The sequence below is a fragment of the Bacillus salitolerans genome, assembly GCF_042680805.1.
In the GTDB taxonomy this organism is placed as follows: domain Bacteria; phylum Bacillota; class Bacilli; order Bacillales; family SA4; genus Bacillus_CJ; species Bacillus_CJ salitolerans.
Genome location: NZ_JBHUEM010000024.1, coordinates 1 through 57671, shown reverse-complemented (window position 1 = coordinate 57671; position 57671 = coordinate 1). Strand labels below are relative to the sequence as shown.

Here is a 57671-nt window from a genome sequence, read left to right as displayed (position 1 = left end):
ATGGAGAACATGTGAAAAATGAAACAATTCTACCAAATGGAAAGGTAGAAATGATATTTGCACTAGAAGGTAATTACCGAGTGATGAACCGTAAAACCCATAACATGAAATATGCGTGGATGTCGGGGATTCATCATGAGCCGTTAGAGATTCAATATAAAGGTAAGTCCAACCTCATCGGGATCCGTTTTTATCCACACGGTCTTTTCCCATTTTTTCGTTTCCCGATACACGAAACTGTGAATCAAGTAGAAAACTTGGAATCTATTTGGGGAGTTTTTCAGGAGGAAATGTATCATTCAATCCATACCGCGAAAGACAGTAGCCAAATATACGCTATGTTAGATTCGTATTTAATTAGAAAAATTTCTGAGAGTAAGACAAAACAATTACACGTACTCACGACTATTATTAATCGTATTCGTAATGAGCCAACTATTTCGATTCCTGATTTAGCTTCAAATCTAGGGTTTACCCAGCGTCATTTTAATCGACTATTTAAGGACCATACAGGGGTTAATCCAAAATTATTATCACAAATCTATCGTTTTGAAAAAGCCTTTTCCTACCTTTTTAACTATTCCAATGAAGAAGTAGCTGATTTAATCTTATCACTTGGCTATTACGATCAATCTCATTTTAATAAAGAGTTTAAACGGTTTTCAGGGATGACGCCAGGAGAATACAAAGAAAAAGCGGTGTATTCAAACAATTTCCTATAAAAATGTCCATTTTTTACAAGAGAATGGACAGGGTAACCACCTATAATAAGAATAAATTAATATTAAAGGGGTGGTCCGAATGAATGTTCAACAATCAATAGAGTCTATTCACTATCTAGCGGTTATCGTTTCAGCGCTATCAGCTTTTGTAGTTGGTGGAATTTGGTATTCAGTGTTATTCGGAAGGGTTTGGATGAAGGAGAATGGATTTGATGAAGAGAGTTTAAAGAAGGGGAATATGGGACTAATCTTCGGTGGAGGATTTATCGCTTCACTTATTATTTCATTTACTCTTGTTTTATTTCTAGGTCCTGAAAGGAATGGGCTTATAGGTGCAACAGCAGGATTTATGGCTGGGCTTTTTTGGGTCGTAGCTGCGATGGGGATAACGTATTTATTTGAAAGGAAATCTGTGAAATTATTTCTCATTAATTCAGGCTATCATGTAACTACCTTTACCATCATGGGATGGATTTTAGGTGTGTGGAAATAATGGTTGATAACTAATGGAAAAGGGAGATTACACGTGTGAATTCAACGAAAAGTGTTCTAGATAAATTAAATTTTAGTAAATATCCTGATAAATTAATTATTAATCTACCTGAAGATGTGGATGATTTTAACAGTATTGAATATGATACGACTATAAAGGATAAGAAGTATGATCTTGTGTTTATTTTTATATATACGCTAGAGGAGTTTTTGGAGTATATACAGAGTGCAATAGATAAGCAATTTGTTAAGGATAATGGATATCTTTACTTTGCCTATCCAAAGAAAGGGAACCCTACATATAAAGAATACATAGAACGTGACAGTATATACACAGAAGAGCATTATAACGAAGAAGGTTTCTACCGTGGAAGTAATTTAAAGTTCTCTAGAATGGTTAGTTTAAATGATGTATTTACAGTTGTTGGTATGAAGGCAGTGCCAGCAAAGAAGAGAGCCACCACTAGCTCGAAAAGTAGTCAATGTGTCGATGATTATATCGACCATGTTAAAGATATTAAAACCTATCTAGGGAAGAACGAGGAAGTATTAACAATCTACAATCAACTTACGTTCGGCTATCAGAAAGATTGGGCACGTTATGTATTTAGTGCGAAACGAAAAGAAACACAAGAAAAACGATTAAACGATATGGAAGTAATTCTAGCAGAAGGCTATAAATCCATCGATTTATATAGACAAAAGAGAAAGTAATTGTTAATGATAAAGGACATTGGATTATCAGAATCCATGTCCTTTATCATTAACGATTACTACGATTAACATTACCTATTCACCAACTCTAATTAGATCCCTAAAACAAACTCAAATCTAATTGGAATGAGCGCTTTTTAATATTGACAACAATCAATATGACAAAACATAATTTTCTTAAAATTGTAAACGCTTTAATTTCGACTTAAGATAATAATACTAGGAAAACCATACTAGATATTTATTACCTTCTAGAAAGGAGCAAAGATATGTCAAATTCAGAAGCAAGACCGGATGTGCGTGTAAGAATTCAGCGTTTCGGTAGCCATTTAAGTGGTATGATAATGCCGAATATTGGAGCCTTTATTGCTTGGGGTATTATCACTGCTTTATTTATTCCTACGGGATGGCTCCCAAACGAAGAGCTGGCAAAGTTAGTTGGTCCGATGATAACGTATTTACTTCCATTATTGATTGGTTATACAGGAGGTAAAATGGTCTATGATGCTCGTGGTGGGGTCGTAGGTGCGACTGCTACGATGGGGGTAATTGTTGGATCTGATATTCCAATGTTCCTTGGTGCGATGATAATGGGACCACTTGGAGGTTGGTTGATTAAGAAAGTTGACCAAATGATTCAACCTAGAGTAAAACAAGGATTTGAAATGTTAGTTAATAACTTTTCAGCGGGAATTTTAGCAGGAATTTTGACACTGCTAGCATTTTTAGGTATTAGCCCTGTTGTTGAAGGTTTAAATAATCTATTAGCAACTGGGGTAGAGGTTATTGTAAATGCGGGTCTACTTCCATTAGCGAATATATTTATTGAACCAGCTAAAGTACTATTCTTAAATAATGCGATTAATCATGGAATCTTAAGTCCACTAGGAGCTAAGGAAGCAGCGGAAACAGGGAAGTCTATTCTTTTCTTATTAGAAACGAATCCAGGTCCTGGTTTAGGAATTCTTTTAGCCTTTATGATTTTCGGTAAAGGCACAGCGAGACAGACATCACCAGGTGCAGCAATTATCCATTTCTTTGGAGGTATTCATGAAATCTACTTCCCGTATATTTTGATGAAGCCGATATTAATTCTAGCAGCCATTGCAGGTGGAATTAGTGGAGTATTTACATTCACACTATTTAATGTAGGATTAGTTGCACCACCGTCTCCGGGAAGTATTTTTGCTTTAGTAGCAATGACACCTAAAGGTGGAGGTCATATAGGAGTTTTATTAGGTGTACTTGTAGCAACTGTAATCTCATTCTTAGTAGCATCTTTCATCTTAAAAACAAGTAAGCAAGAGGTAGAAGATATCTCTGGAGCAACTGTTAAAATGCAAGAAATGAAAGGGAAGAAGAGTTCTATTGCTGACACACTTGATGTTAAAGATACAGAGAAGAAAGAATTAGACGCTCGATCAGTACAAAAAATTATTTTTGCATGTGATGCCGGTATGGGGTCAAGTGCCATGGGGGCATCTATTCTAAAGAACAAAGCCAAAAAAGCGGATTTGGATATTTTCATCACAAACACTTCCATTACGAATATTCCAGATGATGCTGATATCGTGATTACACATAAGGACTTAACTCCACGAGCCAAGGAGAAGCTTCCAACTGCTCATCATATCTCAGTAGAAAATTTCTTAAATAGCCCGAAGTATGATGAGTTAATTGATGAGCTAAAATAACAAACATTAGAAAAGACTGACAATTGAAGTCAGTCTTTTCTTGCTACTAAGAGTCAGGCTAAACAACGTTATAGAAGCGGCTTTATCATTAGTTTTTAAAGTATGGCAACAAGTCTATTGACTATAATATACTATTTTCATATTGATGGTTAAGGATTTTAGCATATATCATGAAAATGTGGGATTAGACTTTTTAAATTTTGTCATCAACCTAAAAAGGAAAATTTCACTAATAGGTGGAGTGGTGAATGTGTATATTTCTGCTAGAGAACGGAAAATCCTAGAATTTTTATTAGCGAAAACGGACGAATCAACAGTGAAAGAGCTTGCCAAAGCTTTGGAGGTTAGTCCAAGGACGATTCATAGAGATTTAAAGGGTGTAGAGAGTACACTACATGACTATGGTTTAGTTCTGGATAAAAAAGCTGGTATTGGTATTCAAATAACCGGTCACTCCGAGAGAAAAGAGAAATTGCGGTTGTTCCTATACAATCTTTCACATATAGAGTATACACCTGAGGAACGTCAAGCCATCATCATTTCGGAACTACTGGACCATACTGAGCCGATTAAGCTCCTTGCATTAGCGAATGACTTAAATGTGACGATTGCGACCGTTAGTAATGATCTTAATAAAATTGAGGAACAGCTTCATTTCTTTAATCTTACGTTAGTAAGAAAACGTGGTTATGGAGTCGAAATAATTGGAACAGAATCAGCAAAAAGGAAAGCGATGAGTAAGCTCATTAGTGACCATATCAATGAATATGAAATGATTTCTTTTATTAAGGAAAATATTCAAAAAAAGTCTACGCGAACAATGGATACCATTACTGACAAATTACTCGGTCTTGTTGATCGAAAGAAGCTTCTCATTATTGAAAAAAAGATTAATGAGATTAGAGAAGAATTACCGTATTCCATTGCAGATAGTTCGTATATAGGCCTTGTTGTTCATTTAGCTCTTGCGATTGAAAGAATTCAGCAAGGTGAAGATATTAATTTCGATGAAGAACAATTAAAAAAATTAGAGCATACGAAGGAATATCAAGTTGCCGAAAAAATGGTGAATGGATTAGAGGACATCTTCGGAATTAACATTGCCAAAGGGGAGATTGGGTTTATTACAATGCATCTTATGGGTGCTAAGCTCCGAAACGAGTATGATGATATGCTTGAAGGATCAAGCTTACAAGTAGGTATGTTGGTACAGCACCTAATTCAGTTTGTTAGTAGAGAAATTGACCACGATCTCTCGAAAAATATGTCATTATTCCAAGGGCTAGTTACACATTTAAGACCTGCGTTATATCGGCTTCATCAAAATATGGGAATATCGAATCCCCTCTTAATGAGAATTAAACAGGATTACAACGAATTGTTTTCAATTCTCAAAAAAGGTGTGGAAGAAATTTTCCCTGACATTCATGTTCCAGATGAGGAAATAGGGTATCTCGTTATGCATTTCGCATCTGCTCTTCTAAATAGGGAGGTAGGATCAGAAGTAAGAACGCTGGTTGTATGTTCTAGTGGAATTGGGACTTCAAAAATTCTATCCTCCAAGTTGGAACAAGAGATTCCAGGGATCAAAACGATCAATGCCTCGTTATTTGATTTAGTCTCTATCAATCCAAAAGAATTCGATTTGATCGTGTCAACAATCCCTTTAAAGAATTTTGAGACGGACTACCTTGTCGTCAGTCCTCTCCTCTCAAGGGAAGAAATTGATAATGTAAAGCGAGTACTACTTACAAAGAAACATCACTCTACTTTTATAGTGAAAAAGGTTATCTCAAACAAGAATTACAATGACAGTAAATCATTTATTGAAAGCCTTTCAAAAGTTAAAAATTATTCAAGTGCTGTTTTTCATGTTTTAAATGGATTTTTCATAATGAATATAGAAGATCCTGTATCTGTTGTAGATGCGCTTGAACAAATATGCTTTCGTTTAGAAGAAGAAGGAGTGATTAGCAGTACATCTGAAGTTGTAAAAGAGCTATTCAAGCGGGAGCAACTTGGTGGGCTTGGAATACCTGGAACTGTAATGGCGCTTTATCACACTAGAAGTGGATACATTCAGTTACCTAGTTTTACAATCCTTAGGTTAAATACACCTTTGACAGTAAAAGCTATGGATGAATCTATCATTCATATTACATCAATTTTATTAATGCTTGCTCCTAATACGTGTTCTAGTGAAACGTTAGAGGTATTAAGTGGCATTAGTTCTCTTATCATGAGAGATGACAAGACCATTTACAAATTCCAAAACGATGTAGAAGAAGACCTAGCACAATTACTATCAACGGAAATGAAAATATTTTATGACGAAAAAGTAAAACAGTAGGAGTGTTTCGTATGTCAAATCAAATTTTAACAAAAGACAATATTGTACTTCATGCAAGTTTCTTAAATAAAGAGGAAGCGATAAGAGCGACTGGTCAAATTCTTGTTGAACAAGGTTATGTTGAACCTTCGTATATTGAGAAGATGTTGGAGCGTGAAGAGTTGACCTCCACCTATATGGGGAATTTTGTTGCGATTCCCCATGGAACAGAAGATGCAAAAAAATCAGTTAAATGCTCAGGACTTTCGATTATTCAAGTTCCACATGGAGTAGATTTTGGAGATGGGAATGTAGTTAAAGTGCTAATTGGCATTGCAGGAAAGGATGGAGAGCATTTAGACATTCTTTCACAAATTGCAATTGTTTGTTCAGAGGAAGAAAATATTCAAAGGGTCGTAGAAGCAAGCTCAGCTGATGAGATTATTAATCTATTTTCAGAGGTGAAATAAATGTTAGCTGTCCACTTTGGTGCAGGGAATATCGGCCGGGGTTTTATTGGTAGTTTATTATCAAATACCGGCTATGATGTTTGTTTTGTCGATGTAAACGCAGAAATTGTTGATTTATTAAATGAGCGAAATGAATACCGCGTAGTTCTAGCAGATGAACAAAGTGAAGAAACTGTGATTAAACATGTTAGAGGAATTAATAGTTTACAGCGTCCTCACGATGTCATTGAAGCCATTTCGAACGCAGATCTAGTTACAACAGCCGTTGGCCCGAATATTTTAATTATTATTTCAGAATTACTCGCAAAAGGTTTAAAACATAGAGCAGGTAAATCAGAAAAACCATTAAACATTATTGCGTGTGAGAATATGATTGGTGGGAGTGAGTTTTTAAAGGAAAAGGTGTATGAAAGAATTTCAGATGAGGATAGAGTGAAGTTCGATACATTATTTACATTTCCGAATGCCGCAGTCGATCGAATTGTCCCTATACAGGAAAATGAAGATAAGCTATTAGTCAAAGTAGAACCTTTTTATGAGTGGGTAGTGGATCGATCAAAGATGAAGGGACATATTCCTTCTATAGAGGGTGTTACATTTGTTGACGATTTGACACCTTTTATTGAACGGAAGTTATTTACTGTTAATACGGGTCATGCAATGGCTGCTTATGTTGGGTATCAGGCAGGTTTAAAAACGATTAAAGAGGCAATGGAACATCATGAGGTATCACAGGTAGTGAAAGGTGCTTTAATGGAATCTGGTCAAGTATTAGTGAAGAAATACAATTTTGATACAACCGAACATTCCAACTATATTGAAAAGATTATCAATCGATTTCTAAATCCTTATATAAATGACGAAATTCCAAGAGTAGCAAGGGGCCCTCTTCGAAAATTAGGACAAAATGATCGGCTTATCGCTCCGGCAACACAATATTTCACTTATAATCTAGGTCAACCAATTAGTTTAGTAAAAGGAATAATCGCTGCCTTACGATATGATTTTCCGGAAGATGAAGAGGCAACTTTGCTTCAAGTGAAAATAAAGGAAGTAGGTCTAGAAAAGACAATTCAAGAAATTACAGGTCTAAAAGAGGGAGATCCGCTTTTCAGATTAATTCTAGAGCAAGTATAAAGTATTTACATCGGAGAGAGGAGATTAAAAAATGATAGAGAAGGAATTTACAATAATAAGTGAATCAGGTATTCATGCACGACCAGCAACTGTATTGGTTTCGGCGGTAAGCTCATTCGAATGTGAAGTTTACCTAGAATACAATGGTCGAAATGTTAATCTGAAATCAATTATGGGTGTCATGTCTCTTGGTGTTCCAAATGGAGCAAGGATTATAGTGTCTGCGAATGGAACAGATGAAGACGCTGCGATTTCAGCCATTCAAGATGTACTGCAAAAGGAAGGCTTAGGAGAGTAGAAACGATGACCAATATCATATACGGAATTGCTGCTTCCAATGGAATCGCCATCGCCAAGGCATATAAACTCGTTCAACCTAAATTAACAGTTACAAAGCAATCAATTGAACATGTTGAATTGGAACTTGAACGGTTTCAAAAAGCCTTAAAACAATCATCTAAGGAGCTTGAACAAATAAGAAAACATGCTCACATAGAGCTGGGAGAGGACAAGGCCGCCAATTTTTTCAGCCCATCTTCTTGTGTTAAGTGACCCAGAACTAATTAAACCTATACAAGATAAAATTCACCAAGAACAAGTTAATGCTGAGTTTGCTCTTCAAGAAACGGCTGACATGTTTATTCAAATGTTTGAGGGGATGGATAATGAATATATGAAAGAGAGAGCTGCTGATATTCGTGATGTGACAAAGCGAGTCTGCACAACTTAATAAGAAATTTGTCAAAGGATTTACGACGGACATTGGTGGTAAAACTTCTCATACTGCCATTATGGCCAGGTCGTTGGAGATTCCAGCTGTAGTCGGAGCAAAGATAGTTACAGCAGATATTAAAAATGGAGATCTCCTCATTGTAAATGGAATAGATGGTCAAGTCATTCTTAATCCTGATGATGAAACGTTAAAGAACTATCAACAAAAGCAGATTGAATTTGCCACTCAAATAGAACAATGGAGAGAGCTTAAGGAAGAGCCAACCATCTCAAAAGATGGTCATCGAGTTGAAATTGCTGCGAACATTGGTACACCTGATGATGTACAAGGTGTTTTAGATAATGGTGGAGAAGGCATTGGACTTTATCGTACAGAGTTTCTTTATATGGGGCGTGATCAGCTTCCAACTGAAGAAGAACAATTCACTGCCTACAAAAAGGTATTAGAAAAAATGGAGGGAAAACCAGTTGTAGTCAGAACCCTTGATATTGGAGGGGATAAAGAACTTCCATATTTACAATTACCTAAAGAAATGAATCCGTTTTTAGGATATCGAGCAATTCGTCTTTGCTTAGAGGAACAATCGATTTTCCGTACTCAATTAAGAGCCCTCCTTCGAGCAAGTGTTTACGGTAACTTGAAAATAATGTTTCCGATGATTGCCACTGTAGAGGAATTTAAACAGGCAAAAGCAATTTTACTTGAAGAGAAGGAAAACTTACTATCAGTTGGAAATGAGGTTTCAGATGACATTGAGATTGGAATGATGGTGGAGATACCTTCATCTGCCATACTTGCCGATCAATTTGCAAAAGAAGTTGACTTCTTTAGTATCGGTACGAATGACTTAATTCAATATACGCTTGCTGCTGATAGAATGAATGAAAGGGTATCCTACCTTTATCAGCCTTATCATCCTGCTATATTACGCTTAATAAGTTTGGTGATTAAAGCAGCCCACCAAGAAGGAAAGTGGGTTGGAATGTGCGGTGAAATGGCCGGAGATCAAACAGCTATCCCAATTTTGTTAGGATTGGGGCTAGATGAATTTTCAATGAGTGCTACTTCCATTCTACCAGCCCGATCATTGATAAAAGAATTGAATAAATCAGAATTGGAAAAAGTAAACGAAGTTGCTCTTTCAAAAAGTACAACGGAAGATGTACTAAACTCATATAAAGGACAAGGGGTCTGACCCCTTGTCCTTCTGCTCGTCCTGAGTCTAGACGGGGCGCCCTGAGCCTTTTGTTCATGTATAATAAAAGAAAAAAGGAATTTACTCTTATGTACACTTACGGATTTCTAGAAAAAATATTGTTCCCCTCCACTTACCTAGACAAAGAAAAATTAAAAAGTGAATTAAAAGGTAAGACGATTCTTATTACTGGGGCAAGTTCCGGAATAGGAGAACAGGTTGCCTACATGCTTGCTGAGGTGGATGCTCATTTACTCCTTGTTGCAAGGCGAGAAGATAGACTTATCACGATGAAGAGCGACATTGAGAAAAATACAGCCAGAGTTAGTGTATTCAAGGTAGATCTTCGAAACGAGGCCGAAGTGGAGACCTTGTTAGCATGGATCCACCAGCTGCCACATGGACTAGATGTAGTCATAAGCAATGCAGGTAAGTCCATTAAGAGACCTATTTATCAGTCACTCGATCGATACCATGACATGACTAGGACAATGGCCGTTAATTATTTGGCACCGGTGCAAATAGTATTGTCAGTCATTCCTCTTCTTACAAAAAACAGAGGGCATATTATCAATATCTCTACGATAAATACAAAGTTAGTACCATTCCCGTACTGGGCAGCGTATCAGGCTTCTAAGTCTGCATTTGATACATGGTTTCGATCAGTTGCTCCTGAACTAAATGCGAACGGATTAGCCACAACGTCCATTTATTTGCCACTCGTTCAAACTCCGATGATTTCACCAACCGTTGCTTATCAAAACATGCCTGCTATGCATGCAAAACATGTTGCTGCCATCATATGCAAGTCATTGTATACGAAACGGAAAAGCTATCAGCCATGGTGGTTACCATTTGGTCAAGTAGCCTCTTTACTATTCAGTAAATTATCTGAACGCTTCCTCCCACGTCTGATCAGAAAAAAGGGGGATAAAACTTGAACATATTGAAGCTAACCTATGTATTATTCAAATTGAATATTCTATCCCCAAAAGGGTTATCAAGACTTATAATGGCTCTTTTTCAATGTGGTATCAATGCGATGACGTTATTACAATTTGCGGGAACGTCTTATAGTAAAAAAATTGCACTAGTTGATGACGAGGAAACCTTAACGTACGCACAATTAAGGATGCAATCAGAAAATCTAGCTACCATTTTTTCTGAGAGATACGAGTTAAGGAGCGGGAAAAGGGTTGCGTTTTTGTGTAGAAATCATGCATCATTCGTGAAAGCGATATTTTCCGTTTCCCGCACAGGGGCAGATGTCTGTTTTCTGAATACGGAGCTTGGACAGAATCAGATGATTCAAGTATTAGATGAACTAGACATTGATTTGCTTGTTTGCGATGTTGATTTTATCTCTGTTGTAGAGAAATCCAATTATCATCAGAAAATAGTAGTAAGCTATCATGATGAGTTGCCTGCAATTAATCGATTTGTACTTGAGAAGCAAGAGGGTCAAAAACTTCAAAGAGCTTCATCCAGTAAAATGCTGCTCCGGACAGGTGGTACAACAGGTAAAGCAAAAGAAGTTGCTCATCGGCCATCTATATTCACGTATTTGAATCCTTTTATAGGTTTACTTACTAGATTAAAACTGTTACGTTATGAAACTACCTATGTTGCTACCCCTATCTATCACGGGTATGGCCTAGCTGTATTATTTTTATTTATTGCATTAGGAAAGAAGATCGTGGTTAGTAAAGGCTTTGAAGCAGAGAGGGCATGTACTCTCATTCGTGAACATAAGATAGAAGTCGTAACGGTTGTTCCACTTATGTTACAAAAAATGTTAAAGCATAATGTGGACGATTTAAAAACACTTCATTGTATTGCTTCAGGGAGTGCAGTATTAACCCCTAAACTCGTTGATGAAGTGCTTCTAAAGTTAGGGAATATTATATATAACTTATATGGTACATCAGAAACTGGTCTAAACATCATTGCCACTCCGCAAGATTTACAAGATTCAGCCACTACCCTTGGCAGGAAAATAAAAGGGGTACCGTTCACTATCTTAGATTCAGGTAAAAGGAAAGTGGACGTCGGAACGATTGGTCAATTTTGTATGAAGGAGAAAAATAATTGGATTGAAACAGGGGATATGGGTTACCAAGATGAGAATGGGTACTACTATTTAAGTGGAAGAATCGATGACATGATCGTATCAGCGGGTGTTAATGTATACCCTGTAGAAGTAGAACAAATCCTCATTCAACACCCTTATGTAGCTGAAGTGGCAGTAATTGGGGTGGTCGATGCCCAGTTTGGAAATAGGCTACAAGCCTATGTACAGCCTATGAAAGATGCTAGTCTATCAACACAAGAGCTATATGAATGGCTAAGACGAAGAGCAGCGAGGTTTCAAATGCCAAAGGATATTGTATTAATTGATCAAATGCCATATACGCCTTTAGGTAAGGTAGATAAGCAAAGGCTTCGTAGCGCTGAGGTGGGACACGGGGGTTAAATGCCGTGTCCCACTTCTTTTTGTACTCGTTTGGATGTCAACATCTTGGATAGTGATGTAAATTTTAAGGCACCTAAACCGGAGAGAATGATAAGTACCCCCCCGAGCATGATTGCAACCCCATTTCCTACTAATAACGCTAACGGACCCATAACTAAACCGAATAGTGGGAGTGGTAATGCTACGACGAGTCCAATCACACTGAATACAAGTGCTTGTTTATCTTCTGGAATACTCGTTTGAATCATAACCATTATCGGTACATTGATAGCTGTCTCACCCATTCCTATAATAAAGCTACAAATCATCATTAGGATGATACTTGGCGACATACCGGTTATCGTAAGAGCAACCCCTTCAACTATTACGGCAATAATAAATAGTATTCCTTGATGACGGATGACCACCTTTGTCAAAATAATACCTACTACTAATCCACCGATAAAACCACAGGATGAAACGAGTGTATAGATAAAGGCACTTGCCGATAAATCGTCGTAAATCAGGATTGGACGGAGGATAATCCATGGGATGATCCCGATATTTACAAAAATACAGACGAGAGCCAATGGTAAGATGAACGTTTCGGTGCAAACAAACGTAATTCCTGCCCTGATTTTTTTCCAATAAGACAGTGTATGATCCTCTTTTACTTTATCGCGACCGTTCAATCGAACAAGTAAAATGAGTAATGCGGAAATTAGGAATAAGGCACTAGTAATGAAGAGTGTAGTGGTAGTAGAGAGAAAGGTGATGAGCGCCCCGGCTCCAGCTAAACCTAACAAATAAACCGTTTTATCACTTGATACAAGGATGGCATTCCCTTGTTGAATTCTTGATTTGGCCAAAACCTTTGGCAATAACGACACGGAGGCAGGGTTATAGATGGCGCCGCAAGCTGACTGGATGAATGCAGCACAATAAAACATCCATAGTGGTAATGCATCAGCTAAATAAAGAAGCGGGATCGTACAAATAATAAATGCGCGAACACTATCCGAAGCAAACATCCAATAGGTGAGCTTCCATTTTGATAAAACGGGACTGATCAATACACCAAACAGCATCTGCGGTACCATAGAGCAAACATACATCATCGATGTACTAAAGGCATTTCCACCTGACTCTAGTAGTAGCCACATAAAGGCGATACTTGTAATGTTCTCCGCCATGACTTTCGTCACTTTTGAGGAAAAAAGCATTGAAAATGAATACGTCCAAATTTTAGGTTGAGGCATGCATTACTCCTCCTCTTCGTCTTTGGTACTCTTTTTTTCCCACAGCATCATTTCCACACCATACTCGTGTTGTTCTTCCTTCTTGGGAGGTAGCACCTTGGCCCACTTCTCAACTACTTGGTTTAATTCTTCAAGGAATTGAACGGATTGTACTTTCGTTAAGAGAAGATTAGTCGTTAATCTAGTTGAAGAAATTGAATCCTCAGGCGGAGTGTGTTGGTTCTCAGGAGAAAAATTTTTTGCCACTGCTTGATAATACTTTTCAACAATCCCACCAATTTCCTGCGTATTTACTATCTTTAATAGACCACCTTTAAATAATAGCTGAACATGGTAATGAACACTTCCAGGGGATTTCTCTAATAAATCAGCAACTTGTTTTGCTGTTTTCGGTTCATCTGCTAAAAGTGCCAAGATTTTGACACGTAGTGCACTGCCTAATAATTTCGATTGCTCTACATTAATTTTAAAGGTATCCATATGCCTAGCCCCTCTATGAACTAATTTTTTAATCCATTCTAAAAAATTAGAATGATGCTTTTCTTATATTATTCATTAACTTCAAAAAATTGTCAATAAACATATAAAAGGGACATAGGTGTAAAATCCCATATCCCTATATATCTTAGAGCCAAGCCTTTCTGAGACGATAGATGCCTTCTTCAATTTCCTTTTGAGATAGGCCTCCAAAGCCTATTTGTAGCAATGGGTATGTACCTTTGTACTCATCTGCCCAGTACATAGCAGTTGGATACACGTTGATCTTAAATTCTTTGGCCTGTTTGATAAGAGCTTGCTCTGATTTTTGAAGCTTTACTTCAAGAAGTAGGTAAACACCTGATTTATCTCCAACAATTGTTACATGTTCTGAACGCCCCGGAAGTGATTTGCGGAGTGAAAAGTAGAATAACAGGATTTAATCGACATTTCGAAGTGGATTACGGTGTGAAAAGGAGAATAACAGGATTAATCGACATTTCGAAGTGGATTACGGTGTGAAAAGTAGAATAACAGGATTTAATCGACATTTTGAAGTGTTTTGCGGAGTGAAAAGTCGAATAACAGGGTTTAATCGACATTTTGAAGTGTTTTGCGGAGTGAAAAGTAGAATAACAGGATTTAATCGACATTTTGAAGTGGATTACGGCGTGAAAAGTAGAATAACAGGGTTTAATCGACATTTTGAATTGTTTTGCGGAGTGAAAAGTCGAATAACAGGGTAATCGACATTTCGAAGTGTTTTGATCCTGGAAATATTCAATGATAGGGTCTCTTTGTACATGTTTACTTAGTTTGATATATCAATTTCCCGAATGGGGTCTTAAAACATGCTGAAAGCTTGGGACTAAGTCCCAAGCTTTTTACGTTTGTTCAATCATTCTAAAAATTGCAAGTTTCAGTAAGTCCATCATAATGATGACAAATTGAATAAAGTTTTTCCAATTAATTTTCGGATGGACAACTCCAAAAGCGACAATGTTCCAAAACCATTTTAAATCGGTCCATTGTTTTTTAGGCTGAATTTCCCCTTCTCGTTTCCTTATTTTCATATATAGCCCATAAAAGAATAAATACAATATCAAAAATGGCTCCAAGCATGACGGCTGAAATCGCGAACTCATTAGACAACGTCCATTTCCCTTCATTTTCTTTTCGCTACTTTTCTTGTTTTACTTCATATTTAGCCATGGCATCTGAAAAGAGAGCTTTCATTTCTTCTGGTTTGTCAAGTTCGACAGATTTCGGGGCGTTCCAGGTACTTTTCAATCTTAAGAAATTCTTCATTTTTTCACTACCTTTAAATTAAGAACTGCTAGCTATACTATGTATATTCTTAGGAAATGCACATGGTATACTTTGGAAAGGAGGGATCAGCAAATGACAAATTACGTTGTGTTAGTCGTAGATGATGACAAAGATATCCGTGATGGGATTGAAATATATTTAAAAAATGAAGGAATTAAAGTATTGAAGGCTAAGGATGGAATTGAAGCCATTGATCTATTAAACGAGCAAGAGGTTCATCTTATCGTTCTCGACATCATGATGCCTCGATTGGACGGTATTAAAACGACGTTTAAGATACGTGAAAAGAAGAATATCCCAATTATTATGTTGAGTGCAAAAAGTGAAGATACAGATAAGATTCTAGGATTGCAGGTGGGAGCAGATGACTATGTAACGAAGCCATTTAATCCACTAGAGCTGATTGCTAGAGTCAAATCTCAGCTTAGAAGATATGTGACATTAGGGCATTTTGAAGGAAAAAACAAAATGATTAACCTGAACGGCCTGACTCTTGACCAGGAAGCAAAAGAAGTGGCTGTTAACGGGGATGCAATCAAATTAACACCAACTGAATATAGGATTGTTGAGCTGTTGATGTTGAATGCTGGTCGAGTGTTTTCTATCAATGATATTTACGAAAGTGTTTGGCAAGAGCCGTCATACAATGCGGAAAATACAGTGGCCGTTCATATTCGAAAAATACGTGAAAAAATTGAAATTGATCCTAAAAATCCTAGATATTTAAAGGTGGTATGGGGAATTGGATATAAAATGGAAAAGTAGAATCGGACTTCTTGCATGGCTTCTATTATTTACGTATGGAGTCAGTGGTGTGTTAGCAGCTATTTTCGATGATCATCATTATTTTAAGAAAAACTATTTTCATACGTATCAGTTTGAAAGGCATGTTGATGAATTTTTAAATTATGTTTATGCGTTTGAAATCGCGTATCAGCCAAAGGAAGATGTGGTAAAAGAGCTCACTGTAACGAATAGTGAAATAGAAGAGTATCGATATCGATATGGAGATCTAACAAGCGAAGTCTTCAATATTGAACAACAATATGAAGATAGGATATTAGAAGCAAGGAATACAGGCAATCAAGAGGCTGAAAGCTTCTATATAGAAGAAAGAGATAAAAAAATAAAGGAAGTTACAGAGCTGTTTGAAAATGATGAATTGATTAAAGACAAGATTTTAGCAGAAAAAGAGGAACAGGTTAATGAATATTACCGACAGTTAGAAAATCAGCGTTCTTCATACGAGAAGTATAAACAGGCGTTTGTCTTCCACTTGAAGGATACGAATACGGGGAAGGTGTTCACGAATCTCTCACCTACTCCTTCGGCTAAAGAATCCATTATTGAGGCCAATATGCACACAATTAGAAGCTACCCAACAAAGGATTATGACTATCTAGAATTGAATCCAGAGCCAATTGTTTGGGGGTATCGAGAAATAGCCAATCTAGGTAATACGGATTCATTTTCTCTTTATGAAGGGAAAATAGGAGTTACGAAGAAAACGCCAAACTCACATTTTATTATGAGCGAGTATCATGATTTCACGATACAAAAACCGTTGTTTTGGGTGTTTTCATTTGGTGCGATTATTGCCTTAGTTATCAGCATAGTAATCGAAAGAAAACATAAGATGCTTAGAAGGATTGCACCGGAGAAATGGAAGGAACACTATCGTAAGATTCCAATTGATATAGCTTGGGTTCTTTTTGTAATATCTGCGATGATTACCCTTGCCATATTCTTTGAGCTTTCCTACTTAAATTACAGTAACCATCTTTTAGGGATACTTGAAGGAATCTTCTATTATTTATTTTGGATCACCGTTATGTTCGGATTAACTTGGATTCAAGGTGCTTACTTATATCCAAGAACAAGAGATATATCTTTCGTTAAAAAAGACTGGAGAAAGGCAATCGTAACAAGGATCTTTCAATCTATTGGCAATATGTTTCTGAATCGAAGCGTGGGAATCCAAATGCTCCTATTGTTTATGATTATTTTCTTATTCGGACTAGGTGCTGTGTTCATTGCGATTGAAGAAGAGGTTATCATTGTTTATCTACCTGCACTACTAGTAGTGGGGATCCCTCTATCGATACTAATAGTCAGAAGATTAGGCTATTTTAATCGTATTCTTTTACATGCGAGTGCAGCCGCAAATGGGAAATTAGAGCCTGATTTAGAAGTTAAAGGAAAATCAGTTTTAGCTAAGCTTGCTGAGGATATAAATAAACTAAAATATGGTGTTAAAATGTCACAAAATGCACAAGCAAAAAGTGAAAGACTCAAAACAGAATTAATTACGAATGTGAGTCACGATTTGAGGACACCATTAACTTCGATTATGACTTATACCGAGCTGTTAAAGAATCCAGAACTAGGTGCTGATGAGAGAAGCGCTTATATTGAAATCATTGATAGAAAATCAAAGCGCTTAAAGGTGCTAATTGATGATTTGTTCGAAGTATCCAAAATGGCGAGCGGGAACATGGAGCTTGTTAAAGAGAAAGTAGATATTGTTCAACTATTACAACAAGCACTTGCTGAGTATAATGAATCAATCCAAGAATCATCTATACAGTTCCGTGTATCCAATCCAGAAAAACCTGTTTATGCTGTTGTGGATGGGCAGAAGCTTTGGCGAGTATTTGAAAATCTAATTGGAAATATACTGAAATACTCACTAGAAAACACAAGAGCGTATATAAGCATAAAAGAAGAGAACAGGCAGGTATTGATTACGTTTAAAAACATTTCTAAATATGAATTAAGCGAAAATAACGACGAATTAATCGAACGATTTAAGCGTGGAGATGAAGCACGCCACACAGACGGTTCTGGTTTAGGGCTTGCCATCGCTAAATCTATCATTGATTTGCACCAAGCTACATTAGATATTGATGTGGACGGTGATTTGTTTAAAGTAACGATTACCTTGATGGCTGAAGACAATTAAGCTAGGAAAACTCCTTTGTAAGTGGAAGACAAAGGAGTTTTTTTATTATTTGTCCAGTTACGTAAGTTGTATACGATTGGTGCTGAAATACGGAATAAGAAATGTACAGAAGTAAAAACTAAGCACAGCGTTGTGCAAGAAGAGATACGAACACGTAAGCTATAATAAAATTACAATACAAAACAAACTAGAAAGGGAGTTGCTGACCATAAAAAAATCAGGATGGAACTTAGACAATAGCTATGCAAAGCTACCGAACATCTTTTTTACAAAGCAACATCCAGAACCTGTACGGTCTCCAAAGTTAGTGATTTATAACGAATCGCTAGCTAAAACTTTAGGTTTTACCTCAGAGATACTACAAGATCACGAGGGTGTGGAGGTTTTCGCAGGCAACAAAATCCCGGAAGGCGCTGAGCCCCTTGCTCAAGCATATGCTGGGCATCAGTTCGGACATTTTAATATGTTAGGAGATGGCCGTGCTGTATTAATTAGTGAACATATAACACCCACAGATGAACGTTTTGATATTCAGCTAAAAGGTTCGGGGAGAACGCCCTATTCTCGTGGTGGAGATGGTCGAGCAGCTCTTGGACCTATGCTTCGTGAATATATTATGAGCGAATCCATGCATGCGCTTGGAATTCCAACTACCCGCAGCCTAGCCGTCGTAACGACAGGTGAGGAGATTATTCGTGAAACCATATTACCTGGCGCGATTTTAACACGTGTTGCAGCTAGTCATATGAGAGTTGGTACCTTTCAATTTGCTGCACAGTGGGGAGAAATCGAGGATCTGAAGAAGCTGGCTGATTATGCAATACAGCGTCATTTTCCTGATATTGATTTAGATGACAATCGTTATCTATCTCTCCTTAAGGGAGTCATAAGGCGCCAAGCATCATTGATTACTAAATGGCAGTTAGTTGGCTTTATTCATGGTGTGATGAATACCGACAACATGACGATTAGTGGGGAAACGATTGATTATGGTCCTTGTGCCTTTATGGATACATATGATCCGATGACTGTATTTAGTTCGATTGATAGACAAGGTCGCTATGCGTATGGAAATCAGCCTTCTATTGGTGGATGGAACTTGGCCCGTTTTGCTGAATCTTTATTACCGCTTCTACATGGTGATCAAGACAAGGCTGTAGAAATCGCCCAGCAAGAGCTTTCTAACTTCTCTGAGTTATTTAAAGCCAATTGGATATCTGGAATGAGAGCGAAACTTGGATTATTTAATGAGGAAAAAGAAGATGAAACGCTTTTTGAAAGCTTGCTTAATCTCATGCATACGTTCAAGGCGGATTTTACGAATACTTTCCGATCCTTGACGATGAATAAGCTTCTGGATGGAGACCTTTATTCTTCGACTGAATTTTTACAGTGGAAAGAGCTTTGGGAGGCAAGGAGAAAGAGACAGGAGGAAACGATTGAAGAGTCTGAGAGACTTATGCAAAGCAGTAACCCTGCGGTCATTCCACGCAATCACCGAGTAGAAGAGGCTCTAGAAGCAGCGGTGGAACGTGGAGACTTTAGTGTGATGGAGCGGTTACTTACCGCTCTCTCAAATCCTTATGAGTATACACAAGAAAAGGCGGACTACTGTACCCTTCCTCCTGATTCTGACCGTCCTTATCGAACTTATTGTGGAACCTGAAGCATTGCGGTACTGAGACTTCAATCGCTAGAAAAGCGAAGGGCAGTTTCTTTGTTTTTGGCTAAAATGGGTACTTTAATAAAGTGGCGGACAAGATATATGTCCTCCGCTTTTTTCATATTTAATAAAGACAACTACGAGAGAGATTCTAAAAAGAGGTGCGATATGAAATCGGGTATCCGTGACGTAGATATTGTCATTGTAGGTGGCGGAATTACTGGATTAGCAGCAGCTTTAGAATGTAAAAAACATCAGAAATCATTTGTCGTTCTTGAGGCGAGAGACCGGCCAGGTGGAAGGTTGTATAGTGTGACGACAAAGGAAGGAATCCGAATCGATTTAGGTGGTCAATGGGTAGGAGTGAATCATTATAGGATAAAGCGTTTGATTGAAGAATTTGGAATAAAGACATACAAAATCGATCAAAAAGGAAATTCAATTTATGAGTGGAACGGAAAGATAAAAAAGACGAAAAGGCTCCCTCCCCTATCCCCAGTAGGTCTTTTCGACCTTATTAAAGTAGGGATGAGAATCAAAACGTTTGTTAACCAATTACCAGAAGGAATTCCTTTTTCTTCACCAATCGCTCGTAAATTGGATAAAGAAACCGTTGAACAATTTATTCAAGCGACTATGTTTAGTCAAGAAGGAAAAGCTTTTTATAAGCTTATCGTGGAAGAAATCACTTGCTCGAACGCACATGAAGTGTCTCTTCTAGATTTGGTATGGTGTATCAAATCTACGGGTACGATTAACTATTTGCTACAGGCAGAACAAGAGTGGATGAGTGAGGGTGCACAAACGCTTACTATAAGAATGGCCGATTCACTAGGTGATACGGTTGTTTATAACACACCAGTTGAACGAATTTCTTATCAACATGAATGTACGTACGTATATTCATCAAATGATTTCTGGAGAGCGAAAAAAGTAATAGTAGCGATTCCTCCAAATCTTACCACTCGCATTGTATTTGCACCACCATTACCCGGAATTCGTCAACAACTTAGTCAACGCTCTGGAATGCCCTCTGTTATTAAAATGATAATGATCTATCACAGTCCTTTTTGGAAAAGCCAAGGTTTAAATGGGAAATTGTTCTCAAGTAGTGGGCCGGTCACTTTAACATTAGATAGCTCACCTCCCGACTCGAGTAAGGGGGTATTGTCTGTATTTTTGACAGGAAAACATGCAAGAGAGTTAGAAAATATGGATCGTGATGAGAGAGTAAACAAGGTTTTACAAGTATTAGGGAAATACTTTGGAAAAGAAGCTTATGAGCCAGAGGAAGTATATGAAAAAAATTGGGCAGAGGACGAATGGACACAAGGGGGATATGCAACCCATTATGCACCTGGAGTCCTTACCCACTTTGGTTCTTCATTATTTAAGCCCATATCATCGATTCATTGGGCTGGAACCGAAGAGGCAATCGAATGGAGAACCTATATGGAAGGAGCCGTTCAGTCAGGACAGGATGTCGCAAAACTAGTGATTAGTCAGTTAATTTAAGAGTGCCTGTCACCACTCGAAATTTGTCGGATTCGAGTGGTGACAGGCATTTATTTATGTAGTAATCTAAATGGATAATTATGTTAAAATAAAGGTAGCCTATACACAACTAATTACTAAAAGGTGGGTCAATGGTATTGAAAAGTGATTATAAACTATCAAACAAATTTTCTATTTTTATATTTAGTATATGTAGTATTTTATTAGCCATAAGAGGGATAGGATATTTAGTCTTTGCTGAAAATTAATTTGATCTAATCATCGGTTCATTTATGCTAACTGGTTTTATTGGAGGATCGTTAGGAATCAAGTACCTTTATGATCAAAAGCGAAAAGAAAAGAAACGTGTGTAGAAGACTTGTTAAGAGAATAGTTGGGCGGGGGTATTTCAAGTGAAGAATGTTATAGGGAAATTATCTGAAATAAAAAATGGCGAAGTTGGTATGATTATTTTTTCAGATTTAAAACAGGAGATTATCATGTCTGTAAATGAAGAGTTAACCGTTCCTCTCGCATCTGCTGCAAAAGTGGCCATTGCCTTTTGTGTAGCAAAAATAGTAGAAAATGGTCACCATCATTGGAATGAAATGGTTGAGGATATTACATTTAATCCAAAAGAAGATAGTCATGAAATCTATCCTCATCTTCAAGGTATGAATAGTTTAGCACTCCGTGATGCTGTAGAAGTAATGATTGCCTGTCATGATAGTTTTGTTGCAAATGCTGTTGTGAAGCATTATGGTGGCTGGAAGAGAATAAATGAGGATTTGAAATCCTATTTTAATACGATGAATGTTACGGAAAATCCTCTGGATATGGATAATAGCGGAGAATTAAGCCAGCTCATTGAATTGATCCGCTTCATCTATCAAGGGTATAAGATGAATCAACAAATATGGATTCCGATCATAAATGGAATGGTAAGACAGCAAGGACAGACTGAAGGAATTCCGAACTATGTCTTACATCATATGACGGGAGGATTAAAACAAGTCGTTGTTGATATTGGGATCTTAGGTGAATTTTCACAAAATCCATTTCTGTATGTGATAGGAGCAAGGAACTTACCGGATAGGATTGACAACCAGTTTGCTGATGAGAAAATTTCCGAAGCTATGAGACTAGTTTATGAAGAGTATAGAAAACAAGCGTAAACAAGGAGATTTTTAACAGATGAAAAAGGTGGGTGTCATCATTGATAGTGAGCTCAAAAGAATATACTATTCATCAAGTAAGCTATACCATTCGTTCTGCTACCGAACAGGATGCGAAAAATCTATCGGAAGTAAGATTGCAAGTGGATGGAGAAACAGAAAACTTAGATCGAGAAAAAGGCGAAGCATATATAGATGAAGAAGGCTTTAAGAATTTAATTCAAGAAGATACAGAAAGTCCAAATAATCTATTTTTAGTAGCAGAAATAGATGGGAAACTTGTGGGTTTTGCTAGATGTGAAGGAAGCAAGCTGAAAAGGATGGCACACAAAGTGGAGTTTGGAGTCTGTGTGCTAAAAGATTATTGGGGATATGGAATAGGCAAAACCTTTTTGCGAGAATGTATTCATTGGGCAGACACAAATGGTATTCAGAAAATAACGTTGAGTGTTCTTGAAACGAATGAGAAAGCGATTAGACTATATGAGAAGTTAGGTTTTGAAGTAGAGGGTGTATTAAAGAATGATAAAAAGCTTTCTGATGGAAGATACTATCATACAATCTTGATGGGTAGGATCTTTAAGTAATAGAGGGATCAAAGGAAGCATCTTGATTCTCCTTTTCTTAAAAAATACAGAGAGTTTGTTGGATATATTAAAAAATTTGTTAGTAGCGGCTGTATCTTATGGTATAATTTTCAAAAATTATGAATAGGGGAAAATCAAGATGAATTTAGAAACAGAAAGAATTCTACTACGACCACTTCAAGCAGAAGATTCAAACCGAATAGATGAGCTAGCTGGAGAGTATGATGTCGCAAAAACAACACTAACCATCCCTCATCCATATCCGAAAGGGTCAGCAAAGGACTTTATTGAGAAAGTAAATGAAGCGGGAGACCTAGTTATATTCGCGATTGTTTTAAAAGATTCAAATAGCTTAATAGGGATCATTAATATAAAAATAACCGAATCCCATAAGAGAGGGGAACTGGGCTATTGGGTAGGAAAACCTTATTGGAGCCATGGTTATGGAACTGAAGCAGCAAAAGCTATGTTAGCATTAGGATTTGAGACAATAGAACTGAATAAAATTTATGCACAGGCATTTTCTACGAACCCAGGTTCATGGAGAATAATGGAGAAAATTGGTCTTAAGCATGAAGGGGTATTAAGGCAGCATGTTGCTAGATTCGGAGAGTATCATGATTTGTCTCAATATGGACTACTGCGAGATGAGTATTTTGCAACGAAATGATGAAAAGATCAGGCTCACGTAATGGAGCCTGACCTTCAAACTGATACAATGCAATTACCTCCACCACATCTTACTAACGGATTCTTTTACTATCACAGGCTTTAAGTTTTCAACGGCTTTAGTAAAGCCTTCATCGATGGACATTAAGCCGTCCTCATGCTCAATACTCACTACATAATCATACCCATAAAGTCTTAGTGTACTTATAATGTCAGCCCACGTTTTTTGATCGTGGCCAAACCCTACAGTTCGAAAATACCAGGAACGATTTTTCATGTCCGAGTAATCAGTCATATCTGTGAGTCCGTTACGATTCATGTTCGGCTGATCCATAATCGTATCCTTTGCATGGAAGTGATGAATTGCATTTTCGCTTCCTAAAAGCTTAATTGCCTCAACAGGGTCAATACCTTGCCACCAAAGATGACTTGGATCTAAGTTAGCACCAATCGCTGATCCACAAGCCTCTCTTAATCGAAGCATCGTTCCAGGCGTATGTACGGAAAACCCTCCGTGCAATTCAAGACCAATTTTTATATTGTGAGCCTGTGCAAGCTCATTTTTTTCCTTCCAATATGGGATGAGTTTTTCTTCCCATTGCCATTTTAATACTTCTTGAAAATCATGTGGCCAAGGGGAAATAGGCCAATTTGGATATAAGGCATTTTCATGATCACCAGGGCAACCAGAGAACGTGTTCACTACAGGTACTTCTAACTTAGCAGCAAGCTGTATTGTTTTGACGAGTAATTCATCTGCAGGTTGTGAAACTATAGTCTGTGGATGAAGAGGATTAGAGTGACAGCTTAATGCACTAATTATCAATCCGTGGTCCTCTATTTTTTGCTTGTACTCTAGTAATCTACTATTATCCTGAAGAAGCTCATCGATTTTACAATGAGCATCACCTGGATACCCCCCTGTTCCTAGTTCGATTGCCTCTATACCTTTTGAAGAAACATACTGTAACATGTCATCAAAGCTTTTATCTGAGAATAATACTGTAAAGACACCTAATTTCAAAAGAAGAACCTCCTCGCAATAATTATCAGAATAAACAAAAATGTAATCCATTACATTTATAACATATAGAATTAATATCCGAAAATCAACACCTTTTATGAACTTTAATTTTTCGTATTGACAGAATATTCAAGAGATATTACTATGAAAATGTAAACGATTTCACTTAGGTTTATTTCACTTAGGATTAGAAAGTAGGCACAAGTTATGACAACAATTCAACATGTTGCTAAACAAGCCGGTGTTTCAGTGGCAACAGTATCTAGAGTATTGAATGGTCAAAATAAGGTTTCATCCAAGACAAGAATTAAAGTGGAAGAAGCGATAAAAAAATTAAATTATGAACCGAGTATGCTCGGAAGAAATTTAAGAACTTCCGAAAGTAGGATTTTACTCATCCTTATTCCTTCGATCTCCAATCCGTTTTATCTTGAAGTCATTAAAGGGATTGAAAATATTGCGATGAGCCAAAATTACAATATTCTCCTATGTGAAACCGATTCAAATCCTGAAAGAGAGAACATTTATTTTGACCTAGTCCGGAAAAAAATGGCTGATGGCATTATATCAATGGACCCAGCAGTAAATGTTGAAACTCTAAAAAAACTAGCGGAAAAACACGCGATTATTCAATGTAGTGAGTATGCTGAAGATAGCGGAATACCTTATATCACGATAAATAATGAGGAAGCATCTTATAGGGCAGTGAAACATCTTATCAAAATTGGTCATCAAAAAGTCGCGTTAATGAATTCTGATGAAAAATATTTATATGCAAGGCAGCGAAAGCTTGGGTACCAACGAGCACTCGAGGAACATGGAATTGAAGTGAAACAAGAGTATATGATTCATACCCAGCAATTGGGCTTTGAACATGGCCAGCAAGCTATGAAAAAGATAATAAATCTTAAGGATAGACCAACAGCTGTTTTTGCAGTTTCTGATTTATTAGCCATTGGGGCACTTAAAGAAATTAATGCAAGTGGTTTAAAGGTTCCGGACGATGTGGCAGTAGTAGGATTTGATAAAATTGATTTCTCAAATATGACGAACCCAACTCTTACAACGATTGCCCAGCCAATGTATAGAATGGGGGCGATAGCCGCTAAGATGTTAATCGATCGTATCAAAGGAGAACAGGTTGATAGTGTTATTTTAGACCATGAATTGGTCATTCGGGAGTCGACATTAGGTTAACTACAGCTAAGATCAGCGCTCTGTTATTAACATTTTAATAATAGAGCGCTGGCCTTAGATGTAAATGTAATCGATTACATATTAAGGCGCAAGCAGGAAGATCATTAAGGGGGGAATTATGTTGAAGAAATTTCTAGTCTTACTTTTAGCTTTAGTGACTGTATTTGGTTTAGTAGCTTGTAGTGAAGGTAGTAGCGGGAGTAATGATGATCAGTTAACGATTGGTATCTCTTTACCATCTGCAACACACGGATGGATGGGTGCATTAATTGACAGTGCTGAAAAACAAGCAAAAGCACTAAAAGAAAGTGATGGGATTAACTATGTTATGACAAATGCGGCAGATCCGAATAAACAAGCGAATGACATTGATGATCTAATTGCACAAGGTGTTGACGTTATTGTCATGCTTCCAATTGAATCAGCAGCACTTTCTCCAGTTGGACAAAAAATTAAAGATGCGGGGATTCCTTTAGTCATTGTTGACCGTGAACTAGAAAATGATGCAGCAACGGTTGTTGTAAAAGGTGATAACGAAGGTATTGGTGTAAACGCAGGGAAATATTTTGTTGAAAAACTCAATGGGCAAGGAAAGGTAGTAGAAATTACAGGACCTCCTAGTTCCGTAACCGAACAACGTGGTGCTGGATTCAAAGAAGCGATGGAGGGTGCTCCTGGAATGGAAGTAGTAGCCTCGCAAAGTGGAGACTTTTCAACAGAGAAATCCTTAACGGTTATGCAAAATATCTTGCAAGCACATCCACATATTGATGCTGTTTTTACCCAGGATGATGGGATGGCGTTAGGAGTACTTCAAGCCATTAAAGAAGCAGGACGTACGGATATTAAATTTATAACAGGTGCTGGCGGTGGCAAAGGTGTATTTGAAAATATTAAAGAAGGCGGCATAATTACAGCAACTTTCTTATACTCACCTACAATGGTTGAAGATGCCGTTAAAATTGCAGCAGAAATTGCAAAAGGAAATGATCCTGCTGAAACGATGGTTGTAAAAGAAGCAACACAAGTAACAAAAGACAATGTTGATGAGTATTACGATCCGGAATCAAAATTCTAATATGCTATTAGGAAATACAATGGTGGTATTCCATGTTGTATTTCCTCTTTTCCTATAAAGGGGGGAGAATCAGGTGACAGAAGCACAACCTTTTATGACGATGAAGAACATTGAAAAATCTTTTAATGGCGTACCTGTATTGAAAAAGGTGACGCTACAAGTAGAGCAAGGAGAGATTCATGCCTTATTAGGTGAAAATGGTGCTGGTAAATCCACTTTAATGAATATTCTTGGAGGGGTTCATCAGCCAGATGGTGGAGTTATTCAGATTCATGGAAAAGAGGTAAAGAATCTAAATCCAAGAGTTTCACAAGAGCATGGGATTAGCTTTATCCATCAAGAATTAAATGTAGTTTCAGACCTTAAGGTCTATGAAAATATGTTTTTAGGTTCGGAATTGCAAAATAAGTTTGGTTTTCTAAAAGTGGAGGAAATGTGCGCACAAACCTCTGAGATTTTGGCAAAGCTCGGGGTTCATATCAATCCTAAGGAATATGTACGAAATTTAGATACATCGTACAAACAACTAATTGAGATATCAAAATCACTACTACATAAGTCAAAACTAATTATTATGGATGAACCAACTTCATCTTTAGCAGAACATGAAGTAAAACGTTTATTTGAGTTAATGAGGAATTTAAAAAAGACGGGGGTATCGATTATTTATATTTCTCATAAATTAAAGGAAATAAAGGAAATATGTGATCGGTATACGGTTCTACGTGACGGAGAGTTGGTTGGGACAGGTTATATAAAGCATGAAAATTTAGATTCCATTACAAAGCTGATGGTTGGCAAGTCGATTTCAGAAGAACGTCTAACCAAAGAGCATTCACTTGGTCCCATTATGTTAGAAGTAAACGACTTAACAAGTCATGGACAATTTAAACATATTGACTTTACCGTTCGAAAAGGTGAGGTCGTAGGGTTCACTGGCTTAGCCGGTGATGGCAGAACAGAATTATTTGAAAGCTTATTTGGTTATCGAAAAAAATACACTGGCCAGATCAAAATAAATGACCAGCTGGTAAAAATAGATCATCCTCAGAATGCGGTAAAAGCAGGATTGGGATTTGTTCCAAAGGATCGAAAAGAAAATGCAATTATCAAAGATTTAAGCGTGATTCATAATATGAGCTTATCTTCAATGGGGCATTTTGAGAAAGCAGGCTTTATACAAGACAAGAGTGAACAGGAAAAGTTTCACTATTACAAGGGAAAATTAAACATAAAAGTACACAATCCACGCGTGACGATTGATAAGCTAAGTGGTGGAAATCAACAAAAGGTGATTATTGCGAAGTGGCTTGAGGTGAATACGGATATCATCATTTTTGATAATCCAACTCAAGGGATTGATGTAGGAGCGAAGCAGGAAATCTACCAACATATTATATCGCTAGCCGAACAAGGAAAGGCAATTATCATCTTATCATCAGAGGCTCCAGAAGTCTTAAAACTTTGCGATACGATATATGTGATGTACCAAGGTGAAATCACTGCGAGATTTAAGGGTGAAGAGGCGACTGAAGATGAGATTATGAGTTACGCGACTGGTTCAAAAAGGGAGGCTGAAAAAATTGGCTAGTTTGAATGTAAAAGAGGTAAATACGCACGCTTCAAGTACAAAAAGTCGCCTCTCTTGGCTTTGGTCAGAGTACAGTGTTATCATCGCATTCTTCGTTATATTTGTTGCTGCATCTATTTTGAGTCCTAGATTCCTAGATATTCATAACCAAATGAACATTCTCATGCAGGTGTCGATTATCGGTATTGTAGCGCTAGGGATGACAGTGGTGATGTTGTCAGGTGGAATTGATTTATCGGTCGGATCGGTTTTAGTACTAGTTGGGGTTATCACCGTTCTAGCTCTAAATGCTACGGGAAGTATTTTTGTAGCCATCCTGACTGCCTTCCTAGTGGGGGCATCAGCAGGATTTCTGAACGGACTCATGGTGGCAAAAGGAAAGATAGCCTCGTTCATTGCGACACTTGGGATGATGGCAGGAGCACGTTCCATTGCATTATATATTGCGGAAGGCGGAAGTATTTCAGGCGAAGTATCTGGATTTACGGTCATTGCTAACAGTGAATTATGGATTATCGATTACCCGATTATTATTTTCCTAGTGATGACAGCACTTGTTTATGTGTTAATGCACAAGACCCGTTTTGGACGTTACGTATATGCTTTAGGAAGTAATGAAAAAGCGGCACTATTATCGGCTATTCGGGTGGATCGAGTAAAGATTGGTGTATATAGCTTGGCAGGACTTTTAGTGAGTGTTGCTGCGATTATTGAAACATCCAGATTGAATTCTATTTCTTCATCTAGTTCAGGAGTGCAATATGAATTAGATGCGATTGCTGCTGTTATTATCGGTGGTACAAGAATGACAGGTGGTCGAGGGAAGATTATTGGTACCTTCTTTGGCGTGTTAATCCTAGGAATTCTAAATAATATGATGAACTTAATGAACGTATCCCCACACCTTCAAGGATTTGTGAAAGGTTTAATCATTATCATTGCAGTGGTATTCCAAAAAAGAGAATAGGGGGAATCAAAATTGGGTATGAAAGTTGGAATTATCGGGTGCGGCTCTATCTCTAAGTATCGGCATGCACCTGAATATAAAGCAAATCCATACGTAGATGAAATCGTGTTTTATGATAGAAATATTGAGAGAGCGCAGGAGTTAGCAGATCTTTTTGATGGAAAAGTTGCTCACACATTGGAGGAGCTATTAAGTGATCCAACAATCGTGGCGATTAGTGACTGTTCATCCAATGAATCACATCACGTGTTTTCCACCCAAGCTCTACATAATGGAAAGCACGTATTATGTGAAAAGCCAATTTCCTTAACGGTTGAGCATGCAAATGAAATAGTACGGGCTCAAAAAACGTCTGGAAAAAATTTAATGGTAGGCCATAATCAACGTTTTACTCGTGCTCATCAAAAAGCGAAAGAAATCATTCAAAACAAAGAGCTTGGGAAGGTTCTTACATTTAGAACGACCTTTGGACATGCAGGACCAGAAGGCTGGGGAGTGAATAAAACAAATTCAACCTGGTTCTTTAAAAAAGAACGATCAGGTCTAGGTGTTGCAGGAGATTTAGGAATTCACAAAGTGGATTTACTTCATTATTTATTAGACGACCACATCACTCATGTTAGTGCATTTCAAGGTGCATTAGATAAGGTCGATGAAAATGGGCAACCAATTGAAGTGTGTGATAATATTGTGTGCAGTTTAAAAACGAAACAAGGATACCTTGGTACTGCTGCCTTTTCATGGACCTATTATGGAGAAGAAGACAATAGCACTATTATCTACTGTGAAAAAGGTATCATGAAAATTTATCATAGTAACGAGCATCAGCTTGAAGTTATAACAAAGGATGGAGAAGTCATACAATATAAACTTGAAAACATCCAAACAAATGATCACCAAACGAATAGTGGTGTCATTGACTCCTTTATTGAAGCCATTAGACTTGACCAAACACCGCTTGTGACGGGAGAGGATGCACTATCCTCACTTAAAGTCATTCTAGGGATAATGGAAGCTGCTGAAACAGAAAAGGTTGTGCATGTATTATAATAGTTCCTGGAACCACCCGGAATTTGTCGAATTTGACATTATTCGAGTGGTATCAGGAACTTTTTTGTGATATAAAAAAATGGAATTGATGGATAAGGGGTTTAAAATCATGTCTGGAAAAGAACAGTACAAGCAAATTCATAAAGTATTAGAATACATAGAAGAACATTTAAACGATTCCTTACCTCTTGAAAAATTAGCAAAGGTGTCTACCTATTCGGTTTATCATTTTCAACGAACCTTTAAGGCAGTGACAGGTGAAACCCCAGCCGGATACATTAAAAGGCTCCGATTAGAAAATGCTGCACATTTTCTAATTTATGAGCAACAAATCCCGGTCACACAGGTTGCAATCATGTGCGGCTTTTCTTCATTATCATACTTTACTTACTCGTTTAATGAGTATTTTCATACGAGTCCTAAGAAGTGGAGAGAGGGAGCGTATTTGGAACGCTTTCCAAGAGAATATCATGATAGCAAGAAATCTAAATTTTTTAGCAAGAAAAAGAAAGAAGGTTCCGAAACGAACACCTATAATGAATTTAAATGGTTAGACTTGACCAAGGTCGAAACGATTGATCTTCCAGTTTGCGCAACTGTGAATAGACAAAGTATTGGTCCGTATACAATAGGAATTCCTGATGCATGGGAAGACCTCTATCATTGGGCGAAATCACGTGAATTACTGAAACCCGATACTTTAATATTTGGAATTCCTAGAAATAACCCATATATAACACCTCCTGAAAAAAGCCGATATGATTGCCGCTTAGAGATAAACCCAAATGGCCGTTCTCATGTAGAAGATGAGGCAGTGTATCAGTTTCAAGGAGGCAAACATGTTGTCTATAAATTCGATGAGCCTGTAAGATATAGTGAAAGAGGGAAATTAATCGAGTGTTATTCGGAGCTGTATAGCTTTTGGTTACCTAGGAGTGGTTACAGATATCTAGGGAATCCAGTTGAACTAGTACAGCTAGAACCAGTGACAGGATCATTATCAATAGAGTGCAAAATTAAGGCGATTTGTTTAGCGATAGAGCCAAAATAGAGGAGGAGAACATTTCATGTTCATTGATTGGAGTCAAATCGAATTCCTACCAGTTCTTATTGGAGGAATTGTATATGTGATGTATGGAGCCATCTATTATTCATTGCTTTTGTCTGATAAAAAAGGAAGAGATAAGCAATTTATTGATCAACAAAGCAAAGGTCCATTTAAATATATGGTTTCAGTTATGATCGCATTCATTAGTTCATTTTTAATGGCGGGAGTCATACAATTCGTTCATCCGGAAAATTTTCTAGGAAGTATGGGGATAGGATTTCTAATTGGATTCATAATTTGTATGGTTTACTTGAAAAATACGTTGTTTGGACTCATGTCGAAAAAGTCATTTTTACTTGCAATCGGTGATCATCTTATTATTTTCACATTACTTGGAGCAATTCACGGATTATTTCTATAAAAGGGACAAGGGGGATATGCCTTGTCCCTTTGTCGTTATCGAAAGCGCGTGATGATCATAATGATAATGTTTACGAGCACACCAAGCGTGGCAACGACTGTGTGACCCACATTTAACAATCAGTGGGGATGAAGAACCCCCCACTGATTGAAGTTTCACTTTATGATATCAAGAAAATTTTCATCTCTTTATTTTCGTAAAATTCATATTATTTACTGATGTTACATATGATTTGTGGCATAATTATACAGTGTGAAATTGCAAAAATGGAGGAAGTAACAGTGAAACAAGTAACTTTTGAAAATATATATACCCCTGCTCAAATCGTACTTGAAAATGATTTATATAAACACTTTCATTTTCCAGAAATGTTACTTAGGTATGATAGTAATTTTATAGACTTTAAGAAGATGCCTTCTATAGAAGAATTTATGAGTGCAGCATCCTACTTAAGGGAGTACCATGTGAAAAACGGCCAAAAGCATGTGAAGTTTACGTTTCCTGAGAATGAAAAATTACATGCTCCACTTGAAGAGTATTTAAGAAGTGAAGAATATTCAATCGGTTATCTTGAGTTATATTCTATTAACCCAAGTCAATTTCCAGAGTTAGATGAAAAAGAAGATATTGAGGTAAAGGTTGTATCGGATGATAACTTTGAGGAATTTCTAGCTCTGCAGTATAAACAAGATTTGCAGTTTGGTAGTGAATTTGCAGACCAAAAAGTAAGGCTGTATAAACGTTATCTCCAAGATTCTAAGATTGTCCAACTACTAGCCTATTATAAAGGAGTTCCGGCTGGTACAGTTAATGTAATTGTGGAAGCTGAAACAGTTGAAATTGATGACCTAGCTGTAAGTGAAGCATACCAAAAGCGCGGGATCGGTAGTAGACTTCAAAAAGCTGTGATGAACATTGATCCTACAAAGCTCGTTATCCTAGTCGCGGATGGTGAGGACACCCCAAGAGAGATGTATCAAAGGCAAAACTATCAATATCACGGGTTTAAATACAACACTCAGAAGGTTTACGAAGATAAGTAAAGCTTAATCTGGGGAGTGATTGTCATCTTGAAAAAGGAGATAAACGATGAAATGGTCAAGTATACCGTACTTATGGCAACAAGCCTATGAAGTAGCTTGGGAGTCTTTTTTAGAAGGTGCTCGGCCAATAGGTGCCTTAGTAGTTAATGATGTGGGAGAGATTGTATCTAGGGGGAAAAGTTCAGTTTTTAAAGAAACCTCAGATTCCGTTGTTTTTCATAATGAGCTAGCTCATGCTGAAGTGAATGCGCTATTAAAAATTGATAATCGAGTACATAAGTATGTAAAAGGATTTACACTATACTCTACATTAGAGCCTTGTCCACTCTGCTTTAGTGCATTTTACATGAGTGGGATAAGAAATTTAAAGTATGGGGCAAAGGATAAATATGGAGGGAGCACAAACCTCAAGGATACAACTCCCTATCTTAGCCTTAAACCTATTACAATTGAAGGACCAATTTGTCATTTAGAGAATCTATCAATCTTACTTCAGTACTATTATGATTACTCCATCCAATATGTTAAGGCACACTCAGTCCATGATGCGATGGCTGAGGAATATCCGAGAGCAATTCAGCTAGCCAAACAATGGGTAGAGGAGAAGAAATTAAAGGATCCTCATCACTATACAATTGAACATGTTTACGAAATGATGAGGGAAGACCTAGTCCAATTGAACCGACCAAGAGCATGCGGTGCAATCATCCTCGATGATCATATCCTTATGGTAAAGATACAGCATGGAGACAGAATCTTTTGGACATTACCTGGTGGTGGTTTAGAAGCTGGAGAATCCTTTGAGGATGCAGTTCGTCGTGAAATGAAAGAGGAAGTAAACCTTGATGTACGTGTAGGGGAGTATATTTGTACTTATGAATACAGCCATGGTGAATGTAAAATATTTCTTGCTGATATCGTTGGTTCGGTTGTACCGAAGCTAGGCTATGACCCCGAGCTTCCTTTAGACAAACAGGCATTACAAGAAGTAAAGTGGTGGCCAATTGATGAAATGAAGGATGATTATGAAGTATCGATGGTACTTAAAGCCGTTGATGGGAGCATATCAAGAAAGTAAACGAAATTGCTGTAAGAAAACTCATGCGAGCATGCTATTACCATGTAGGTTCAAGCGATGCTTGTTGAGGTAAGAACTCATCATGAGATGTAGAGGAGAGACTATATGAGAAAAGAGTTAATCAACATACTAGAGATCATTAAACTAGGAGAAAAATTAAAATATGAATTAAGACATAGTTGGTTATCAAATGGGAGACAAGAAAGTGTAGCTGAACATACATGGAGAGTTTCATTGATGGCTATGTTAATTGAACCTTATTTAAAGCAGGAAATAGAAATATCAAGGCTACTAAAAATGATTATTATCCATGACCTCGTTGAAGCGGATGCTGGGGATATTCCGGCCTTTGATACGTTAACAAGTCTAGATCTAAAGGAACAAAAGGTAAAAAACGAAATTAAATCAATCGAAAAGATTAGGGATACGCTTGGGGACGATTTAGGATTGGAACTGTATAATCTTTGGTTTGAGTTTGAACATAAAGAAACATATGAAGCAAAGGTTGCCAATGCATTAGATAAACTAGAGGCGCAAATTCAACATAATGAGGCGGATGTTTCTACTTGGTTAGAAATCGAATACGAAATGAGCTTTATGATGGATAAACATGTCCAGTTTGATTCAGTTCTGAAAAAATTGAAGGATATGATTGAGGAAGAGGCTGAGCAGAAGTTACGTAATGCAGGGGTCAATGTTGAAGCTGTTAAAAGTGGTGTTTTGAACCGGTAAGCGAGTATGAGTTTTATAAGAATGAAAGTGAGACAAGTAACCGTCCACTTCAAAATAAACGAGGAGCAAGTGATTTTTGACACTTGTTCCTTTTAATATTCGACAAATTCCGGGGAGTGACTGTCACTTTGCACTACCATGCAGTGCACCCCACAGTTTATGATAAAAGCGCGGAGGTAAGGGATGTATAAGGTGAGTGAATTTGCCGAAATAACAGGTTTAAGCAAAAATACACTAAGGTATTACGCAGAGGAAAAATTATTAGAACCAGCTTATATTGACCCCAATAATCATTATCGCTACTACGATGATGGAAGTTACTTTTTAGCCATATTGTTAATAAAGCTACGACGACTTGGATTTACTATTCAAGAGATGAGAACGGTCATGAAAGATGAATCATTCGAGAATTTAGAAAAGTTATTAGTACAAAAGAAAGAAAAGATTCAGATGCAAATCGATGACCTTGAAGAACAACTAGAGGAAATTGATGATTTTCTTGCGTCTGGGAAGGAGGAACAAGAGTGATTGAATGGAAGGAAGAGATCCTAATTGAAGCCAATATCGAGAAGGTATGGAGTTTATTTCGGGATGAAAATATTAAGAGGATCATGCCGAAAGTAGAAGAACACACCATCATTGAAAAGAGCGAGATGGAGGTAGGAGCTAAGCATCAGCAGAAATACCGAGAAGGAAAACGTGTGGAAACATATATCGTCGAAACACTAGCGTATGTGGATGACGAGAAGCAAAAGAAAAAACAAATACACTTCGTACTTGCAAAGGCATTTGAAATTAACCTCACCTTTACACTTCTTAAAATAGATGAATCACAGACAAAGTTTATTTATGAAGGTCAAAATAAAGGCGTCAATTTTGTAGGAAGAGCAATGCTAAAGCTCGGCGGAAAGAAAGGGAATATCGATGTGGTACAAGAATTTCTAAACAAAGTAAAGCAGGAAGCGGTAAAATAAGGAAAGCGTAGGGACATGTGGGAATCAACATGTCCCTTTTTTGCTTGAATAAAAAAACAAATTCTTGTAACTTTTCCTTTGGTTTCTTCGTCTAATTATAAGGAGTTTTTATCCCGTTCCAACTGGCGCTAAAACCCCACTTCAAAATTTAAGAAGATTAGAAGAAGTGTAAGTGGGGATAAACGCCAGTATGAACCCTGAAAAGGAATACAGACTAAAGTGGCCATCTCCTGTGGCAACGTTTGTGTGACCCACAGTGTGGGCCGGTGCTAACAATCTGTAGGGGGAGGAAGTATCCCACTGATTGAAGTTTCACTTTATGCTGTAAAAGTTGAAAGGATGTTATAAAGTTGAGATCGCGTCAAAATAGATTACAAAGTAAGAGAAGAAAAAGACGGATCTGGATTATTTCTACTATTCTATTTTTCTTCATAAGTGCAATAGCCTTTGCGATATATGAATTCAGATCTGGATACCTACTCGCAAATGATGGGGAGGAAGAATTAGGGGGGGAATCTTCTAATAAAGAGAATTTCCAAGGAGTATCAGAGGATTCAGGAAAACTAAATGTTCTGCTTCTTGGAGTTGATTCTAGAGGGGAAAAGAAATCTAGAACGGATACAATCATGGTTGCTCAATACGATATGGAAGCTAGAACGGTTAAGCTCATTTCGATTATGAGAGATACGTATGTTGAAATACCAGGGTATAAAAATCAAAAAATAAACGCAGCTTATTTTTACGGTGGTACAGAGTTGCTTCGGCAAACGATTCAAAAGAATTTTGGGATTGATCTAGAATACTACTCCATCGTTGATTTTAAAGGATTTACGAAAATTGTTGATACCCTTGCCCCAGATGGGATTCAAGTAAATGTTAAAAAGCGAATGCGCTACCGAGATGGGGCAGGAACGATTAATATAGATTTACACCCAGGAGAGCAGTATCTCGATGGAAAGCAAGTATTGGATTATGCTAGATTTCGAAATGATAGGGAAGGCGACTTTGGACGAGTGGAACGTCAGCAGGAGGTTATCACGAAGCTAAAGGACGAACTATTAAGCTTAAAAGGAATCATGAAGATACCACGTTTATTAGGAACACTGACCCCTTTTTTAGAAACAAATATGAGTCAAATGAAGCTTGTCGATCTAGGTACTGAATTCTTTATCCATCCGGTGGAAGATATTGAAACATTGCGCATTCCTGTAGATGATTCTTATAAGAATAAAAATTATTCACATGCAGGAGCAGTGCTTGAAATCGATTTTGAAAAGAATCGTGAGGCCATCAATCACTTCCTCAAATAATAAAAGCACCTGTAGCGATCATCCGATTAAACGGAGGAGGCACAGGTGCTTTTAAACTGTTAATTGATCAACATAACGATGCCAGTCATTAGTAAAAAACAAATCGCTAGCAATAGTGCAGTCTGAGCGGTACGATTTAATTTGTGGAAGATTCTAATAAACATACGAAGCACCCTCCCATTTGGTTGATTATATCTTTAATACGATTGAATAAAGAGAAAGATTCACTTATTTACGGAAGGAGACTAAAAAGAAAAGGGAAAATCATCCCATTTTCTCTAAACACTTCTATTTCGTAACGCTTCCCGGTCAATATTTTGCGGGGGCTGCTCCATCCATTGATGTTGTATCATTAGGTTCGTTCCGTCCACAGCAAACTGCATGACTTCTGAAATTAATCTGGTATAATGTACCCCAAGGTCTTTTCGGAGACTTGCCCCTATCGAAGCTCCATAGCCAGCAACCCCAATAGCATTTAAGCTATTCACTTGAAACATCATTAGCTTATCGGAGAAAGGTGAATTAATTGATTGTGAGATCGTAGAATCCCACGTGCTTGGCAGTGGGACACCATCTTCAATTAATATTTCTCGAAAGACGGCTTCATGCTTAGCGGCGATTTCGGCCCCACGTTCCATATACTTTCGTACCTCTGGTAATTGAGCAACTTGTGAAAATCCAGCTACAAAAGTTCTTCCAATCGAATTCGTTTCAGTGTTTTTTGAAATATGTGCTATCTCCATAACGGTTAAAGGGCGGTGTTTTCCTAATATACCTGATAAAAATGACTCACTTTGGAGATATTCCGCTTTTTCCATCGGTGGAATGGTAGGAGACCGAACAAATGCCCCTTTCTTCAAAAGCAATTCACAAGCATCATTGTAAAGCTTCATAAACATTTCAGAAGTCCTAGAGAATAATGTTCTAACATCATTCCTAGCTAATACTTCAAGAAAAGCTGCTGCGGCAGCCGTCCCAGCTGCTGCCATATACTTTATGTATCTCAAGGCAAATAAATCTGAATAAATCCGGCTTGCTTTTAAGTTGACATCCTCTCCAGTAAATCCAATGGGAATAGCGTGATTTTCGCTTTCAAAAATTTGGATAACACCTTTCTTAACATAGTCGCAATTTGCTAAAGTAGATTGTATAATGTTGGTGAGATCCGGATCTTCATTTACTTGGCCGAAATGTTGCATAATACAATAAGACATAGTGTTTTGCATATAGGCACTCCACAAGGCGGCAACCTCTGAAGATACCAGCTTTGGATGATGTTCCATTTCAACTCATCACTCCTTTATTTCATTGCTCATTTTTAGTAGTATTTCCCACTATCTCCACCCATTATTTATGAACCCATACAAAAAGAATTACTTGATATATTCCATAGACTTCATTGACTTTTTCGATTTCATATAGCTGATAATCCCAATTATTAACAGGAACACTCCGGTTGTGACGGCCACATAAGAAGTGATTTCAAGTGCCCGATTATTATTAAAAAATTCAATAAGGGCTGCAGCCCCTGCAAAGAATGTCATGGATGTTCGGATAAAGGCAAGAAGTGTTCGGTAATTAGCTAGTTTCGTTCTTTCCATCGCTAATCTCGTTCTCTCCCAAGAAAGTAAATCGTCAGGAGAAATAGCATTTTGTGAAGATTGATTCTGGTTTGTTTGAGACTGATTGGATGAGGGCTCGTGTATCATCTTATACAGTTCCTGAATAGATTGGATGGATTGCCAAATAGGCTGTTGATTATTTGCTATTTTCATCACACCCTTTTTGTATAGTTTATATAAGGGATATGTTTAGTATTAGAGAATTCAAGCTGGATTATCCAATGTAAAATAAAAAAGCCCTTAAAAGATGGGCAAAAAGTTAATAGTGTACTATTTATGATTCTTCATCTAACATAAGGGTATATTCCGAGAATTTCATCTGGTGTACCGATTTTAGTAATTCTTCCATCCTCCATTTCAATTATTCGATCGGCTAATGCAGCTGCATCAGAGCGGTCATGAGTTACAAAAATAGATGTAACGTTTGCTTCTTTAATGATTCCTCGTAAATCCTCTCGTATTTGTTTTTGTAAATCAGCATCAAGGTTGCTAAATGGTTCATCAAACATAATCAATGATGGATTGGGTGCTAGTGCGCGTGCCAGAGCTACACGCTGTTGTTGACCTCCGCTTAATTCATACGGATATCTCTTCTCAAAGCCATTTAATCCAACTAACTGAAGCACTTCCTTAAGGCGATGTAGCTTTTGATTTCTACTCATTTTCTTCAGACCAAATTTCACATTATCAGCAACATTCAGGTGGGGAAATAAAGCATAATCCTGGAATACTAAACCGACTCCTCTTTTCTCTGGTTGAATAAAATGACTCTCGCTTACCAATGTTTTATCGTCTATAACAAGAGAACCACTAAAGGGAATCTCAAGGCCAGCAATAATTCTGAGAATGGTACTCTTTCCACTACCGCTTTTCCCTAGTATTGTGACGAGTTCACCTTTTTGAATAGAGAGGGTTAGATTTTTGATCGTTACATCATTCGAGTTCTTATATTGAAAGTTGATATCTTTTAATTGGATAAACATTATTTACGCTCCTTTTCAAAAAAATGATGAAAGACGACAATGGAAAGGCTACTTAAAAAAATTATTAATAGAGAAGCTAATGCTGCCTCTTGAATCATTTCATCGTTAGCATATTGGAATGCCTTTGTCGCTAATGTATAGAAGTTAAACGGCTGTAACAGTAGTGTTAAGGGAAGTTCCTTTAAAATATCGATGAAAACAAGAATAAATCCGCCCAAAATAGCCCCTTTAATCATGTGAAAATCAACCTTAAAAAAGGATTGAGTGATTGTATGTCCTAATACTCTAGATGCTTCGGTAAAAGTAGTCCCAACTTTATCAAATCCTGCTTCAATGGAGTTGTATCCGATTGCTAGGAACCGAATGATATAAGCAAAAATTAACATAATGATACTTAAGCTAAGAACGAGTTTTGAATCAATGCCGATGAGCTGATAGAAAGTAGCTAACCCCTTATCTATTGAGATAAATAGGGTTAATACACCGATAGCGATGATAACTCCTGGAATAGAATATCCAAGCATGGTCGTTTTTGAAATGAGTTTGGCAAGTACAGTGTTTGATAATCGACTAAAGTTAGCGATAATTAGCGAAAATAAGATAATAGCAAAAGCAGAAATACTGGCAACAAATAAGGAATTCCAAACTAGAGTCAAAAAATCAGGGCTGAAAATTCGATCATAAGTCATGAACAACCAATATATGAGTTGGAATAAAGGAATAAGAAAACCTAAGGAGAGAATGCCAAAAGCATATAAAAACAATATCCATTTCATCCATTTTGACTTTGTATATGGCTGGATTGGCCGAACTTTTGTTGTAGAATAGCTATAATTTCTGTTTCCTCTACTGATTTTCTCCAGCGTTATAAGCAAAATAACCAATGTCATTAACACGCCTGCAAGTTTGATGGCCGAATCAAGGTCCCCCATTCCAAACCAAGCCTGAAAAATTGCAGTGGTGAAGGTTTGAATACCAAAAAACTTGACGACTCCATAATCGTTTAATACTTCCAATATAACTAAGCTCGCACCACCAATGATCGCGGTTCTGGATAACGGTAGAATGACACGAAAAAAAACACCAAACGAATTACTTCCTAGTAACCTAGCATTCTCAACAAGTGAGGATGATTGATTCTCTAAAAAGGATCTTGTAATGATATAAACATAAGGGAATAAGAACATTGAAAAAATAAAGATTGCTCCAGGAATAGTCATGATATCAAAATATTTTTGATCTACCTTTAATCCGAACGAATTTCGCAAAGTTGATTGAATAATACCCGTATAATTCAGCATTCCATTATACGTATAGGCACCAATATAGGGAGGAATGGCTAAAGGTAAGATTAAACCCCATTTAAAAAAGTTCCTTAATGGAAAATCATATACTGAAACAATCCATGCAAGACTAACACCCATTAGAATGGTTAGTAATGCTGTAAATAGTATGAGTAACAATGTGTTCTGAATATAGTGGGATAATAGGAATTCTTGAATGTGATACCAATTGTCATTTGGCTTTGAAAAAAAATTGAATCCTATTGAGAGGATCGGTAGAAGCAATACCGTGATCAAAAGCAGGCTTAAAACTGCCCAAGTATTGAATTGTACTTTAATATTACGGATTAGCAGTTTCAAGTATTGCACACCCTTTTTGATAAGTATTCGTATAAAAGACTAATTGCCGTATCAAAATGATACGGCATAGTAGTTGAAAGGTTATTTCCAGCCAACTTCATTATAAAGTTTTACTGCATCGGTATTTCTTACTCCAAGAGTCGTCATATCGATTTCTTGAGCTTTAAATTCTCCCCAAACCTTAAGTGTCTCAGAGGATTCTGCGCTTGGGTTTGCTGGAAATTCGTTATTTCCTTCTGCAAATTGTTCTTGTGCTTCTAGGCTCGTCATAAATTCAATGAATTTTATTGCATTCTCTTTATTTTTCGCATGTTGTAATAATCCAATTCCACTTACATTAACGTGTGTTCCATTTGTTTCTTGGTTTGGGAAGAACACTCCGACTTGCTCTGCAACCTTAACATCTTCAGGATTTGTAGAGTTTATTAATCTACCAACATAGTAAGTATTAGAGATTGCGATATCACCTTCACCGGCAACAACTGCTTTAATTTGATCCGTGTCTCCGCCCTTTGGATCTCTTGCCATGTTCTCAACAATTCCAGCAGCCCATTCTCTTGCTTTTTCTTCACCATTTAGTTCAAGGAAAGAAGCTAGAAGTGATTGGTTATAGATGTTCTCTGAGGAACGTATTAAGATTTTGCCCTTCCATTTTGGATCTGTTAACGCTTCATAAGTTGATAATTCATTTGGATTCACTCTATCCTTTGAATAAACAATGACACGTGCACGCTGCGTTAATGCAACCCATTGATTATCAGCATCTCGTAGATTTTCAGGAATATTGCTATTTACTGCTTCACTTTCAATTGGTTGGAATAATCCTTTTTCTTTTGCTCGATGTAAATTCCCAGCGTCGACCGTTATAAAGACATCACCTTCTGTTGCTTCGCCTTCACGAACAAGTCGTTCCATTAATTCATCGCCTTCACCCTTAATCACATTTACTTTAATTCCTGTTTGTTCAGTGAATGCGGCATAGATTGCATCGTCTGTATCATAGTGACGTGCTGTATATAAATTTAATACACCAGGATCTTCGTTCTTTTCTTCAGTAGCTGTTTGATTTTCCTCAGTCTGACTCTGCACCTTTTCTTCTTCTTGATTTGCTGTTTCCTCTGAGTTTGAGCAGCCTGCCGCAACCCCTAGTATAAGCATAAGTGCAAAGGTAGAGATCCATAGTAATGTTTTTCTTTTCATATGTACACCCCTTACGTTTTAATAAAGATGATAATGATTTTCACTATCACAGATGTAATTGTAAGTGATAATCATTATCAAGTCAACGGAAAATTTATCGAAAAAGAAAGTTCGTATTACAACTTTCAAAATGAAATCCAATGTAAACCAATACATCTAAATTTTTACAACGCAAGCTGGAATTTTGAAGTATAATGAAACATGGTAAATACGAATAGATAGGGGTGGAAAAGATGAATGCATTACCGGTATTAGGGAAAGAAAGGCTTGTGTCAATTGACATTATTCGTGGGTTTGCATTGTTTGGGATCTTTCTTGTCAATATGCCTGCGTTTCATTCAGCTTATTTTTTGAAATCATTATATGGGATTGAAACTGATTATACAGGTACCGATTATTGGGTGGATTTATTCTTTACTTTATTTGTTGATATGAAATTCTTTACGATCTTCTCCTTTCTGTTTGGGCTAGGCTTTTATATATTTATGAGTCGTGCTGAGCAAAAAGGATTGAAAATGAATAGGCTCTTTTCAAGAAGAATCCTTGGTTTATTAATTATTGGTGGACTACATTTTGTATTCATATGGTTTGGCGATATTTTGCATACGTATGCGATCACAGGTATACTCCTACTTTTATTTTATAAGAGAAAGATCAAAACTTTAATTGTTTGGGCCACGGTATTACTTTTCATAACGAATTTATTATTTGGGTTAATGATGTTATTACCAAATGGAATCATCGCAGAGATGAACGAGAGCTCAAAACAAACCTACGAGGAAAACATTGATGAGTATGTAGGGATTTACGAAAATGCTGGTTACTTAGAGTGGGTTTCGTATCGGTTCCATAATGAGGTTCTAACAATCTTGACAAATTTAGTATTTAATATGCTTCCGGTATTAGCCATGTTCCTATTTGGCCTTGCGGCTGGTAAAGCGGAGATCTTCAAACCTGATATGAACCACGGTGGATTTATACGAAAAGTACGGAACATCGCGTTATTTATTAGTATTCCACTTGTGATTTTTCTTGCTCTATATAAGCTTGACATAGTAGATGCAGGAATTAAATCAGATTCGATGATTCAGCTCTTTACTAGTTTAAGTGGTGTTTCACTTTGTTTCTTTTATATTTTTGCATTGGCATCACTATTAAGAAGCGAAGTATGGCTGATAAGGCTTAGGCCATTAGGATATGTTGGACAAATGGCACTTACCAACTATTTGTCTCAGTCTATTGTTTGTGTGATTTTATTTGTAGGATTTGGTTTCTATGGAGATGTAAGCTTAACTGTTGGGACACTAATTTGCTTAGTCATTTTTACTCTGCAAATTTTATTTAGTTATGTTTGGCTAAAAAAATTCCAATTTGGTCCTTTTGAATGGATATGGAGAACGATCACATACGGAAAAATACAATCACTTAAAAAGAAAGACAAATCAGTAGGTTCAATCACTCAATAAGAAGAAAAGGGACAAGAAATTTCACTTGTCCCTTCTTCTTTAAGCTCCTTGTTCTAGGTTCTTCTCGGCCACTACCAATTCTTTATAGAGGGTGTTTTCTTTCATTAATGTTTCGTGAGTTCCCTGCTCCACAATCCGTCCAGTGTCTATTACGAAAATAATATCAGCGTTTTGAATAGTAGAAAGTCTATGTGCGATCATGATGGTCGTTTTTCCTGAACGAATTGTATCTAAGTTTGCTTTGACTTGCCGTTCTGTTTCAAGATCAAGAGCAGAGGTAGCCTCATCAAGGATCAGGATATCCGGGTTATTAACAATAGCTCTTGCAAGTGCAAGTCGCTGACGTTGTCCACCAGATAAAGTAATTCCTCGTTCACCTATTTCTGTATCATATCCCTCTGGAAGGGTTAGAAAATAATCATGTATGCCCGCAATCTTACACATGTCAATCATTTGTTGTTCGGAAATATGTTCTCTTCCCATTATGATATTATTTCGAACGGTGTCAGGAAAAATATAAGGATCCTGAGGGACGATTCCAATCGAATGAAGCCACTCATTATACTTAAGGTCCTCTAAAGAAGTATCATTCACATATATTTGTCCCTTTGAAGGGTGGATAAACCGAATTAATAGTTGAGCAATCGTAGATTTTCCCCCACCGCTCGTTCCAACAAATGCAACCTTTTTTCCAACTGGGATGGTGAAGGATAAGTCTTTTAGTACGTAATGGTCATCTTCAGCATGATAAGTGAATGAGACTTGATCAAAACGAATCTCTTTATATGGAGAATGTAAAGAGGATACACCATCATTCTCCGTTGGACCGTCCATTACAGTGCGAAGTCTATCAATTAAGGCGTTCTTACCCGCAAGCTCCATTGAAAATGCAAACAGTTGTTGCAGCGAGCCCATCAGCTGCGAGGTGAATTGATACACAACAATAAATAGTCCAACAGATATAGAACCTTGAATGACACTATACCCTCCATACCCTAACACGATAAGGTTAGCTCCCCATTTTAAAGGCTCACTGCAAAACAATTGCCTGTTTGCTAGTTTTGCCTCTGACAAAACAGCATCAAAGTAACGGCCAAAGTAGCGATTATATAGCTTGTTTTCCCATTCCAACCGGTTGTAAGCCATCACTTCCCGGGTGGAAGCAATGCCTTCTTCGATATGGATCAGCAAAGCGGTTTTTTTGTCCTGTACTTCCTTTGCTTTTTTCCGAATGAGTGGTCCAAATACTCTTCCTACTACAACATATAGAATACTAAAAATTAGTACGGAAAAGAGTAGCAGTGGGCTAGAAAGGAAGATGACGATTGATAGAATAATAATGGACACACCAAACTGTAAGGTTCTTGGGATGTAGCCGCCTATTGTTCCAGCAACCTGTTCAACATCATGAGATAAATAATGAACAAATTTTGTTACGCGTTCATTTTGAAAGGACTGTACAGGTATTTTTCTCATATATTCCATAAAGTCCTTTGTCAACATGACTCTAATTCTAGCCTGTATTCGGTGAAAGGTATGTGGTGCTAACGTAAAAAGCGCTGCATACAAAATAAATGAACAAGCAAAAAGGACTAAAATTGGAATCAATCGATCATAGTTTCCATCGATGAACACATCATCAATGATGTATTTTTGTAATCCAGTTGAGGCAATAATGGCCGCTGACTCTAAAAAGAGTAAACATAATGAAAGGGTAAAAAGCCATTTTACTTTTTTGATGTATTGCATGAGCCATTTGAAATTATTCATAAGGCATCTCCTTTAACCAATTAAGTAGATTGTAGCTGATGACTATTTGGTTCTTTCCCTTTATATAGATGATAGAATCTTTCTTTTCTTTTCATTAACTCTTCAAAGGTGCCTACTTCAGCAGCTTTTCCTTCGTCCACTACAACAATTTGATCGTAATCTTGAATGGTAGTAAGTCGATGAGCAACTGCTAGTGTTGTTTTTCCTTTCATAAGGGTATTTAGTGCCAATTGCACTTCATGTTCACTCACGTTATCAAGGGCAGAGGTTGCCTCATCGAGTACAATAATTTGGGGGTTTTTTAAAAACATTCTAGCAATCGAAATACGTTGCTTTTGTCCACCAGATAGCTTAATTCCTCTTTCTCCAATTAACGTGTCATATCCATTTTCAAGCTCAGTGATAAATGAATGGGCGAACGCAGCTTTAGCAGCTTCAACGATTTGTTCATCAGTCGCTTCTGGGTTACCAAACCGTATATTTTCCCAAACAGTCGATCCGAACAGATACGTTTCTTGAAAAACGTAACCAATCGAATCACGGAGCGTGGAAAGAGCTACATGCTGAAGTGGAACATCATCAATAAGAATGGACCCGCCTGTAGGATCGTAAAATCTCCCGATAAGCTTCAGTAACGTTGATTTACCATTACCACTCGTTCCTACAAAGGCAACCCGGTCCCCAGGTTTCACAGTAAGAGTAAAGCCCTGTAAAATGGGACTAGAAGTTGGATATTGAAAACAAACATGATTGAATTGAATTTTTCCTTGTAGGCTCTCTATCATCGAAGGCTCTAGAGGGTCTTCAATATCAGGTCTTTGCTTCATAAATTGATAAAGTTTGTCCACCTGATACATAAGAACCCTTTGTTCTGTTAAAGAGGTAACAACTGACGTTAAACGATGCATAGCGTTAAAATAATACAATAAAAAAGCAGAGAATTCTCCAACTGTCAAAGTATTCGATTGAACTAAAATAGAACCGTATATTAGGATAGCTATCGCACCTGCATAGTAGGATAGCCTTCGAACAGTACCTCGAATATAGGCGTACAGGTAAGCCTTAATCATACTACCGTTAAAGGTTTGGACCTTGTCATCCAATCTCTTATACTCCCAATCTTCTGATGAGAAGGCACGAATTTCCAAGAGTGAGGACATAGATTCATATATTTTTTTATTAAGATTTACACGATTCGTACTTAACTCCTTACTAAGTATGGAAGCCTTATGTTCGAATTTTGGCCCGACCAAATAATAAAGTAAGAACGCTGGAATGATGATGAGTGCCAGTTGAATATTTAACGAAAACAATAAAATAATTGCAATGATGGAGAATATCGCTTCCTGGATCATAAATGGTAAGAACCTGCGGTATAAATCTTGAACAGCCGTGACTTCAGTGTTCATAAGGGACAGCGTTTCACCAATTGGATGTTTTTCAAAATAAGAAAAACCTAGTTTCCGAAGATGTTGAAAAATTGAATAGTGAATATCCTTTGCAGCTTTTTCCTGCACATGGCGTTGCAAGTTATTTCGAATACTACTTAGGAAAATCATAAAGCAAAGCAAACCGATTGTAATCGCAAGGAGAGTAAAAAAAAGGCGTGTGTTCTTTTCAGGAACGATGACATCTATAAAATATTGAATAAACTTTGGAATGAGTAACTCAATTCCCGTGATAAAAATGCTACAACCAATAACAAGAAAAAATAGTAATTGGTACGGTTTAAGAAATGATAATGCCCAAACGTACACTTTCAATAGGTGAGAGGCTTTTAAAGTGGAAGGATTCATCGTTCATCTCCTTAATGAAGTTATAAAATTCCTTTGAAAGAGATATTTTACATTAATTTGGGGATTATTACCACACCTTTTCAGCCTAAATACGAAAAAGTCAAAGCACTTGTTCATTGTCTAACAAGTGCTTTGACCTGGCATTATTCTAATAGCTGATCAACTGTTCCTTCCGTGTAATCGTCACCAGCTTGTTCATGTGTAATGGCTAATCCTTGTTCGAGCTGCGATTCACCTTCGTAGTCTGAAGGGTCAAACTGTCTTCCCGCAATCTCTAGGTTTTCCTTGCTTAAGTTGCTGCTCTTTTTGTCCATGTCATCCCTCCTTTCTATCCTTCATTAGTATGTGATAACTTTTAAAATTAATGTTGTTCTTCTTAACATACTCTTATTCATTAGAGGAAACATTACATAAAAGGAGGTGAAAGTATATGGCGAAAAATGCAAGGGGCTTAGACCGACCGGACGATTATAAGCGATATGCTGGTAGTAATAAAGGTTACAATTCTCAAGCAGGACAGGTAGGTAACGCAATACCTCAAAGTGAAAAACCTTCCCGCACTTCAAAGCAATAAAAAAAGGGACAGTTTTATCTTGTCCCCTACTTGTTGTTTATCCCACTCCAACTGGCGCTAAGACCCCTACTTCAAAACTTTAAATGAATCGAGAAGTTTAAGTGGGGGATAAGCGCCAGTAAGAACCTGATTGGTTCAACTAACAATCAGTGGGGATGAGGAAAACCCCCACTGATTGAAGTTTCACTTTATTTTGTTTAAGTCTTGAAACATTACCTTCGTTTGTTCAGGAGTTTCCCCGTTAAGAAAGATATGTTCATTATTCACCTTCAAATAGATATTAGGAGCTTCCTTTGTAATAAAAAGGAGGCTTTTACCATAACCCTCTACCTTAAAGTATCCCTTTGCCACCGTTGATAATCCAAAGCCATTAATTTTCCAGGTAACATCAGGCATCTCATCTAACAACTCAATGTGAGTAATATCCGATTTATTCCATACACCCCCATACGCACTGTTAATTTCAAATGAATCATCATAAATTTCAACTTCTATATTTTGATACCCAATGAAAAAAACAGTCACGATAATACCTATCGTAATTGTGGCCATAAGTGAACTGATGATGTAGCTTCTTTTTCTTTTTTTAGGTACATCATATTTTGAGATATAAATAAACCCACCCATTAAAAAGAGGAGCATAAAACCAAATTGTACCTCAATTGCATAGAGGAAAGGTGTGAAATAAAGCGGCATAAGAAGAAGCATTCCGACCGCTGTATAAATAAGTACGGCCCCAGTCTTCTGGGGGTACCCATTTTGAATCAATTGTTCCTGCTCTTCTTTTGGCCTGTTTGAAAATCCAGATAGCAAGCCGTAATTTCCTTTATATTTGACAGCCCATCCTAACAGAAAAAATAAGCCGATAATAAACAATTGAATTCCGATTAAAATATACATTAGACCATCTCCTTGTGAAGATATTGTGTAGTATATATACGAGAAGACAGGATGGATGGTTTCATTTGTTGTTTTCCTGCTAGGAGTACTCAATAATTGCAATGATGATAATAAGCGTAATAGTAGTAATTGTAAATGAAAGTGACCAATACTTTTTAGATGTGGTTTCCTTACGTAACAATAGGTAGTTGTATACTAGAAACATGATTACACTTATAAGAAAGCTTATGAAAAGCTCATCAGAGAAGAAACGGAAGGGTTCTCCCCAACTAAGGAAGACCCACAAGTATAAGTATAGATAATATGAAATAATTCCTATTACTATATTTCCTAAAAATAATAGCACTTTTTTATTATTTTTAATGATACTCCCCCCTTTACATACATGAACCTTTTCTTTAGAAACAATTCCTTGTATACAATACTATACCCATTCTTTAGGGAGTAATTGTCTATACTTTGTGCTATTATATCGATCATCCACTAATAGTATCCTTCCGTGATCGCGTTCAGAACGAATTAATCGTCCACCAGCCTGCCATACTTTATTAATACCTGGATAGACATAGGCATAGTCATACCCGTTCTTTCCAGTCGTTTGAAAGTAATCCTTCATCAATGATCGTTCATATGAAAGCTGAGGCAGACCGACCCCAACGATCATTACTCCATTTAAACGATCTCCTTTTAAATCCACACCCTCTGAAAAGATTCCACCAAGAACACCAAAACCAACTAGAGTCTGCTTTGGATGATCCTGAAAGTGATGAAGAAAATCTTCACGATGTTTTTCGTCCATCTCCCTCTGTTGGATAATCATCTTAAATGAAGGAGAGAGCGTTTTAACTTCTTCTAATAGGAGACTCATGTATTGGTATGAAGGGAAAAAAACAAGATAGTTACCGATTGTATTTGAGTATGTTTGTACGATTAATTCCGCAATCTTTGTTTTTGTATCTTCTCTATGTTGATACTTAGTAGAAACAGGATGAATCGTTACATTATATTGCTCCTTTTTAAAAGGCGAAGGGATACGAATAGAATAATCCCCTTCTTCTGAACCTAGCATCTCTTTATAAAAAGGCAATGGAAAAATTGTCGCGGAAAAGAAAATCTTACTCTTAAATCCTTTTCCATATTGCTTAAGTAGAAAAGATGGGTCTAAGCATAAGAGCTTTACATTAACATCACTATTTTGTTTATTAAAGAGAGTCACAAATCGTTCATCGTAAAGAGTTGATATTTTGATAAAATGGTTGGATTGGAAATACGTTTCAAGTAAGAGCTCATAGATTGCATCTTTTTCAAAATGGTGTAATTGACCTTCAACATGCTGGGTAAATAAGGTAAGTAATTCGATGAATTCAGTGCAGAAGTGTTTTTCAGACCACTCATTTTCGTTCGATTGCTTACGTTTTTCTATGAAATACTGGTTGATTTTATTAGAGAGTCGATAAAGCTCAGATTTTTTGTTTGCTTGAAAATGTCTTTTCAATTGTAAGAACGGAGCTTTGTTTACTTCAGCAGAATACATGGCTCGCCCGCGGTCGACTAGGTTGTGTGCCTCATCAATTAACACAACGGTTTCTTTTTTCTGTTCCTCATATAGCCTCTTAAATGACACTCTTGGGTCAAACACGTAATTATAGTCACAAATGACTGCATCCACAGCGTAGGCAAGATCCACTGAAAATTCAAATGGACATACCCGGTGCTTATGGGCATATTTTTCAATTATGGGGCGGGTTAATAAATATTCGGATCTCAATATGTCCAAAATGGCTTCATTAATCCGGTCGTAATAGCCATTTGCAAATTCACAGTAATCACTTTGACACCTGGTTTCTTCTTTAAAACAGATTTTATCCTTCGCAGTAAGGGTGGCAATCTTCATTTTTAACCCGTTGTTATGTAAGAGTGCAAAGCTTTCTTCCGCTGTTGTTCTTGTGATGGTCTTGGCTGTTAAATAGAATAGACGGTCTGCCTGACTTTCCCCAATAGCTTTAATGGAAGGGAAAAGGGTGGAAATTGTTTTTCCAATACCAGTTGGTGCTAGTGCAAATAAACGCTTCTTTTCCGTTATCGTTTTATAAACAGCCCCTGCAAGCTTACGTTGTCCTGCTCTATACCTCTCAAAAGGAAAGGACAAGTCTTTTATCGACTGTATACGTTCCTGTTTATTTTTTATGATTAACTCTGCGTAAGGTGCATAGTTTTTTACTAACTTATCCATGAATGTTTCTAGCTCATAGAAGGAGTAGGCTTTATTAAAACGCTTTTGCTCTTGAGTTTCTCGTTGTACGTAAGTGAGTTGAATATGTATCGATGTAAGGGCATGATCTTTGGAATACATATACCCGTAGCAAAGTGCTTGGGCCCAGTGAACGGGATAGGAATCTTCTTCAATGGTGTGAAGAGGTAAGCTTGTTGATTTTATTTCATCCAATGTAATGCCTTCTTCATGGTGAAGTAAGCCATCACATCTTCCTTCAATAGAAAGTGTAAACGAGTCTAGTTCAACTAGAGCTTGGAGGTAGACCTCTTTTTGATCATGTTCCTTATACTCTGCTTGAACGAGTTGGTGAGCTTTTGTCCCTTCTGTAAAAGAACTACTCGACTTTACGAAGCTTTCGATACTTCCACTTCGAAAAACATATTCAACTAATCCGCGAACTGAAACCTTCATTTCCTTTTCCATGACGCACCACCAAAACATATGTTCTATGTATCGTATCATAAATAGGGTGGAATGGCGAATGATTGTTGAAACATTTCGAGGGTTAAATAGTTGATTACGAATGTATACTTCTGCTGGAGAAACGGAGATAAATGGAGGTATAAATATAATGTTTGAAGGGGTGCGCTAATGTATTCAAAAAGAAATATGTGGTCAGGGATATTATTTGGAATAGGTCTTGCTGCCTTTGTAGATGAAACGATATTTCATCAACTTTTACATTGGCATCACTTTTATGATAAATCGACGACAGATATTGGACTTATATCGGATGGGTTGTTTCACGCGTTCAGTTGGTTTGCAACCATTGGTAGCTTGTTTATGTTTGCTGATTTAAGGAGGGAAAACGCATTATTGCTCACAAAATGGTGGGGTGGTGTACTAGTAGGAGCTGGTGGATTTCAGCTGTATGATGGAACCGTTCAGCATAAATTAATGAGATTACATCAAATTCGATATGTAGAAAATGTATACATATACGATTGGGTATGGAACATTATTGCCATCGTAATGATTGTTATGGGTTTGTTTCTATGGAAACGGAGAACTTCAGTTGAAAAGACGGCAGAAGGAGTTGCCAAATGAATGTCTTGAATCATATACATCATGGAGAAAATGTTCACTATGGGAATCCTATCCTATCTCAATCTCTTTTGGCCACTTTATTCATGCTTGGAATCATCTTATATGGTTTTGCGGTGTTCCGTTTGTACAGGAAACATAAAAGGTGGCCTCTTTACAAATTAATTCTATGGGGACTTGGTTCATGCCTCGTGCTTTTTACAGTTATGGGACCTTTTGCAACTCAAGCTCATTATGATTTCAAGGTTCATATGATAGGTCATTTATTTCTCGGTATGTTTGCTCCATTACTCATGGCAATGTCTAGTCCGATGACCTTATTATTTAAAAGTGTGCACGTTTCTGTCGCAAGAAAAATTGCATTTTTGTTAAAATGTTGGCAAGTTCGATTGATTACCCATCCGATAGTTGCGACTTTACTTAATATTGGTGGTCTATGGGTACTATATACGACGGACTTGTATTTGCTCATGCATAACAATAGCGTTTTGTATTTTTTTATTCATCTACATGTATTTATAGCTGGTTATGTATTTACGATTTCAATGGTATATATGGATCCAGTCATACACCGATTTTCTGTCTTGTATCGATCGATTGTTTTCATACTAGCATTAGCTGCGCATGGAATTTTGTCAAAATACCTATACTCAAATCCTCCATATGGGGTGCCTCTGAAAGATGCTGAACAAGGGGCTATGATTATGTACTATGGTGGAGACCTCATCGATGGGATTCTACTAGTTCTTATTTTTATGCAATGGTATCGACGTAATGGACAACCGAAGCCTGAAATGGTTATGGTGTTTGATTCAAAGTAAGATAAACTTGTAGAGTTCTAGGGTAAGGAAACGAGTAAAATTCGAAAAATATATCAGTAAGCTAAAGTGGTAATTTATGTATGGGTGGCCAGTTGTCATTGACAGATAACGAATGCTGTTGTAGGATTTAGGTATTAATTGAATATAACCTCACTTTTCAGTGGGGTAGAGGTGCGAGATTTAACAGTCCTTAGCGGAGCTTGAGAAGCTATGATCCTAAGGAGAAGGAAATGTCGCCGAAGCTTGTAATAGCCTCACTTTTACAAGCTGGGTCTGCAGTTAAGAACTGCAGGACTGTCTTAGATAAACGTCCCTGTTTATCTGAGGTGTGCTATCTCAATTGGGAAAGATGAGGAATTACGGGCGACTATGTATACTGCGACCTGAGTTCATCTCAGGTCGTTTTTTGTTGTGAAATTTTTAAAAAACTATCAGTATCAGGTTGCCTGATTGGCAATTCAATAGGAAAAAGGGGAGAGATGAACAATGAGAAAGAAATTATCATTATTTTTAGCACTTGCATTATCTACAATGATTCTATTAGTAGGGTGCGGAACAAGTGGAGAGGATGACAACACATTTAAGGTTGGACTGGAAGCGGGATATGCTCCATTTAACTGGACACAAATGGATGATTCAAACGGTGGAGTGAAAATTGAAGGAAGCTCTGAGTATGCAGGTGGATACGATGTTGAAATCGCAAAAAAGATTGCTGAAGGTTTAGGAAAAGAATTAGTGATTGTAAAAACAGAATGGGACGGATTAGTGCCAGCTCTAACTTCTGGTAAAATTGACGCAATTATCGCAGGGATGTCTCCAACAGCAGAACGTAAAGAGACAATTGATTTCTCTGACAACTACTATAAATCAGATTTAGTCATCGTTGTGAAAAAGGGTAGCCAATTTGAAAATGCTACATCGATTCAAGACTTCAGTGGTGCTAAGATTACAGCACAATTAAATACATTCCATTACTCTGTGATTGACCAAATTGAAGGTGTATCAAAAGAACCTGCAATGGATAACTTCCCGGCAATGAGAGTAGCACTTGAATCAGGTGTCATTGATGGATATGTATCAGAACGTCCAGAAGGTGTAAGTGCTTCTGCTGCTAACGATAACTTTGTAATGGTATCATTCACAGAAGGATTTGAAACATCAGAAGATGATACTGCAATCGCAGTAGGATTAGAAAAGGGAAGCGAATTGACTGAGAAGATTAATGAAGTTTTAGCGGGTATTTCAGAAGAAGACCGCATTAGCATCATGGATGCTGCAATTCAAAATCAACCAGCAGCAGAATAAAATTCGACGAAAACATATGAAACCGGCTGCAGTTTGAATGTGGTCGGTTTCATAATTTTTGTAAGGAGGAGGAAAAAGATGAGCTTCGAGTGGGTAGTAAGAATTCTAGTTGAAAACTGGCCGATGTTTCTTCGTGGAGCTGGTGTGACACTCTTAATTTCCTTGATAGGGACGATATTTGGTGCCATCATTGGTTTATTAATTGGCGTGATACGCACAATTCCAATGCCTGAGCGTGGGGCGAAAAGAACATTATTTAAAGGAATCAACACCATTTTATCCGTTTATATAGAAGTGTTCCGCGGAACACCAATGATTGTACAAGCTATGGTTATTTTTTATGGAGCTGCCTTAGCATTTGGACTTGATATGGATCGGATAGTGGCAGCTATCTTAATCGTTTCAATTAATACAGGTGCATATATGGCAGAAATTGTCCGCGGAGGAATTGTTTCTATTGATAAAGGACAATTTGAAGCATCTCAAGCAATCGGAATGAACCATTTTCAAACGATGTGGAATGTCGTGTTACCACAGGTAATTCGAAATATCTTACCAGCCACTGGGAATCATTTTATTATTAATATTAAAGATACATCTGTACTAAACGTAATCTCCGTTACAGAACTTTACTTTCAAACGAAATCAATTGCCGGGAACAACTTCAGATACTTTGAATCATTCACCGTTGCTTGTGCGATTTACTTTGTCTTAACCTTCACAGTCACGTTAATCTTACGTTACTTCGAACGACGATTAGATGGTCCAGACAATTACATGAAAACACCAGCAGCACCGGTTATGAATCCAGCAGAAGGCTATACGAATATTAAAATGTAGAGGAGGAGACGGTGAGTTGGAAAAGATAATTGATATCAAGCATTTAAGCAAATCCTTCGGTGCACATGAAGTGTTAAAAGATATTAACTTTTCTGTGAACAAGGGTGAAGTTGTTAGTATCATCGGCTCTTCTGGATCAGGTAAATCAACGCTGCTCCGTTGTGTGAATCTATTAGAAAGACCAAGCGGTGGAGAAATCATCTATAAGGGTGAAAATATATTAGATGAAAAGCATGATATACATGGTTATCGAAGAAAACTTGGGATGGTTTTCCAACAGTTCAACTTATTCAACAATCACAATGTACTGAATAATTGTGTTGTTGGCCAAGTTAAGGTGTTAAAAAGATCAAAGGAAGAAGCTGAAAAGGTAGCAATGAAATATCTTAAGGTTGTCGGGATGGATGAGTATGTGAACGCAAAGCCTAGACAGCTTTCAGGTGGACAAAAACAGCGTGTTGCTATCGCAAGGGCACTAGCGATGGAACCAGATGTCATGTTATTTGACGAACCAACCTCAGCTCTTGATCCTGAAATGGTTGGTGAGGTACTAAAAGTCATGAAAGAACTAGCAGAATCTGGTCTTACCATGATGATCGTGACCCATGAAATGGAGTTTGCAAAGGACGTCTCTAACCGTGTCGTATTTATGGATAAAGGAGTGATTGCGGAGGAAGGTAGCCCCGAGCAAATTTTTATACATCCTAAGGAAGAGCGGACGAGAGAATTTTTACGAAGAACGTTAAAATAGAAAGGGGTCTCCTCATTGTAGGAGACTTTTTTGATTGGTAAGTCATAACCCTAGTGATATGGATATTTCCGAAATCTAGAAAAGTTGCTGATAAAATTAAGATAATTGCTGATAAAAGCTTTTAAGTTAGTCAAGTCCATATTATTGTGTAAATTAAATTAACAATGTTTTCAACTAAAAAATAATAAGTATTATCGATTATATTTTGTATTAGAACGAGGTCAACATCTCTTTTCACTTCGATTTTACACGGAGAAGCGAGTATGGTAGCCTCATGCAGTGAGCAAATTAATAAAGCTAGCTCACATGGCTCACTACCCTTACTCGCAGAGGCTCCGTGTCAAATCACCTTTGTACGAGGAACTTTCTATTGCCTGGATCCATTCTTTCCTGACAGTCCATCAAGACAGCACCAATAAGACGGAAAGCGGATTGAGTATTGGGGAATACTCGAATCACTTTTTCTCTCCTACGAATCTCTCCATTAAGTCTTTCAAGGTTATTAGTAGTCCTTAGTTGTTTGTGATAGGCGATTGGTTCATTCATAAACTGTATGGCATCTTCGAAGCCTTCGTCTAAGCGCTCTAATACATTTGCGTAGGGATCTTGAGAGTCATATTTATTCATAAATTCATTTTTTAATATCCTCGCTTCCTCTGGGGTAGGGGCATCAAATATTCTGAGTAATTCCTGTTTGGCATCACTTGAATTTTTCTTTGGCATACAGTCAAACATGTTCCTTTTAAAATGGAAGGTGCAACGCTGCCAACTTGATCCCACAAATGATTCATGAATAGCTGCCTTTAGGCCTTTGTGTGCATCTGAAATAATAAGTTTAGGTGATTGAAAGCCACGAGATTTTAAGTGTTCGAAGAACTGATTCCATCCAGTTTTAGATTCTACGTGGTTTACACTTAAGCCGATAATTTCTCGTTGGTTTTTGTCATTGACTCCAATCGCTATATAAACAGCTTTTGAAACAACTCGTTGATGTTCACGGACTTTTATATACATGGCATCTACATAGACATACTTATAGTACATGACGTTAAGTGGTCGATTGGCCCATTCATTTACAATAGGGTCTAACTTCTTAGAAATAGTAGACACTAGTGATTTGGAAACACTTTCTCCACAAAGCTGTTCCATAATCTTTGTCACTTTACGAGTAGATACACCGTTAACAACCATCTCCATCATAGAGAGAACAAGAGACTGATCTGCACGCTGATACTTCTCAAAGACAGAGGTAGAGAATTGGCCGTTCCTTGTACGAGGAACAGTGAGTTTAATTTTACCAATAGAGACTAAGAAATCACGCTCATAATATCCATTTCGGTAGTCGTTCCTGTTCATCGTTCTTTCATAAGAACTGGCACGTAGGTAATCCTCTCGTTCGTTCTCCATAAATTCATTGAGCACTAAAACAAGAGAAGATTTAACAACTGCCTCAAGATCAGAACTCATTACTTGGTCTTTTAATTGGTCAATATTTAGAGTAAGATTAAACTGGGTCATAACAAATCCTCCTGTACAAAATTTTCTTGGTCGAAAACATTGTAACATGGGATTCGTATGACCCCTTTTCTTTTTACACAATTATATAGACTCTATC

53 protein-coding genes, 1 pseudogene and 1 riboswitch (1 of these 55 running past the window's edge) are annotated in these 57671 nt (G+C 37.3%); of the genes and pseudogenes, 39 read left to right on the top strand and 15 right to left on the bottom strand.

The annotated features are described in order from the left end of the window. From ACFSCX_RS14970 to ACFSCX_RS14920, 11 genes and pseudogenes are all read left to right on the top strand, one after another. On the top strand, positions 1 to 722 hold the 3' portion of the coding sequence (locus ACFSCX_RS14970) for a DUF6597 domain-containing transcriptional factor (RefSeq protein WP_377929056.1). It extends 76 nt beyond the left edge of the window; the window shows 722 of its 798 coding nt (coding positions 77–798); the start codon falls outside the window, past its left edge; it ends in the stop codon at positions 720 to 722. A gap of 79 nt (positions 723 to 801) precedes the next feature. After that, positions 802 to 1215: a DUF1761 domain-containing protein gene (locus ACFSCX_RS14965; RefSeq protein WP_377929055.1), complete on the top strand. Its 414-nt coding sequence runs from the start codon at positions 802 to 804 to the stop codon at positions 1213 to 1215. 35 nt (positions 1216 to 1250) lie between these two features. Beyond that, positions 1251 to 1928: a YdeI/OmpD-associated family protein gene (locus tag ACFSCX_RS14960; RefSeq protein WP_377929054.1), complete on the top strand. Its 678-nt coding sequence runs from the start codon at positions 1251 to 1253 to the stop codon at positions 1926 to 1928. Positions 1929 to 2197: 269 nt separating this feature from the next. Beyond that, on the top strand, positions 2198 to 3622 hold the full coding sequence (locus ACFSCX_RS14955) for a PTS mannitol transporter subunit IIBC (protein WP_377929053.1): 1425 nt from the start codon (positions 2198 to 2200) through the stop codon (positions 3620 to 3622). Between the two features lie 244 nt (positions 3623 to 3866). Next, entirely contained in the window at positions 3867 to 5972 is a 2106-nt protein-coding gene (locus ACFSCX_RS14950; protein ID WP_377929052.1) for a BglG family transcription antiterminator, read from the top strand. 11 nt (positions 5973 to 5983) lie between these two features. Further along, entirely contained in the window at positions 5984 to 6421 is a 438-nt protein-coding gene (locus ACFSCX_RS14945) for a PTS mannitol transporter subunit IIA (RefSeq protein WP_377929051.1), read from the top strand. Further along, a complete protein-coding gene (locus tag ACFSCX_RS14940) occupies positions 6422 to 7558 on the top strand; it encodes a mannitol-1-phosphate 5-dehydrogenase (RefSeq protein ID WP_377929050.1) in 1137 nt (378 codons plus the stop codon). 31 nt (positions 7559 to 7589) lie between these two features. Next, positions 7590 to 7856: a phosphocarrier protein HPr gene (locus tag ACFSCX_RS14935; protein ID WP_377929049.1), complete on the top strand. Its 267-nt coding sequence runs from the start codon at positions 7590 to 7592 to the stop codon at positions 7854 to 7856. 5 nt (positions 7857 to 7861) lie between these two features. Next, positions 7862 to 9486: pseudogene (gene ptsP, locus ACFSCX_RS14930) on the top strand (phosphoenolpyruvate--protein phosphotransferase). Positions 9487 to 9575: 89 nt separating this feature from the next. Then, positions 9576 to 10427, top strand: coding sequence for an SDR family NAD(P)-dependent oxidoreductase (locus ACFSCX_RS14925; RefSeq protein ID WP_377929048.1), 852 nt, complete (start codon positions 9576 to 9578; stop codon positions 10425 to 10427). Continuing rightward, the gene (locus ACFSCX_RS14920; RefSeq protein ID WP_377929047.1) at positions 10424 to 11959 is read left to right on the top strand and encodes an AMP-binding protein; all 1536 of its coding nucleotides are present in this window, start codon (positions 10424 to 10426) and stop codon (positions 11957 to 11959) included. The genes ACFSCX_RS14925 and ACFSCX_RS14920 overlap by 4 nt, the downstream gene beginning before the upstream one ends. Here ACFSCX_RS14920 and ACFSCX_RS14915 read toward each other — a convergent pair. Beyond that, positions 11956 to 13197: an MFS transporter gene (locus tag ACFSCX_RS14915; RefSeq protein WP_377929046.1), complete on the bottom strand. Its 1242-nt coding sequence runs from the start codon at positions 13195 to 13197 to the stop codon at positions 11956 to 11958. The two genes, ACFSCX_RS14920 and ACFSCX_RS14915, sit on opposite strands and share 4 nt — an antisense overlap. Before the next feature lie 3 nt (positions 13198 to 13200). Then, complete coding sequence (locus ACFSCX_RS14910; protein ID WP_377929045.1) at positions 13201 to 13677, bottom strand: ArsR/SmtB family transcription factor; 477 nt, start codon at positions 13675 to 13677, stop codon at positions 13201 to 13203. A 515-nt stretch (positions 13678 to 14192) separates the two neighbouring features. Here ACFSCX_RS14910 and ACFSCX_RS14905 point away from each other — a divergent pair. Further along, positions 14193 to 14420 carry a hypothetical protein gene (locus ACFSCX_RS14905; protein ID WP_377929044.1) on the top strand — a complete coding sequence of 76 codons (228 nt, stop codon included), beginning with the start codon at positions 14193 to 14195 and terminating at the stop codon, positions 14418 to 14420. 138 nt (positions 14421 to 14558) lie between these two features. On the opposite strand, the gene ACFSCX_RS14900 is transcribed toward ACFSCX_RS14905, so the two are convergent. Next, positions 14559 to 14747: a hypothetical protein gene (locus ACFSCX_RS14900; RefSeq protein WP_377929043.1), complete on the bottom strand. Its 189-nt coding sequence runs from the start codon at positions 14745 to 14747 to the stop codon at positions 14559 to 14561. Positions 14748 to 15075: 328 nt separating this feature from the next. Between ACFSCX_RS14900 and ACFSCX_RS14895 the strand changes: the two genes are divergently transcribed. The 7 genes from ACFSCX_RS14895 (at position 15076) to ACFSCX_RS14865 (ending at position 23554) form a co-directional block, all read left to right on the top strand. Beyond that, a complete protein-coding gene (locus ACFSCX_RS14895) occupies positions 15076 to 15768 on the top strand; it encodes a response regulator transcription factor (RefSeq protein WP_377929042.1) in 693 nt (230 codons plus the stop codon). Further along, positions 15746 to 17965: a sensor histidine kinase gene (locus ACFSCX_RS14890; RefSeq protein WP_377929041.1), complete on the top strand. Its 2220-nt coding sequence runs from the start codon at positions 15746 to 15748 to the stop codon at positions 17963 to 17965. The genes ACFSCX_RS14895 and ACFSCX_RS14890 overlap by 23 nt, the downstream gene beginning before the upstream one ends. A 199-nt stretch (positions 17966 to 18164) precedes the next feature. Continuing rightward, complete coding sequence (locus ACFSCX_RS14885) at positions 18165 to 19631, top strand: protein adenylyltransferase SelO (protein WP_377929040.1); 1467 nt, start codon at positions 18165 to 18167, stop codon at positions 19629 to 19631. Positions 19632 to 19796: 165 nt separating this feature from the next. Next, positions 19797 to 21143, top strand: coding sequence for a flavin monoamine oxidase family protein (locus tag ACFSCX_RS14880; RefSeq protein ID WP_377929039.1), 1347 nt, complete (start codon positions 19797 to 19799; stop codon positions 21141 to 21143). 392 nt (positions 21144 to 21535) lie between these two features. Further along, a complete protein-coding gene (locus tag ACFSCX_RS14875; RefSeq protein ID WP_377929038.1) occupies positions 21536 to 22297 on the top strand; it encodes a serine hydrolase in 762 nt (253 codons plus the stop codon). Positions 22298 to 22338: 41 nt separating this feature from the next. Then, positions 22339 to 22884 carry a GNAT family N-acetyltransferase gene (locus ACFSCX_RS14870; protein WP_377929037.1) on the top strand — a complete coding sequence of 182 codons (546 nt, stop codon included), beginning with the start codon at positions 22339 to 22341 and terminating at the stop codon, positions 22882 to 22884. Positions 22885 to 23023: 139 nt separating this feature from the next. Further along, complete coding sequence (locus ACFSCX_RS14865) at positions 23024 to 23554, top strand: GNAT family N-acetyltransferase (RefSeq protein ID WP_377929036.1); 531 nt, start codon at positions 23024 to 23026, stop codon at positions 23552 to 23554. A 54-nt stretch (positions 23555 to 23608) separates the two neighbouring features. Here ACFSCX_RS14865 and ACFSCX_RS14860 read toward each other — a convergent pair whose 3' ends face one another. Next, positions 23609 to 24577, bottom strand: coding sequence for a sugar phosphate isomerase/epimerase family protein (locus ACFSCX_RS14860; RefSeq protein ID WP_377929035.1), 969 nt, complete (start codon positions 24575 to 24577; stop codon positions 23609 to 23611). 207 nt (positions 24578 to 24784) lie between these two features. Between ACFSCX_RS14860 and ACFSCX_RS14855 the strand changes: the two genes are divergently transcribed. The 13 genes from ACFSCX_RS14855 (at position 24785) to ACFSCX_RS14795 (ending at position 37066) form a co-directional block, all read left to right on the top strand. Further along, the gene (locus ACFSCX_RS14855; RefSeq protein ID WP_377929034.1) at positions 24785 to 25774 is read left to right on the top strand and encodes a LacI family DNA-binding transcriptional regulator; all 990 of its coding nucleotides are present in this window, start codon (positions 24785 to 24787) and stop codon (positions 25772 to 25774) included. Between the two features lie 118 nt (positions 25775 to 25892). Then, a complete protein-coding gene (locus ACFSCX_RS14850; RefSeq protein WP_377929033.1) occupies positions 25893 to 26852 on the top strand; it encodes a substrate-binding domain-containing protein in 960 nt (319 codons plus the stop codon). A 73-nt stretch (positions 26853 to 26925) separates the two neighbouring features. Further along, entirely contained in the window at positions 26926 to 28443 is a 1518-nt protein-coding gene (locus ACFSCX_RS14845) for a sugar ABC transporter ATP-binding protein (protein WP_377929032.1), read from the top strand. After that, a complete protein-coding gene (locus ACFSCX_RS14840) occupies positions 28436 to 29410 on the top strand; it encodes an ABC transporter permease (RefSeq protein ID WP_377929031.1) in 975 nt (324 codons plus the stop codon). Before ACFSCX_RS14845 ends, ACFSCX_RS14840 begins: the two co-directional genes overlap by 8 nt. 12 nt (positions 29411 to 29422) lie before the next feature. Continuing rightward, a complete protein-coding gene (locus ACFSCX_RS14835) occupies positions 29423 to 30460 on the top strand; it encodes a Gfo/Idh/MocA family protein (protein ID WP_377929030.1) in 1038 nt (345 codons plus the stop codon). Between the two features lie 109 nt (positions 30461 to 30569). Next, positions 30570 to 31511 carry an AraC family transcriptional regulator gene (locus tag ACFSCX_RS14830; protein ID WP_377929029.1) on the top strand — a complete coding sequence of 314 codons (942 nt, stop codon included), beginning with the start codon at positions 30570 to 30572 and terminating at the stop codon, positions 31509 to 31511. A gap of 16 nt (positions 31512 to 31527) precedes the next feature. Then, a complete protein-coding gene (locus tag ACFSCX_RS14825) occupies positions 31528 to 31929 on the top strand; it encodes a DUF1761 domain-containing protein (RefSeq protein ID WP_377929028.1) in 402 nt (133 codons plus the stop codon). A 281-nt stretch (positions 31930 to 32210) separates the two neighbouring features. Further along, positions 32211 to 32972, top strand: a complete 762-nt coding sequence (locus ACFSCX_RS14820; protein WP_377929027.1) for a GNAT family N-acetyltransferase — start codon at positions 32211 to 32213, stop codon at positions 32970 to 32972. Positions 32973 to 33018: 46 nt separating this feature from the next. Then, a complete protein-coding gene (locus tag ACFSCX_RS14815; RefSeq protein ID WP_377929026.1) occupies positions 33019 to 34050 on the top strand; it encodes an NUDIX domain-containing protein in 1032 nt (343 codons plus the stop codon). Positions 34051 to 34155: 105 nt separating this feature from the next. Then, entirely contained in the window at positions 34156 to 34782 is a 627-nt protein-coding gene (locus ACFSCX_RS14810; RefSeq protein WP_377929025.1) for an HD domain-containing protein, read from the top strand. Positions 34783 to 34965: 183 nt separating this feature from the next. Then, entirely contained in the window at positions 34966 to 35310 is a 345-nt protein-coding gene (locus tag ACFSCX_RS14805) for a MerR family transcriptional regulator (protein ID WP_377929024.1), read from the top strand. Continuing rightward, on the top strand, positions 35307 to 35756 hold the full coding sequence (locus ACFSCX_RS14800; RefSeq protein ID WP_377929023.1) for an SRPBCC family protein: 450 nt from the start codon (positions 35307 to 35309) through the stop codon (positions 35754 to 35756). The genes ACFSCX_RS14805 and ACFSCX_RS14800 overlap by 4 nt, the downstream gene beginning before the upstream one ends. A 350-nt stretch (positions 35757 to 36106) precedes the next feature. Beyond that, positions 36107 to 37066, top strand: coding sequence for an LCP family glycopolymer transferase (locus ACFSCX_RS14795; protein WP_377929022.1), 960 nt, complete (start codon positions 36107 to 36109; stop codon positions 37064 to 37066). A gap of 278 nt (positions 37067 to 37344) precedes the next feature. Here ACFSCX_RS14795 and ACFSCX_RS14790 read toward each other — a convergent pair whose 3' ends face one another. The 5 genes from ACFSCX_RS14790 to ACFSCX_RS14770 all read right to left on the bottom strand — a co-directional run bounded on the left by ACFSCX_RS14790 (position 37345) and on the right by ACFSCX_RS14770 (position 42514). Next, complete coding sequence (locus ACFSCX_RS14790; protein ID WP_377929021.1) at positions 37345 to 38349, bottom strand: DUF3231 family protein; 1005 nt, start codon at positions 38347 to 38349, stop codon at positions 37345 to 37347. Positions 38350 to 38439: 90 nt separating this feature from the next. Then, entirely contained in the window at positions 38440 to 38841 is a 402-nt protein-coding gene (locus tag ACFSCX_RS14785) for a DUF202 domain-containing protein (RefSeq protein ID WP_377929020.1), read from the bottom strand. 131 nt (positions 38842 to 38972) lie between these two features. Next, positions 38973 to 39671, bottom strand: a complete 699-nt coding sequence (locus ACFSCX_RS14780; protein ID WP_377929019.1) for an ABC transporter ATP-binding protein — start codon at positions 39669 to 39671, stop codon at positions 38973 to 38975. After that, positions 39671 to 41314: an ABC transporter permease gene (locus ACFSCX_RS14775; RefSeq protein ID WP_377929018.1), complete on the bottom strand. Its 1644-nt coding sequence runs from the start codon at positions 41312 to 41314 to the stop codon at positions 39671 to 39673. Before ACFSCX_RS14775 ends, ACFSCX_RS14780 begins: the two co-directional genes overlap by 1 nt. Before the next feature lie 81 nt (positions 41315 to 41395). Then, on the bottom strand, positions 41396 to 42514 hold the full coding sequence (locus ACFSCX_RS14770) for a Fe(3+) ABC transporter substrate-binding protein (protein ID WP_377929017.1): 1119 nt from the start codon (positions 42512 to 42514) through the stop codon (positions 41396 to 41398). Between the two features lie 233 nt (positions 42515 to 42747). Here ACFSCX_RS14770 and ACFSCX_RS14765 point away from each other — a divergent pair, with 233 nt between their 5' ends. Then, positions 42748 to 43980 carry a DUF418 domain-containing protein gene (locus ACFSCX_RS14765; RefSeq protein WP_377929016.1) on the top strand — a complete coding sequence of 411 codons (1233 nt, stop codon included), beginning with the start codon at positions 42748 to 42750 and terminating at the stop codon, positions 43978 to 43980. A 39-nt stretch (positions 43981 to 44019) separates the two neighbouring features. Here ACFSCX_RS14765 and ACFSCX_RS14760 read toward each other — a convergent pair whose 3' ends face one another. From ACFSCX_RS14760 to ACFSCX_RS14750, 3 genes are all read right to left on the bottom strand, one after another. After that, positions 44020 to 45750: an ABC transporter ATP-binding protein gene (locus tag ACFSCX_RS14760; protein WP_377929015.1), complete on the bottom strand. Its 1731-nt coding sequence runs from the start codon at positions 45748 to 45750 to the stop codon at positions 44020 to 44022. A 20-nt stretch (positions 45751 to 45770) separates the two neighbouring features. Continuing rightward, positions 45771 to 47546 carry an ABC transporter ATP-binding protein gene (locus ACFSCX_RS14755; RefSeq protein ID WP_377929014.1) on the bottom strand — a complete coding sequence of 592 codons (1776 nt, stop codon included), beginning with the start codon at positions 47544 to 47546 and terminating at the stop codon, positions 45771 to 45773. 143 nt (positions 47547 to 47689) lie between these two features. Then, a complete protein-coding gene (locus tag ACFSCX_RS14750; protein WP_377929013.1) occupies positions 47690 to 47860 on the bottom strand; it encodes a YozQ family protein in 171 nt (56 codons plus the stop codon). A 116-nt stretch (positions 47861 to 47976) separates the two neighbouring features. Here ACFSCX_RS14750 and ACFSCX_RS14745 point away from each other — a divergent pair, with 116 nt between their 5' ends. Then, positions 47977 to 48120 (top strand): hypothetical protein, encoded by a 144-nt coding sequence (locus ACFSCX_RS14745; protein ID WP_377929012.1) that lies wholly within the window; start codon positions 47977 to 47979, stop codon positions 48118 to 48120. A 183-nt stretch (positions 48121 to 48303) separates the two neighbouring features. Here ACFSCX_RS14745 and ACFSCX_RS14740 read toward each other — a convergent pair whose 3' ends face one another. Beyond that, entirely contained in the window at positions 48304 to 49020 is a 717-nt protein-coding gene (locus ACFSCX_RS14740; RefSeq protein ID WP_377929011.1) for a DUF3784 domain-containing protein, read from the bottom strand. A gap of 424 nt (positions 49021 to 49444) precedes the next feature. Then, on the bottom strand, positions 49445 to 51718 hold the full coding sequence (locus ACFSCX_RS14735; RefSeq protein ID WP_377929010.1) for an ATP-dependent DNA helicase: 2274 nt from the start codon (positions 51716 to 51718) through the stop codon (positions 49445 to 49447). Between the two features lie 168 nt (positions 51719 to 51886). Between ACFSCX_RS14735 and ACFSCX_RS14730 the strand changes: the two genes are divergently transcribed. The 5 genes from ACFSCX_RS14730 to ACFSCX_RS14710 all read left to right on the top strand — a co-directional run bounded on the left by ACFSCX_RS14730 (position 51887) and on the right by ACFSCX_RS14710 (position 56056). Beyond that, positions 51887 to 52342: a DUF2243 domain-containing protein gene (locus ACFSCX_RS14730; RefSeq protein ID WP_377929009.1), complete on the top strand. Its 456-nt coding sequence runs from the start codon at positions 51887 to 51889 to the stop codon at positions 52340 to 52342. Beyond that, a complete protein-coding gene (locus tag ACFSCX_RS14725) occupies positions 52339 to 53160 on the top strand; it encodes a cytochrome c oxidase assembly protein (protein ID WP_377929008.1) in 822 nt (273 codons plus the stop codon). The genes ACFSCX_RS14730 and ACFSCX_RS14725 overlap by 4 nt, the downstream gene beginning before the upstream one ends. 158 nt (positions 53161 to 53318) lie before the next feature. Then, positions 53319 to 53502: riboswitch (Lysine riboswitch) on the top strand. A 144-nt stretch (positions 53503 to 53646) separates the two neighbouring features. Further along, positions 53647 to 54465: a transporter substrate-binding domain-containing protein gene (locus ACFSCX_RS14720; RefSeq protein WP_377929007.1), complete on the top strand. Its 819-nt coding sequence runs from the start codon at positions 53647 to 53649 to the stop codon at positions 54463 to 54465. A 78-nt stretch (positions 54466 to 54543) separates the two neighbouring features. Continuing rightward, a complete protein-coding gene (locus ACFSCX_RS14715) occupies positions 54544 to 55305 on the top strand; it encodes an amino acid ABC transporter permease (protein WP_377929006.1) in 762 nt (253 codons plus the stop codon). Positions 55306 to 55321: 16 nt separating this feature from the next. After that, positions 55322 to 56056, top strand: coding sequence for an amino acid ABC transporter ATP-binding protein (locus ACFSCX_RS14710; protein WP_377929005.1), 735 nt, complete (start codon positions 55322 to 55324; stop codon positions 56054 to 56056). 345 nt (positions 56057 to 56401) lie between these two features. On the opposite strand, the gene ACFSCX_RS14705 is transcribed toward ACFSCX_RS14710, so the two are convergent. Further along, on the bottom strand, positions 56402 to 57574 hold the full coding sequence (locus ACFSCX_RS14705) for an IS256 family transposase (RefSeq protein WP_377929004.1): 1173 nt from the start codon (positions 57572 to 57574) through the stop codon (positions 56402 to 56404). Between the last annotated feature and the right edge of the window lie 97 nt (positions 57575 to 57671).

What these genes read in the sequence shown, in the direction of transcription:
- ACFSCX_RS14755 (WP_377929014.1), bottom strand. Translation starts at nt 47,546, where the DNA reads ATGAATCCTTCCACTTTAAAAGCCTCTCACCTATTGAAAGTGTACGTT.
- ACFSCX_RS14765 (WP_377929016.1), top strand. Translation starts at nt 42,748, where the DNA reads ATGAATGCATTACCGGTATTAGGGAAAGAAAGGCTTGTGTCAATTGAC.
- ACFSCX_RS14815 (WP_377929026.1), top strand. Translation starts at nt 33,019, where the DNA reads ATGAAATGGTCAAGTATACCGTACTTATGGCAACAAGCCTATGAAGTA.
- ACFSCX_RS14790 (WP_377929021.1), bottom strand. Translation starts at nt 38,349, where the DNA reads ATGGAACATCATCCAAAGCTGGTATCTTCAGAGGTTGCCGCCTTGTGG.
- ACFSCX_RS14915 (WP_377929046.1), bottom strand. Translation starts at nt 13,197, where the DNA reads ATGCCTCAACCTAAAATTTGGACGTATTCATTTTCAATGCTTTTTTCC.
- ACFSCX_RS14745 (WP_377929012.1), top strand. Translation starts at nt 47,977, where the DNA reads ATGGCGAAAAATGCAAGGGGCTTAGACCGACCGGACGATTATAAGCGA.
- ACFSCX_RS14900 (WP_377929043.1), bottom strand. Translation starts at nt 14,747, where the DNA reads ATGAAAATAAGGAAACGAGAAGGGGAAATTCAGCCTAAAAAACAATGG.
- ACFSCX_RS14705 (WP_377929004.1), bottom strand. Translation starts at nt 57,574, where the DNA reads ATGACCCAGTTTAATCTTACTCTAAATATTGACCAATTAAAAGACCAA.
- ACFSCX_RS14910 (WP_377929045.1), bottom strand. Translation starts at nt 13,677, where the DNA reads ATGGATACCTTTAAAATTAATGTAGAGCAATCGAAATTATTAGGCAGT.
- ACFSCX_RS14935 (WP_377929049.1), top strand. Translation starts at nt 7,590, where the DNA reads ATGATAGAGAAGGAATTTACAATAATAAGTGAATCAGGTATTCATGCA.
- ACFSCX_RS14830 (WP_377929029.1), top strand. Translation starts at nt 30,570, where the DNA reads ATGTCTGGAAAAGAACAGTACAAGCAAATTCATAAAGTATTAGAATAC.
- ACFSCX_RS14750 (WP_377929013.1), bottom strand. Translation starts at nt 47,860, where the DNA reads ATGGACAAAAAGAGCAGCAACTTAAGCAAGGAAAACCTAGAGATTGCG.
- ACFSCX_RS14810 (WP_377929025.1), top strand. Translation starts at nt 34,156, where the DNA reads ATGAGAAAAGAGTTAATCAACATACTAGAGATCATTAAACTAGGAGAA.
- ACFSCX_RS14715 (WP_377929006.1), top strand. Translation starts at nt 54,544, where the DNA reads ATGAGCTTCGAGTGGGTAGTAAGAATTCTAGTTGAAAACTGGCCGATG.
- ACFSCX_RS14855 (WP_377929034.1), top strand. Translation starts at nt 24,785, where the DNA reads ATGACAACAATTCAACATGTTGCTAAACAAGCCGGTGTTTCAGTGGCA.
- ACFSCX_RS14895 (WP_377929042.1), top strand. Translation starts at nt 15,076, where the DNA reads ATGACAAATTACGTTGTGTTAGTCGTAGATGATGACAAAGATATCCGT.
- ACFSCX_RS14760 (WP_377929015.1), bottom strand. Translation starts at nt 45,750, where the DNA reads ATGAATAATTTCAAATGGCTCATGCAATACATCAAAAAAGTAAAATGG.
- ACFSCX_RS14805 (WP_377929024.1), top strand. Translation starts at nt 34,966, where the DNA reads ATGTATAAGGTGAGTGAATTTGCCGAAATAACAGGTTTAAGCAAAAAT.
- ACFSCX_RS14785 (WP_377929020.1), bottom strand. Translation starts at nt 38,841, where the DNA reads ATGAAAATAGCAAATAATCAACAGCCTATTTGGCAATCCATCCAATCT.
- ACFSCX_RS14770 (WP_377929017.1), bottom strand. Translation starts at nt 42,514, where the DNA reads ATGAAAAGAAAAACATTACTATGGATCTCTACCTTTGCACTTATGCTT.
- ACFSCX_RS14865 (WP_377929036.1), top strand. Translation starts at nt 23,024, where the DNA reads ATGAATTTAGAAACAGAAAGAATTCTACTACGACCACTTCAAGCAGAA.
- ACFSCX_RS14955 (WP_377929053.1), top strand. Translation starts at nt 2,198, where the DNA reads ATGTCAAATTCAGAAGCAAGACCGGATGTGCGTGTAAGAATTCAGCGT.
- ACFSCX_RS14720 (WP_377929007.1), top strand. Translation starts at nt 53,647, where the DNA reads ATGAGAAAGAAATTATCATTATTTTTAGCACTTGCATTATCTACAATG.
- ACFSCX_RS14850 (WP_377929033.1), top strand. Translation starts at nt 25,893, where the DNA reads ATGTTGAAGAAATTTCTAGTCTTACTTTTAGCTTTAGTGACTGTATTT.
- ACFSCX_RS14940 (WP_377929050.1), top strand. Translation starts at nt 6,422, where the DNA reads ATGTTAGCTGTCCACTTTGGTGCAGGGAATATCGGCCGGGGTTTTATT.
- ACFSCX_RS14780 (WP_377929019.1), bottom strand. Translation starts at nt 39,671, where the DNA reads ATGTTTATCCAATTAAAAGATATCAACTTTCAATATAAGAACTCGAAT.
- ACFSCX_RS14965 (WP_377929055.1), top strand. Translation starts at nt 802, where the DNA reads ATGAATGTTCAACAATCAATAGAGTCTATTCACTATCTAGCGGTTATC.
- ACFSCX_RS14730 (WP_377929009.1), top strand. Translation starts at nt 51,887, where the DNA reads ATGTATTCAAAAAGAAATATGTGGTCAGGGATATTATTTGGAATAGGT.
- ACFSCX_RS14740 (WP_377929011.1), bottom strand. Translation starts at nt 49,020, where the DNA reads ATGTATATTTTAATCGGAATTCAATTGTTTATTATCGGCTTATTTTTT.
- ACFSCX_RS14735 (WP_377929010.1), bottom strand. Translation starts at nt 51,718, where the DNA reads ATGGAAAAGGAAATGAAGGTTTCAGTTCGCGGATTAGTTGAATATGTT.
- ACFSCX_RS14725 (WP_377929008.1), top strand. Translation starts at nt 52,339, where the DNA reads ATGAATGTCTTGAATCATATACATCATGGAGAAAATGTTCACTATGGG.
- ACFSCX_RS14945 (WP_377929051.1), top strand. Translation starts at nt 5,984, where the DNA reads ATGTCAAATCAAATTTTAACAAAAGACAATATTGTACTTCATGCAAGT.
- ACFSCX_RS14825 (WP_377929028.1), top strand. Translation starts at nt 31,528, where the DNA reads ATGTTCATTGATTGGAGTCAAATCGAATTCCTACCAGTTCTTATTGGA.
- ACFSCX_RS14925 (WP_377929048.1), top strand. Translation starts at nt 9,576, where the DNA reads ATGTACACTTACGGATTTCTAGAAAAAATATTGTTCCCCTCCACTTAC.
- ACFSCX_RS14880 (WP_377929039.1), top strand. Translation starts at nt 19,797, where the DNA reads ATGAAATCGGGTATCCGTGACGTAGATATTGTCATTGTAGGTGGCGGA.